We start from the raw sequence: 57,671 nt of genomic DNA on the forward strand, positions 1-57,671 counted from the left end.
GAAGTTAAGCCCCGCTGCGCCGATGGTACTGGAGTCACATCCGGGAGAGTAGGTAGCCGCCAACCCCTTCAACCACAAACGCCCCCTGTCCTAAGCAGGGGGCGTTTCTTGTTTTTAGCTCATGAGGGAGAAAATAGGTATAATGCGCCTACAACCCCTATTCCTATTTCTGCTGCCTTTCGCTTGTACTAAGACAGATTGTAGATAAAAGGCGCCTGCTCCCTTGCCTGCCATCCTCTGTTAAACCTCTGCTGATTCCCTCTTCACACATTTCTCTACTTGTATTTCTTACTGCTCCCTGTACTTAACCAGAGACAGCCGTTCTTATTTACAGAGTGGAAAGTACAGATCTAGTATATACCAGGATTAATAGGATCATGCCTATCATCAGGAGCCAACAGATAGTAAATATTATACTTAGACAGGAATAGAAAAGCCCCTGTACTATTATTGTACAGGGCTTTGATGGTTTTAAGAGTATAGCTGATAAGGAATTCTGAATTTTATTCGCTTCTGCGGCCGGCAACTGCTACTTGCAGAGACTCCAAAGGGAGATAATCTATAGCCAGTTGTTGAATCTCCTCTGCTGTTATTGATCTTATGGTGTGTATCAGGTTATTGTAGTGCTCAGGAGAGAGGCCGAAAAGTATAATCCTTTTATAGCGATCGCATTGTTCGAAGATGGTAGCAATCTCATTGATAAACTTACCGACCATATAATTCTTTACTACAGCTAACTCGTCCTCCGGTACAGGCACATCCTGCAATTGCTTTATTTCTTTCTTTACCTCATCTATCGTGTGCTGGGTAACAGTGTAATTCACATCTGTACCTATAAAGAAGAGACTGTCGTGCTCTTTAGCAGAAATGGTAGAGTATATACCATACGTATAGCCTTTGTCCTCCCTGATGTTACGCATCAGCCTGGATCCGAAATATCCTCCTAATATCTCATTTAAGACCAGTAGCTTTAAATAGTCTTCATGTTGAATCAGCGGGAAAGGCTTTCCTATGCGCACCGATGACTGCAAGCTCTCGGGCATATCTACATACACTTCGTCCTGAAAAGCTGGTTTAACTAAGGTGTTTTTGTCTCTGGAAAAACCCGTTTCTTTTCTCTGTAATTGCAAATTACCTATCTGAGTAACCAGCAGTTGTTGTGTTGCCTGATCTATACTGCCACAGGCAAACACTTCCATCTCTTTTGTGTCGAATCTGGAGGAGTAAAAGTCTTGCAGAGTGGTAAGTTGCAGGTCATCGAGATCGTGCTCTTCAAAGCCGAAAGTATACGGATGCGCTTCGCCATAGATCTGTTTGGTAAAACTATGGGTAGCCAGGTAGCTGTTTTTCTGTCTTTGTACTTTCAGGTTCTGTATCGTGCGTTGCTTCAGGTGGTCGAACTCCTCTTCCGGGAAAGTCGGGTTTTGAAGCACATCCAGTACAAGCGGCAGCAACTCATCTACATACTTCGACAGGCAGTAGAGGGTATACTCGGTTCGGTCGTAGCCGTGGTTGTTCTCAAAGGAAGCACCATAGAAAGCTACTTTGTCGGCAATCTGTTTGGCTGTATGGTTTACAGTGCCTTCCAGCAACATTTTTGCTGCCAGGTCCGACATTCCTTTATGTTCCTCAAACCATTTTCCGGCCTTAAAAACAAAATCCAGCCTGATAACAGGCTGGGTTTCGCTTTTGATGAGATGTAGTCTCGCACCGTTACTTAAGTTTACAACTTCAGCACTTTGGAGGGTTACTGCATCTATTTCATGTATGTCTGGAGCTTTTGTTCTATCAAGCATTATACTTTTCTCTCTTTTACGCTATTCTAAATTAAGGGCCAGGCTAAAGCGCCATGTGTCTGCCAGCGGGTTACCCTGCTCGTTCGGCACCAGGTAAGCTGCATCCAGGCCAAAACGCTGGTAGCGCAGACCCAAACCAAATGACAGGTATTTGCGGTCGCCTTTTTCAGGGTTTTCATAGAAATAACCTACTCTGGCCGCAAACAGCTGATTATACCAATACTCTACACCGCCAGAAAAGTTTATTTCCTGCATCTCTTCCTTAAAGCCACCCTCGGCATCACCAAACGAAGTAAAGATACCGCTGATCACCGTCTGGTCTTTGTCTGCTCCTGGCGATGGCACCAGTAGCTTGTTGGCATCCAGTACAAAGGTAAGAGCATTATAGGCGTCGAGGTTGTAAGTAACTGCCGTACCCAGTTTCAGGTTAGTAGGCAAAAAGTCTTTCTGATCGCCGTTGGTATAGGCTATCTTGCCACCTATGTTCGATATGTTGGCACCCAAGCCTAGGTTAAGGTTCTGAGACAGGTCTTTGTTATAGTATAAACCAACGTCTACTGCTGCAGTGTTGCCTGGTTTAGAGTCGAATGCTTGTGAAGAACCGCCGCTCACTGTAACGTTACCGGCCAGGTTGGAGCGGATAAAACGTGCGCCAATACCTAAACTAAAGTTTTCGCTCAGGGCCTGTCCATAAGCAACCGAAACTGCATATTCTTTCGGAGAATACTCGGTTATATCATTGCCTCTTTCGTCCACGAACTGGATATCGCCCAAGTCAAAGTATAAAAGGGAGGCAGAAATAGCAGATGTCTCGCTCAGCTTTTTATACCCTGACAGGTAACTAAGCGACATATCGTCTACGATGTTGCTCAACCATGGGGAATAAGAAAGGCTCAGGCTCAGATCATTTTTTACAAAGCCAAGTTTAGCTGGGTTCCAGTGCGGTGTATTGGCATCGGGGCTTAAAGCTACGCCAGCATCGCCGAGTGCTGCTGAGCGGGCGTCTGGGGCTACAGTTAAAATCGGTACAGCCGTGGTAACTGCCTTAACTTCATTGTCCTGACCAATGGTGGTCTGAGCTTGTGCAGTTGGAGCCGTAGCGAAAGCAGCTGCAAATAAGGCTGCCGATACAAGTAAACTTTTCTTATACATATGTAGAGCGTTGATAGCTAAATCAAATATAGAGATTATTAATTATTTTAAAATAACGAGTTTTTCAAATTTGGAAGTCTTGGCGCCGTCTTGTTGAGAACGAACGTTTACTTTGTAGATATATGCGCCACGAGCGAGTGCGTCATTAAATTCGTCTTTTCCATCCCAAGTCAGTTCTGCTACGTGTGGCGTGCTGGCAAAAGTTGTTGTTTCCAATGTCTTCACTAATTTGCCTGTAACGGTAAATATCTGAATCTGGATATCCAGGTTCTCACCGGACCTGTTGTGGTCGAAGTGGAAGGTCGTTTTTGTAGAGAACGGATTCGGATAGTTCAATACGTGTTCTAACGCAATACGGGCGTCATTTGATACAATAAACTCTATATATTCCTCAGCCGAGTTATTATGCGTATCCCAGGCCTTCAGCCGGAGCGAGTGTGGACCGGCATCCAGATCTTTAAGGTTATACTTTATACTTCCGGATTGATAACTGTTCATTTCCGAAGTATAATAATCGTTCAGCGTGATCGGGTTCTCGCGTCCTTCGTCCAGTGTGGCGGTAATTTCGTGTCCTATGCCAATGCCTGCCGTGTTGATGCCGTTCTCATCAAAAAGCTTGGCCAGCAGTATTGGGTTTTTGCTCGTGTTGCCTCCGAACACAAAGGATTCATTGTCCATGAATAATTCTATAGTAGGCGGTGTGTTATCTGCAGCTACGCCAGCGGCGGTGCCTCCTACAAGTATAGAATTGGTGGCTCCCATGGCATCGGTTGTCTGGTTGCTGGCGTACAGGTTTATTTTGCCAGTCCCATAAGTATAAGTAATATCCTTCGGTACCACAAAAGTTACCTCAAACAAGCCATTTGTAACCGTTGCCTGCCCATCGTAGATGATACTTTCCCGCAGCTTCACAGGTACTGAGCGTGCGCCTTCGTCCCCTAACGTATTCCCAGTAGTTTGTTTATCGAACACTGTCAGGTTAAGTATGCCGTTAAAGCTGCTCTCTACAGCGCCTGCAGCTGTTGCAACCTTCCCGGCTAATGTTACCTTGCTAAGGGCCTGCAGGGTGTCTGTGCCTGCTGCTTTGCCGTTTACGTGGGTTATATTTGCCTGCAGGTCCGGGTAAGCAAGCTCCATCGAAGGATCGCTCAGGAGAGTAAAGTTACGGTTATTCACGCCGCGGGAGCCGCTAGCATTATCCGTTATGCTGCTGTTCTTGGTGCGTTGCGCCAGATCGCCAAGACGTGGCATACGATCATTGATTGGGGTAAAGGCGTGTTTAAAGAAATTACGATTGAGGACTCGGTTGCCGTTGGAGTAAACGGGGCGCGTGGTGGTGATCAGGCCTACGGCTCCCCCCTGTGCATTCAGCAAGGCCTGCTCGGCACCGGAAGCGCGGGAAGGATCGTCGTAGCGGCCAAACTCGCAGGTGGCGGTAAGCAGAAAGGTAAGGCGGTCTTTGTTGCGCCAGTTGTTGATCTGGGGCAGCGTCAGGATCTGCTCCGAAGCCCAACTGACTTCGTTACCATGCCCGGTATAGTTGATGAGTAGCGAGCCCTGCTCCACGGCTTTCTCGACGGCTGCACTTGCCTCGGCAGACCGCTGCCCGTTGGCTACTACCTGCTGCGGGAAAAGGTCCAGGTATACTTTGTTGGGGTTATACTTTGGCTGCTCGCTTTCCACGTAGTTGGCCAGAAACTCCGCGTCGTCCTGGTGCTCGTTGTAGTCGCCATCGTCGGATACTAGGGTGATGCGGCTGCGCCACTTTCCGAAATGGTTAGGGCTGTCGTAGGCAATGATCTTATCTACCAGCGTGGCAGCTTCTGTTGGCGTTTTAGCTGGTAAGCGGCCAATGCCAATGTCCAGTAAATGGTCGCCACTGCTGTTCTCGGCCCACTCGCCTTCCTCCTCGTCCAGGAAACCATAATAATCTTCGGAAGAGTAGCTGGTGATGGGGTGCAGCGACTCCCGCGACTGGTAAGTCGGAACAAAATTGGTGTTGTTGTTCAGCCGGTTTTTATAATCGTAAGATGCGTCTCCAAAGAGGAGAAGGTACATTATGTTGTCATTGCTTTTGTTGCTGCGGCTGTAGAGCATGCGCATAAAATTGCGGATGGCAGTTACGTCCTGAGCGCCTGACGAAAACTCGTTGTAAACCTGTGTGGTGGTTACAACGGCTACCTGCATGTTGCTGTGGCTGCTGCGGTGCGCTGCCAGCCGATTCGCTTCCTGCAGAAAACCCGGGTGTGTGAGGATCACAAAATCCAGATCACCATTCTGGTTCAGGGCATGGAGGTTTTGGTTGGCTACTTTTCCTCTTGCTACAGGTTTCAGGCCACTGCCGTTCTGGAACACCAGGAACTCGCGCAGCACGTCGGTTGACGTGGTAAAGCTCAAATCGGAAGTGTAGGTTGTTTGCTGTGCTATGGGTTGCAGCGGGTTGGTTACATCCCATACAGCAGCCGTTGCCGGTGCCCCTGCTATACGAAACGTGCCGACCGGCGCCGCCATACTTGCCAGCGAGCGAAAAGCCGTTTGCTCGCCGTATAGTTTCAGCTGCCGCTCCAGGTTCAGCTCCAGGTAATTCAGGTAGCCCAGCGAAGTGCTGCTGGCTCCAGGGTTAAACTGGAGAGTTACTTTAAGATCAGCGCTCTGACCTACAGCCTGCTGGTTTATACTATAGGTTTTGATACTATTAACACCTTCCGGATGGTAAGGATAGTTGCCCCGGTTACCGATATTCTGCGTGCCCAGCGCCTGGTTGTTGAGTTTTAGGGTAAAGGAGCAGTCGGCAGGGGAATTGGCCATCAGGAAGGCCGTAAGCTTAATCTCCGATCCAGGTACAATATCCGAAACAGGAAAGCTGAACTCGCGGGTAGTGCTGAACGAGCTGAACTCTTCGCCGTACCATTCCCGGCCGGAGTATACCATGTTCTTTTGGTCGCGCTCGTGGTAGAGCCTTTCGTTGTAGGTAGTTATACTTTGTGCAGCGCCTGCAGCCTGAGCGCGTGTGGCGATACGGGCGCCCGGTGCTGCTCCTACTCTCAGGAAATAATAAGCGGTATCGGAGTAGACGTTGAGCTCGTGGCGGAAGAGCTTGTCGGTTGCATCATACTTCCAGGTATGCGGTCCCTGCGCATAAAAAAGGATATGATCGGCATCGTCAAAACGGCCGTCCGCTTCGCCTGCTACCCAGATGGCGTTTTCGGTCAGGTCGTCGGGACGGGGAGCGTTGTTGGCTTGCGGCAGCATACCGCCGGCGTTGCCAAAAAGCTGGATTGTTTTCGGGTTCAGGTTTGTGGTGTTGATGCCCAAGGACTGTAGCATCGCCTTATCAATCTTATGTATGCCGGATGAGGTAACAGCCAGCTTGTACCAGTCGCCGGTGCTGAGCACGGAGTTGCTGCTGAAATCAGCTTTGCTGCGCCGGGTGCTTTGGGTGGCGTTTGTTTGTGCGGAAGTATAAGTATAGCTAAAGCGAACAAGCTTTTCCAGTTGGCCCGACTGCGGGTTGCGCCGGACTGGAAGTATACTGACCATACTTACCGGTACCTTGTTCTGCCTGCCGTGTAAAATGTAGATAGCGGGAGACTCGCCAATCGCCTCTTGTCTGAACAGCTTCTGATCTTCCTGAGAGAAGGGCTCATACACAGGGTGCTGCAGCTGAAAATTATTTATACTTAGGTTTGGTAACTGCAGCCGGTAGTAGGGGAGGCGCTCGGCATAATCGATGCTGGCACCCGTAAAGGAGGGAACTTTGCCGGGCAGGTTCGCGACAGGCAACACCTGCTCATAGCCTTTCCAGGTTAAGGTGATGGTGGATGTGTTTTGTGCCTTTGCTCCGCCAGCCAGCAATCCGGTCAGGATCAGCATGTAGGCAAACAGGAGACGGAGTGGCTGCATAAACACAAATGGTATAGTACGTGAAGACGAATGTCCGCGCAGCAGTATCCCGGGAAAGCCGCAGCACAGACATTCGTCTTAAATTTAACAAAAACAAGATAATATTATTGCGTGGCAGCAACGTAAATTACTGTTGTTTTAGCTTATAGCAGTAAGGCTTTCTGAACAGGCAAACCAACAGCCTATCACTTACTCTGCCTTCAGTTGCCGCGCGATGTATTTGCCAATACCTACAAGCGGAGCATTCCATAGCTAGTGGCTGTATACTTTAAGAGGGTGATGTCTTTTTTACGATCGACAAAAGAATATACAGCACAATAATGAGCGGTATCGCTGCAAACTGAAGAAGAGCCAGTAAGATGACCGAAATCCCCAGGAAAATAAACCGAACCGAATTGTCCTGCCACGTCAGGTTTTTGAACTTGAGCGCGAACAACGGCAGCTCTGCCACCAGCAGGTACGAGAAAATAACCGTAACCGTCAGCAGGAAGTATGGGTTCAGGATAAGGTCATAAGCGATCAGCGAGCCCGAAGCAAGTATGAGCGGCAGCGAGCCGATGAAGATGGAACAGGCCGGCGTTGGCACCCCGATAAAAGAGTCGGTCTGGCGGGTATCGATGTTGAACTTGGCCAGGCGCAGCGCCGAGAAGATCGTGATCAGAAAGCCGAAAAAAGGCAGGATGTGTGCCGGAATGCCAAGTATAGAAGCGTCTGTGCGCGAAAGCAGGGCAAACATAATGGTGCCGGGCACCACGCCAAACGATACCATATCGGCCAGTGAATCGAGCTGCTTGCCAATTTCAGAGTAGGCTTTGAGCACGCGTGCCACCATGCCGTCCAGGAAATCAAAAACAGCGGCTACGCCGATCAGGTAAGCCGTGTACACTAGTTGGTCGTTGAAAGCAAAGTATAGCGCCAGGCAGCCCATCAGCAGGTTCAGGCACGTAATGGCGTTAGGGATGTGTTTCTTCATGAAGGAGAAGTATAGCAAGGTGTTTACCGCAGGAACGGGTTATACTTTTTCTCATAGCCAATGGTGGTCTCCGGGCCATGGCCCGGGTATACAGTCACCTCATCAGGCAATGTGAATAGTTTGGTTTTTATACTTTGAATGAGCGTGTCGAAGTCGCCGCCGGGCAGGTCGGTGCGGCCAATGCTGCCCTGGAACAACACGTCACCTCCGATGCATACTTTCTCCTGCTCGTTGTAAAACACCACATGTCCGGGTGCATGGCCGGGCGTGAAAAGAATTTTCAATTCCGTATTGCCAAAACGTACGGTTTCCTCTTCCTTCAGGTAAGCAGCAGGCTCGGCCGCATCATACTTATGAAATCCGTAGGTTGGCGCGTATACCGATACCGAACGCAGCGTCTGCTCATCTTCCTTATGTATCTCCAGGCCAACCTTGTAAGTATCGGCTACAAACTTGTTGCCCAGTACGTGGTCTACATGGCAGTGGGTGTTAAGCAGTTTCACCACTTTCAGCCCTTCTTTCTCGATATAGTTCTGAAGTTGTTTTTGCTCGTGCGGCTCGTAACAGCCCGGGTCCACCACCACGCACTCCTTGGTGTCGTCGTGCAGCAGGTAGGTATTTTCCTGAAAAGGATTGAATGTAAGGCAGGTAACCTTCATAGTATTTCTTGTCTGGTAAGCGTTCAGGCCTACAAAATAGGCTTCGAAGTTACAAATTTAAGATGTACTTGTCGTAAATTGCCCATATGAATTACGATTTTATAGTGGTGGGGCATGGCCTGGCAGGGGCCATACTTGCTTATACCCTGCGCAAAAAAGGGCACCAGGTGCTGGTGATCGACGAACCCAAAGAGAACTCGGCCTCGAACGTGGCGGCCGGCCTGGTGAACCCGGTGGCGGGCAAACGTTTTGCCAAATCATGGCTGGCGGATGTGTTTCTGCCTTTTGCCGATCAGTTTTACCAGGAACTGGAGGAGCGTTTCGGGCAGCCACTTTTCTTCCACAAACCCATCTACAAAGTGTTCTCCTCGATAGAAGAGCAAAACAACTGGATGGCTAAAAGCGCCGGCGGCAACTGGAGCGAGTATATCAAGACCACTTATACGCAAAGCACCGGCGAGGAAAGTATAAACGATCCCTACGGCGGTATCGTGATAGACAAGGGCGGCTACCTGCTGGTGTCGGAAACGTTGCGGCTGCTGGCCGAAGAGCAACTGGCTAAAGGACAAATGCTGCCCGAGCGCTTCGACGTAGAGCAACTACAACTAACAGAACAGGGTGTAAAGTATAAAAACATAGAAGCCCGGCACCTGATCTTTTGCGAAGGTTACCAGGTGGTGCACAATCCATACTTCAAGTGGCTGCCGCTGCAGCCTACCAAAGGCGAAGTGCTGGAGATACAGACACAGAATTTCGAGCCGGAACGTATCTATAACAAAGCCGTTTACGTTGTTCCGGTAGGTGGCGGCAGGTTTAAGATCGGTGCTACCTACAACTGGCGGCAAGCCGATGAAGTGCCAACGCCGGAAGGGCAGGAAGAACTGACAGAACGTTTTACCCAGATCACCACCCAACCTTATCGCGTCGTCAACCATTGGGCAGGTATACGGCCCGCTGTCCGCGACCGGCGCCCGCTGATCGGGCAGCACCCGGATTATCCGCAGCTCAGCGTTTTCAACGGAATGGGCTCCAAAGGGGTATTGATGGCACCTTATCTGGCCCATTTGTATGCACAGGCGCTGGCAGGTGAGGCAGAATTGCTACCGGACGTACACATTTCGCGGTATTTTTCGTTATATTACGACTACATAAAACACCAAAATCTCTAACCCTGAGCGCATGCGTTTATATAAAAGGTTATTGCTGCTGTTTGTCTTCTGCTTGCTGACGGGAAGCGCCCTGCAGGCACAGCCTAACCGCGAAGTATTTGGCAAGAGCCGTATACAGTACAAGAGCTTCGACTGGAAACTATACAGCACCCAAAACTTTAACATCTACTTCTATGAAGGCGGCGAACAGGCTGCCCGAAACGCAGCAGATTATGCTGAGAAGGAGCTTAAACGCATCACCAGCCTCATCGGCTACTACCCGTACTCCAAGGTTACCCTTATACTTTACAACGTGGCTGGTGACCTGAAGCAAAGCAACATCGGCCTCAACAGCGATCAGTACTCCACCGGCGGCGAAACACTCTTCCTCAAGAACAAGATAGAACTGGCCTTCGACGGCACCCAGACAGACTTTAAGCGCGACATAAGTTACCAGATGACCCAGTTGCTGCTGAACGATATGATGTATGGCGGCAGTTTGAAGGAAGCCCTGCAGAGCAGCTACCTGCTGCGCCTGCCCGAGTGGTTTATCAGCGGCGTGGCTTCTTATACGGCTGAAGGCTGGAGCATGCGCATGGACAATTATGTGCGCGACATGCTGCTGGAGAACAACGGCCTGCGCACCGAAAAGATCTTTGCCCGCAACCAGGAGCTGACAGGGCATTCTGTCTGGAATTACATTGCCGAGCGCTATGGCTATACTTCCATTCAGAACATCCTGAACCTGACCCGCATCACCCGCGATGTGGAGATCGGCATCACCAGCAGCCTGAACATCCCGTACAAGCGCTTCCTGCAGGACTGGCAAAATTATTACGTGCAGATCAACAGCCGCTCCGAAAACCCGCTGGTAGCGCTGCCAGCAGATAAGAAGCTGTTCGAAAAGAATAACAAAAACCTTCGCTACACAGAGCCTGTCCTGAACCCGGCGGGCACCCTGCTGGCGTATGCCGAAAACGACCACGGCAGCTACAAGATCTTTGTGCAGGATGTGAAGACGAAGCGAAGACGCCTGGTATGGAAAGACGGGTATAAAACCACAGACCAGCAGGTAGATTACAGGTTACCGGTGCTGGCCTGGCGCTCCAATTCACAGCTTGGCTTTATAGAGTCACGCCGCGGACGTATGACGCTGCGCCAGGTAGAAGCGACCGACAGCCGCTCCCTGATCCCATACTTCGATGACTTGACTACGCCTGCCTCTGTATTGTCGCAGTTCTCGCAGGTGCGGGACATGAGCTATAGCGAAGACGGCGGTACGATGGTAGTGAGCGCTGTGCGGGGCGGGCAGTCTGACCTGTTTCTGCTGAGCGGTACCGGAAAGCTGCAACAGCAATTAACCAACGATATTTACGACGACATCAACCCTGTTTTCCTGAAGGGCAGCAACGACATTGCCTTCAGCTCCAACCGTTGGATTGATACCACAGGACTGGCACCGGAATCCTCTTTTGCCAATGTGGTAAACAACTACGATATTTTCCTGCTGCAGCGAAATGGTAAAGAAGTAAGCTTCCGGCAACTGACAACTTCTATTGCCAGCGAGTTGCGCCCGAGAGCCACGGAAGACGGCAACCTGGTGTACCTGGGAGAAGAAAGCGGAATCAGCAGCCTGTATCTGCTCGATCTTGCTTCAGGCAACAGCAGACCGCTGACCAACTTCACCGAGAACATCGGCAACTATGATTTCCGTAGCACAACCAACACACTGGCCCTGACAGCAAGCGACCAGTCCCGCGAGTTTGTTTACCTGCTGCCTGATTTTGCCGCTACTACCCTAGATAGCCTGCCGAAAACTTCGCGCCAGATCATCCTAGAAACACGCGCCCGTAACCCGGTTGCCTCCGGTACTGCCACCCGCAAACTTTTGGAAAGCGAAACCCAAAACAAACCGAAACGCGAAGGTGAAGTGAATATCGACAACTACGAGTTTGAAAGCGACCAGAAGGAAACACAAACACAGTCCAACACAATTGTAAAGCGCGCCGGTGCTGCCAGCGAAACGCGTGTACTCGGTCCGCTGGATTATGACATTCGCTTTAGTGTGCAGGAAATTATTACGTCTGTTTACTCCGATCCGCAACTGGGCTTTGGTATTGTGGCCGGCGTGAACATGACCGACCTGTTTGAAAATCATCGTATCGAGGGAAGTGCCTACATACGTACTGACCTGGAAACGAGCCGCCTCTTTGCCGAGTACATGAACCTAAAGAACCGCTTCGACATCGGCATACAGTACAGACGGGATGTGATCGTGGGTTCTATAGAAGAGGTGCCGGGCTCTATTGTGCGTCTGGGCAAGCATGAGTTTTCGCCTACGCTGGTATACCCGCTTAGCCACAGCACCAGCATCCGTATGCAGCCGAAGTTTGTGAACACCCGCTTTACCTATGTCAGCCTGTTCCAGACGCCGGATAGTGTTACCAACTTCTGGGGGGGCAATGTGGAACTGGTTTATGACAACTCAGTGGCTACCGGTGTAAATATGCTGGAGGGAACGCGTATGAAAGCAGGTATACTTTCCCTTAGAAGTTTTGGAAGCACCGCCGGTAATTTTGAGAAGTTCTATGTAGACCTGCGTCGCTACCAGAAGCTGCACCGCCAGATCGTGCTGGCAGCACGTATTGGCTATGGCGCTTTCTTCGGTAATTCGCCTAAACGTTTCCGCATAGGCGGTATGGATAACTGGCTATTCTCTGACGAGGACGAGGATACAGAGCGCAACATGGTTGACGTGCGTTCTCCGGCTGACTTCTTTTACATAGAGTACGCTACTCCGCTGCGCGGCTTTAACTATAATGTGCGATCCGGTACAAAATACCTACTGGCAAATGCCGAATTGCGGGTGCCTATTGTGCAGTATATCTACAACGGCCCTATTCCGTCCGGCTTCTTCCGCAACCTGCAGCTGACCGCTTTTGCCGATGCCGGATCTGCTTACAGCGGCTCTAACCCGTTTACAGGCAATAACTCCATCAACACCCGTGTGATCGGGGGCAGAACAGACCAGACGCAGCAAGACCCTTTTGAAATAACGGTAATCAACTACCGTAACCCGTTCCTGGTTGGGTATGGCTTTGGTGCCCGCTCCACGCTTTTTGGTGTGTACGGCAAGCTTGATATAGCCTGGAGCGAGGAAGACTACAGCAGCAACGGTCCAAAGTTCTACGTAACCTTAGGCTACGACTTTTAGGCAAGCAGCATGAACCGGAAAGGAAAACGCTTTGCCCTTGGCACAGTGCTGGTATTTGGTTTGATGGCGGCCTGGCTGCACATGGCCGATAAGAACTACGTCTACAAAGCTCTCTACCACAACTTCGCCGATATCGACGACCACCTTATTTTCCATCAGCGCAAAATAAAGGCGCCACCTGTACCCACGCCCTGGGCTATTTCGAGGCACTACAACAAGCTGCAGTTACCATCAGGGCTCATGCAGCTGCACCAGGAACTGGAGTCGGTGGCCTTTCTGGTGGTGCACCGCGATTCCATACTTCTGGAAAAGTATTGGGATGGCTATTCCGAAGAGTCGTTGAGCAACTCGTTTTCGATGGCGAAAAGCATCGTAAGTATACTTATTGGTGTTGCGATCAAAGAAGGCAAAATCAAAAGTGTGGACCAGCCGGTGGCCGATTTCCTGCCCTCTTTCCGGGAAGGGGACAAAGCCCGGATCACGATCAGGCACCTGCTCTGGATGAGCTCCGGCCTGAACTGGGACGAGTCGTATGCCAACCCGCTTTCCATGACCACCGAAGCCTACTATGGCTCTAACCTGAAAAAAGTAATCGACAGGCTGGAGGCTGTGGAAGAGCCGGGAAAGGAATTCGAGTATAAAAGTGGTGATACCCAGGTGCTGGGTTTCGTGCTGGAGGCAGCTACCGGCACCACGCTGGCCAAGTATGCCGAAGAGAAACTGTGGCAGCCGATAGGGGCGGTGCACAATGCAGAGTGGAGCGTAGACCACCCGAGGGGAAACGAGAAAGCCTACTGCTGCTTTTTCTCCAATGCCCGCGACTTTGCCCGCATCGGGCAGTTATACCTGAACGAGGGTGTTTGGCAAGGCGATACCATTGTAGATCCGGACTATGTCAGGGCTTCCATTACGCCCAGCGGCTTACTGGATGCGCGTGACGGTAAGATAACCGATTTCTATGGCTACCAGTGGTGGCTCTTGCCCAACTACAAAGGCCAGAAGATCTTTTATGCCCGTGGTATACTTGGGCAGTACATTATAGTTATTCCGGAGAAAGAGCTGGTGATTGTGCGATTAGGCAAGCAGCGTGGCGAGCGGCAGGAAAACCACCCACGCGAAGTGCTGGCCATGATCGATGCGGTGAACCAAATGGTGAGATAGAAGATGAAATTCAGCTATACTTTTCCAACCTTATTGTTCTTAGTATCTCTGACAAGCTGCAGCACCCAAAATAACAGCATATCTGCCAGACAGTACTCAAAGAACTATGAAAGTGCCTTTGTGGAAGGCTTTAAAACGTTGAGTTTCTGTAAATGCCTGGACTACGGAAATAGTGGTAAACTGAACCTATCGGCAGAAGATGCCAGCTGTCGCTATCCTGATTATTTATATGGGGAAGCTAACATAATAGACAGCCTTGCACTGGCAGAAAGCAGAAGGATCGCGCTTGATGCGGCCGGCAGAGGAAAAGGACAAGTTGCCGAAGGTATGGAGGGGAAGAGAATAATAGGACAGTGTCTGGAATTCTACTCAGGAAAAGAACTGGAGGCATTTGCCAAATCGAGATACGAAGCAGACAGGAAAGTTAGAAAATAACAACGATCCTATAAAAGCAGAAGCCCCGCCTGTTATAACAGGCGGGGCTTCTGCTTTTATATAGAAATCTAAAATCTTGTGTCTAAGTTCTTGCGTCTGAACCTACGCGTTTACCATCTCAAGTATAAACTCGAAAATAGCACGGCCATCGGTGTTGCCAAGTTCCGGGTCTACGGCACGCTCCGGGTGCGGCATTATGCCAGCCTCGGTCAAAATCTGGAAACCATTGCAGATACTCATCACATAGCCACCTCTGTTCGCATGCTGTATCACTTCCTGCATAATAGGCGAGAAGCAGGCAATTGCGCCGGAGCGCACGTAATCGCCATACGAAAAACCACTTGGCAACAAGACGAAATCACAACCCTGCAGGTTGTGGTATTTGTGCTACAGCTTTACTACTTCCTGTTGCATACCAACGCTGAGGGCATCAACAAGGTCTTAGTCGCAGTTGGATTCCGGGAAAACGACTACACCAAATTACATACTTCAAAGTCAAATAAAGATTGATAGAGCCGCACGTTTAAGTTCGCATTTACTAGCTTTCGGGCATGCTGGCACTAAAATCTGAAGAATTATACTTAATTTGCCAAGGTACCATTGAATTAAAGTAATATGTTGCAGTCCATGACAGGCTATGGCAGTGCCCGCCTCGATGCCGACCAGTACAGTATCGTAGTAGAAATCCGTTCGCTTAACTCTAAAGGCATGGACCTGAGTGTCCGGGTGCCGCGTTTTCTGACGGATAAGGAGTATGAGATCCGGAACCTGGTAACAAAGGCGCTGGTGCGTGGCAAAGTTAGTGTCTGCATAGATTACACTCGCAACAAAGCCCAGAAGGCAAAAAGCACGATCAACAACGAGCTGCTGACGGCTTACTACAATGAGTTGAGCGCCGCTGCCAGCAAGCTGGGTGCCTCGCAGAACGAGCTTTTCCGCTTGGCGCTGCACATGCCCGATGTGCTGCAACAGGACCAGGCAGAAGAGGAGAATGCCGATGCAGGTTGGGACGTGATCCAGCCACTTTTCCAGGAAGCACTCAGCAACATCAGTACGTTCAGGGCCGACGAGGGAAAAGCGTTGACTGCAGAGATCATGTCTTACATCGACCGTATCCGGATTTTATTGGCCGAGGTAGAAAAGCACGATCCGGTACGTATGGAGCAGATCCGAAACCGCATAAAAGGCCACCTGACCGAAATAGCCAATGCCGAGTATTTCGACCAGAACCGTTTTGAGCAGGAAATGATCTATTACATGGAGAAGCTTGACATTGCGGAAGAGAAAGTAAGATTGATAAACCACCTGCACTATTTTACCGAGACTGTATACTTGCCGGAGCCTACGGGCAAAAAGCTGGGCTTTATTTCGCAGGAGATCGGCCGCGAGATCAATACCATTGGTTCGAAGGCCAACGACGCCACCATCCAGCACCTGGTAGTGGAGATGAAAGAAGAGCTCGAGAAGATTAAAGAACAGATCAATAACATACTTTAGGGTATACCTCTTATCCTGAAACGCCTGCTACTACAACGATAGTAGCAGGCGTTTTTTTATGCCCGCTCCAGGCTGCAATCCTTTCAACGTATGCCTATGTTTTTCATACACATGACCTTACATTCAACTTTGCCTATGTTACAAAATGTACTTTTTTTACCTTCTTTTTGATCCATCCGGGAGCAGTTAATCAGCATAGCCTTCAAAATAGCCAGATGTGCGGCCTGGTATATAATGGCGATGTAATGTTACTTTATGTAGTATTTATTCCTGTTTTTATAGGGGTTGAGTTTATACTTTAGTAACGTAATGTATTGCCTGTTAGGTGTTTTAACATTGATGATGCAGTAAGTTGACTTGAGTTAATAAATTGTATTATGCTGATGTTTAAACTTTGTTGTAGGAGGAGGTCAGGAACATCAGTTGGACGCAAAAGACAGGAGTTTGGAAAGTTTATTACCTTTTAAATATATGTCTAACTTAAACTTTAAAACACCTATGATTACAAATCGTTTACTCCTGTTTGCTGCCATGCTGGTAGTTGCATTCACAATGTTCTCCTGCCAGAAAGATGAGGCAGATACAGCTAAAACTGAGGTGTCTCAGTTAACGCTCAACAAAATTGCCGCGCTGGGCTTTAACAACCAGAACGTTCAGAAAATTGCCGGTGGCTACCTTGTAGAAGGTGACATCGAACTGAGCGACAGCGACCTGAATGGCACACACCAGACAAGTGCTCTTCGCGTAGGCGAGTCGGAGCAGTACCGCACCACCAACCTGGTTAGCGTGGGCTCCGGCCGTACGATCAGAGTGGCTATCACTACCAGCTTGCCATCGTCTTATGTAACTGCTTTGGATGAGGCGATCCGTCGATACAACGCGGAGAACCTGTACATCAAGTTCCAGCGTGTGTCTTCTAATTACGAGATCCTTTTCTCGAAGGCTCCGACTGGTTCTTCTTACCTGGCGTCTGCTGGTTTCCCATCAGGTGGTAACCCATACAACAGCGTAAAGGTAAACTCAGACTACCTGGGCTCAAGCCCTGGTACAAACTACCTGGCTACCATCCTGGCGCACGAAATGGGTCACTGCATTGGCTTCCGTCATACTGACTACATGGACAGAAGCTATAGCTGCGGTGGTTCTTACTACAACGAAGGCGCTTCTAGTGTAGGTGCTATCCACATCCCTGGCACGCCAACAGGTGCAGATCCTAACTCCTGGATGCTTGCCTGTATCGGTTCTGGTGTGAACCGTTACTTCAACTCTAACGACAGAACAGCTCTTAACTACCTGTACTAGGCCTTCTGCTCACCAGCATAATAAAGTTTAATAGTATAGCTCCTGCCTCGGCGGGAGCTATACTTTTTTATACTTGGTGGTAGCGGCCGTCAGGAAGTATAAACTGGATAACACCGGAGCTTGAAGTATTATGAAATGCAGAAGTATGACTTGTGCTTAAACCCGAGTTTATACTTTACAGGCTAGCTTTACTAAAGGTGTTATTCTTTGGGGTGAGTTACAAGAGACTTAATTCTTGATTATCAGTTCCATTTTATTTTCACGGACCAGCTTTACAACCTCCTCGTATGTCAGACCTGAAAGATCCGGTATTGTATCTGATCTGTAAACTTCATTCTTAGATTCCCGAAAGTCTTCGTATACATACACCCATTTGTATAAATCTATTCCAGGATGATTTTTACATACTACCTGAATACGCTTCGAGTCCTTCCTGATAAGTCCATATTTCTTGCTGTCCAGGTTCAGGATCAAGTCGCCGTTTTTAGATCGAAAATAGAAGTTCTGCAAATCGCCATAGTGATCTTCAATCGTCATTACATGTGCTATCTGGTAAACAAATCCGCACAATAAGAGAGCAGAAGCTGTTAGTGCAAAAGCTAAAATCTTAATGCGTTTTCCCATGGCTTAGTTTATGACTTTCTTTATCATAGTGAGAAAGAAAACAAACCTACTGAACTAATATTCGGGTTGAGATCATACTGCCGCTTTCCGTTTTCAGGCGAAGGAAGTATAGTCCTTTGGCCAAGCCTGCAGTTGGTATCTCCTTTATTACCCCCATTTCGCTGGTTTCATACATAAGTCTCCCCAACTGGTCGTAGAGCTGCAGTTCGGCGGTGTCGCTGCTAACAGCTACAAATACCGGCTGCCCTGCTGCAACCGGGTTAGGATATACTCTGGCCTCTCCTTCTTTCGTGTATAGCACCTCTTCATCCTGGCTGTAAAACGCTTTTCCCGCTACGGTAGTAACCTTTACCCGGTACACATTCTTCCCCGATCTTGGCGCCGGGTCTTGCAATAGGTGTGCAAGCTGCGTGACAGGCTGTATGGTCTTTACATTCCGGTAAGTGCCGTTTTCAAATCTTTCCAGGCTAAGGGAGCTTAACTGATAGAGTGTGCTGATCTGGAGGTCGAGCTTTACGGTGTCCATCACGAAACTCTGAGGCAAAAAGCTTTTGATGTAACAACCGGTGCCCGTGTTGGCATAGGGGATGGAAAGGCTGGTATACGCTTCCCTGCCCTGTACAACGGGGGCTACGGCTACAATTTCACCTAAGTCAGCCGAGATATTCCTGTTCAAAACAACCAGGGTATCGGAAACGGTTAAAAACGGTTCGAGGTGGGTATAACCCAGCTTGTAGAGTTGGTATTGTTGTACGTTGGGCAGCGCTGACCAGTGTAGCAACGTTTCCTCCTCGCAATCGAAACCGACCTTTAGGTTTAGCTGCTTGGCAAGTATAAATTCCTCCGATTCTGTTACTACATCGCCGGTGGTAATGCGTAGCTGTGCCAGGGCGATGTGATCAGGTGCCTGCCAGTGGTAGAAAGTGCTGCTTGGGTCGGCAACCTCCTCAATCAGCTGCCATTCCTGCGTGCCTGCCAGGCGGTATTCTAAGCGTGCAGTTTCGCCCTCTGCACCACCCTGCCAGCGAATACGATTCAGCTGACCAGCCATAACGCTAGCACCAGCCGTTGGGTACAGCCATTCTGCTCCGCTTTCATACTCATAAACCATGCTAAAGGACTGCGGGCCAGTTGCCACCTGGTGGCCGCGCACCGTCAACTGGTAAGTGCCTGCAACCGGAGCAGATAAAGTGATCTGCTCCACATTGTTCAGCCGGTCGGTGCCACGCCTGGCCGGAAGCATCAGGGAATCGGGATGAGGGAAGGAGCTTAGCACCCACGGTTGCCAGTGCTGGCTTGTCGAAGTTCGGGTAAGGGTCAGATCCAGGTCGTTTATCAGGGCTTTGGATGCGCCGGGCTCCGCCTCCGGGTCGTGCCATACGAGCGTGGCTTTCAGTAAGCGGGCTCCCTGCGGCACCGCGATCGTAAAGGTTCGGGTTTCGTTTGTAGAGATTGTAGCCTCAAAAAAACGATTTTCCTGTATGCTCCTGATTGCTCCTAAGGCGTCGGCATCTCCAAAGCCTGATTCGAAATCTACCTGCGGGCGGCCTACATCGTCTGCACTGTTGATCAGGGCTGCCTTTATGAGGGCGGCCTGCGGTGACGAGCCATACTTATCCTGGTAGGCCTGTTGCACGAGCAACGCCACACCCGATACCACAGCGGCTGCTTCAGAAGTGCCGCCTTTGCCGTGCGCCACCAGTTCCGGCTTTACACGTCCGTCATAAGCAGGGCCCTTAGAGCTACGGATCCCCACCTGGCGGTCCGGCTCCAGTGCCCCGACGCTCAGCGTATTTTTAGAATTCTTAAACTGCCCCGTCAGGTTGGCCATACCTGCGATGTCTTCGTAAGGCCCTGCCGCTCCCGGCTTATCGCCGCTGTTACCCGACGAAAAAACATGCAGGAGCTGCGGGTATTGGGATGTTTCCTGGTCGTAGGCCTGCGATTCGAGGCCATAATAGTTCTCTACCCCTACGCCATAGGAGTGGTTCTGTACACTGATGCCTTTGCCCAGAAGTTCCTGGCTCTTGTCGGGCATCAGTTCTGCAAAACTCGAATACGCAAGCTGCGCTTTCCGGGCAATACCCTTCCCTGCCGGACCCGAGTTGCCGGCACCTGCTATCAGCGTAGCCATGGTGGTGGCATGCACCGAAGTGACATTGCTAAAAGTCTCCGGCGACAAAACCCGCCCTTTCAGGTCGATGTCAGCTGGGTTAAAGGCTTCTTCCTTCACCGATACCTTCATCCCATCGCCGTTCAGTTGCGGGAAGCGGCCGTGTACTGCAAGAATGTTATTCGCTACAAAATCTGCATCCTTCAGCTCCAGCTCTTCTCTGGCAACACGGTTTGGCTGATCGATGTAGCGCACCAGTGGGCAAGCGGCCAGTTGTTTTAACTGCTGTGTTTTTAACCCGGAGATCAGCAGCAGTTGTGCATGCCCGGTTACTTTCTTTAGCTGTACCTGGAGTTTTTGATCCTTCAGCCATTTGGTAAAAGAAGTCTCGTCTGTTACCTGCACGCGATAAGAGCCGGAAGTGCTGCCCCGGCCATTCTCATGTAACAGGGCAGGAGCTAGTTTCCGGGAGAGTTGTGCCTCCGGGCCGAAGTCGTTTCTTTTCTGTGCAAAAAGTGAAAATGGGAGCAAAAGAAGCAGGATTGTAAACTGGGGGCAGCTATACCTATACCTGTAAAATTTCACCATACGCAAGGCTTTAAAAGGAGCATTTACACAGAAAACTGAAGGAGAAATAGTACTAAAGCTAAGCAATAGGAGGTACAATGGCAAGAGGATCAGCTCTGTTCAAAGTATAAATTTATACTTCTGAACAGGTTTACAGGCAGGAGCTTACTCCTGCAACGTTGCAGCAAAATCAAGTATGAGTTGGTATACTTCCGCAAACCTAGTCAGCGGCAACTGCCCCGGATGATCCTTTACGTTGTGGTAAGCCGTGGTGCCGCCCAGTGTGTAGAAGAAGAAGGCCGGCACGCCTTTATCGGAGAAAGGATAATGGTCGGAATTGGCGGCTTTGCCACGGTTCCGGATGTTCGGTAAATAGTGGTGCTGTTGATTCAGTTGCTGGAGCAACTCGAATTCAGCTGTGTGTACCGCACCATTTACCACCATCATGCCCTCGTCGCCGGTACCCAGCAAGTCGAAGTTCAGAAGGAAACGGATCTGGCTGAGCGGGAACAAAGGATGCTGCACGTAGTGGAAAGAACCAAGCAAGCCTGCCTCTTCTGCGGTAAAAGCGATAAAAGCCATGCTATACTTCGGCCGGTTCTGTGGTTGGCTGTAAAAGCTGGCTAGCTCCAGCAGCATGGCCGTACCACTGGCATTGTCATTGGCCCCCGGAAAGTATACTTCTTCTCCCTGTCCGCCCAGGTGATCGTAATGCGCTGTAAAAACGATGAACGAGTCCGGCCTTATACTTCCCTCTACAAAAGCTAGTACGTTTTGGGTAGTATAAGCAGAGTCAAAATCAGCGGTAATGTTATACTTTATCCTGCGGGCTGTAGCAGGCCAGGCAGCGGCCTGTACTTCTAAAACAGGTATGGCCCCTTGCCGGGTAGCCACGGTAGTCAGCAATTCTTTGGGCTGCAGCACCACATGAACTTTGGCCTGCTGCAACTTAGTTAGATATTCGGGTGCAAGTTTCTGTAGCTTTTGGCGGTCCTGCTGGCGAAAGACCAATGCCTTCTTGTGGAAGTCCTGGGCAAAGAAACGCTGTGCTACCGCCGGGTCGAAGAAGATGAGCGCATCCAGCACTAAGACTTTTGCTTTCCCTTTGCCGGAGGCAGAAGATGCCTGCGCCAGAAAACCTGAGCCGGCTGTTAACTTCTTACCGTCTACCTGTAGCTGTGGCGTGTGGGTGATCCGGTTTACGGGCAGCCGAAAATACTGGAAGTAATCATTGTCAAAGCTTTTCAGGCCTGCTGCCGCGAAACGCGAGCGGATGTAGCCGGCAGCTTTGGCATCCCCTTCCAGTAGGTAGCCGCGCCCGTGCATGGCTGAAGAGCAGAGGGTGTCGATCGTTTGGCGCACCCGCGCCATGTCCTGCGCATGTGCCCCGGCGGCAGTCAGGAAAAGCAGCAGCGCAAAGTATAACGGGTAGAGTTGCTTCATCTTTTAAAGATAAGCAGCTGGCCGATGAAGTAAAGTATAAAAAGAGGTTATTGCAGGTAAATCCACTTAAACACTACAATGCCAAGCAAACAGCCAATGGTGTTGCATAGTACATCCATCACATCGCCATGGCGGCCCATCATGAGGTAATGCTGCATCAGCTCGATCGAAATGCCGAACAGGGTACTGGTGAAAAAGGAAACACGGATGGCGGAGTGCTTGAGCTGGGGATAGGAAAATTGCTTTTTCATCCCCACGATCATCAGGTAGCAAAGTATGGCAAAAAGGCCGGCGTGGGCAAACGAATCGAAAGAAAGGAGCTCCCAGATAGAGAGCGAAGGCATGGAAGAAGAAGGCAGCAGTGTCGTTAACAAGATCACTGCTGCCCACATGATTGTAAATAGGTGATACCTTAAGATCAAACCTACTTAGTGTTTTTGTATTAGTGGCCGATAACTTCGCGGTAAGCGTCTACAGTCAGCAGCTCGTCCAGTTCAGCAGTGTTGTCTACAGAAAGTTTGATGATCCAGCCGTCTCCGTAAGGATCAGAGTTTACCAGCTCCGGGTTGTTCTCCAGTTTGTCGTTGAATTCCAGAACGGTACCGCTCAGTGGGCTGAACAGGTCAGACACTGTTTTTACGGCTTCAACTGTGCCAAACACGTCGTCTTTGCCGATCTGCTTGTCTACTGTGTCGATGTCTACATAAACGATATCGCCCAGCTCGCTCTGTGCAAAATCCGTGATACCTACATAGGCTACATCACCCTCAACGCGCACCCACTCGTGCTCTTTTGTATACTTAAGATTCTCTGGTAAATTCATTTGTTCGCTTGTTAAATATGACGTTTCAAAAATACGGTCTTTTTCGCAATGCCAAAATATTATTGCAAACTTACTCGCAGCTGCACGCCCCCCTCCGATACGCTGTTGCGGAACGAGGTAGAGATCTTCGGATCTGACACGGTGCGCAGCACATAAAACTGCAGGTTAATGCGCTGGCTCAGCACATAGTCGATGGTTGGGCGCAGTTGCAGCTGGCGCGTTCCGTTCGTGATCTGGTTCTGGCTGTACTCCTGGCCCTGCTCGTCTTCTGCAACAGCGCGCTGCACTGTCTGGTTATCGCGTACCGACAGGTCCATGCGCATGGTCAACTCATTCTGCAATACCTTGCGCTCGCCACCAATCCGGAACGGAATACGGAAGTTGTTGGTGCTGTAGCCAAAGCCTACCACATAGTCCTTCACGTTTGTTTCCGTCACCTGGGCATTGGTCAGGTTCAGCGACAGGTTACGCTCCATCTTATACTCCAGGCGACCGGTAAGGTTGGTCTTGGTGCGGAAGTTAATGCCCAGTAACGGAGCCAGTCGTTCGCTTACCGTCAGCTGGCTCACGATGTAGTAGGGCACGATCTGCCCGAACTCGTTCTTATTTGTCGGGAAACCGGAAGGCTCCTGGTCGTAGGCCAGGGAGGTAGTAAAGCTGGTAATGTTATAGCTGGCGTTGTAGGCGTGTGTCAGGTTAACCTGGCTGAACCAGCGCTGGAACAGCGGCAACCGCGACAGACCGTTGTAGTCGATGCGCCAGTTCGGGATCGGCAGGCGGCTGAACGGACTGCTTGATTTAGCTTCATAATCGCCGATGTTGCGGCCCTGGTACGCATACAGGAACGACTGCAGCAACACGTCCTGGGAGTTCAAAGTATAGCCCGAGTCGCCGGCAGCTGCGTTGGCATTTGTCAGCTTATTTCGCACATCGTGGCGGTTGCGTATAAAGTCTTCGAAGGCAGCAGAAGTGCCGCGGTCAGTTGACTCAAACAACGTACCCAATGCAAAGAACGAAGTACTGAAAGAGCCGGTATTGATTGGGTTCTGACGCTGGTCTTCCACACTTATGTTTCCAAAATCATCGAATTCCTTGCGGTAGAATATCTCTTCAATTTCGGACTTGTTGCGACGGGCATCCACCTGCACGTTAAAGTCACGGAAAGGCTCCAGGTTGGCACGTGCCGTTAACGCTTCGGTAAAGATAGAGCTCAGCGGCGTATTCAGGTACTGGCTGCTGTCGGTGTACCAGCCGTTGCTGTTGGCCCTGTTATACAGTTGGTCCAGATCATACTGTCTGCCAAGTATAAATGGCAGGCCAGGAGCATCAAAATCTTTATCAAACCCGAACATATTGGTACTAGGCAGGTAGCCTGGCAGCAGGGTGCCCCGGTTTTCCAGGTACGTGAAGTTGATGGAGCGCGTCATCATGAAGAACCTGGCCAGTGCTTTAGCCACCTTCATATCAGCCTGTGGCTTCTGGGCGGTGGTATCTCCTGGAGCTGGGCGGCGCTGCGCCGCAGGTGCAGGCGAGTTTACTGCTTTCAGGAACTTCACTTTGTTGTACAATTTTACCAGGTCAAATCTTCCGTTCACGCTGAACTCGGTGCTGTTTTCTGCAATGTTACCCAACCGGAAAACGCTGTCCTGGTTCAGAGCGGTAGAACCCGCCGTCCAGATGTAAGTGGCAGCATAACGGGTCTCGGCCCCGATCCAATCCGTTAGCGGAAACTTGTCGAGCGGCAACTTATAGTTTACAGCAACCAGCTGGTTGAAGTTGGTGTTGCGGCCGCCCCGCTTCAGGTTATCCCAGATTACCTCATTTTTATACTTCAGTGAGTCGATGTCCTTGTCTATGCGGGCGTCCGGCTCGTCTACTACCGCGCGGTTCGTAGCCGTGTAGTCCAGCGACAGGTTTTTGCTCAGGTCCCACTTCAGGTCGTAGATGCGGTTAAAGAAGAAGTATTTCTGGAACGTTGGTTCTATACCACGCGTGGTAATGATGCCAGTGCCCGGCTCCCTGCGCTGCAGGAACGTTTCGTTATACCTTCTGTCCAGATCAGCGCGGAAGGCAATGCGGCTTGGAAGCGGCGTCACGTTCAGGTCTTTGATCAAGCGCAGGTACGGCGACTTCAAGGCTTCGCTCTGCGCAAACGGTGCATAGTTCCGTGGTGTGGTAGTATAAGTATAAGCGAAGCCGCCTGTATAGGTCTTGGTAAAGTCACGGTCGGTTTCGATGTTGGTGAACAGGCGCTCGGCGTAGGCATAGGAGAAGGAAAGGTTCTCCACGTCATACAGCTTCGGTTTCGCTTCCGGGTTGGTACGTTCTTTTCGCACGTTCAGCAGGCTGATGCTCTTGCGCGTTTCGCGTGTGGTTACCTCTTTTTTATACTCCCGTTTCTCTTCATCCGTCTCAAAACGTGTCAGCGATTCCTTCAACGGCACGTCCTTGTCCAGCGGGTCAAACTGCGGTTCACTGTTCAGAGTGCCGTACTGTACCGTAAGAGGTACTTTTATACCCAATTTCTCCGGCAGGAATTTGTCTGCTACTACGTTGGCGCTTACGTCAAACAGGGCGGTGTTTTCGCGGGCACGCTGCGCGAGTTTCTGCTGTAAACCCCCAAAGCCAATGCCGGTGTAAGCGCCGGTGGCCGTGATGTTGGCAAAGTCAGCCAGTTTGGTATTTAGCCTTGCGTTGGAAGCCCAGCCTGATTCGTTCTTAAAGCCTGTTACACGTAGTTCGTCTACCCACATACATACAGAGTGCGGCTGGGCATCATCGCCCGGTCTGTTCGGGTTACGCAAACCGATCATTACACTTTGTACTTCGCTGAAATCCGGGTTACCTACTATGCGGATGGTTTTGCCATTGATCGTTACCTCAAAAGGGCGTCGGTTGTCGTAACCGGCAATTTTATTTCGGGCTACTTTCGCGTTTACAAACTCTTCCAGTGAAATGTCAATCTCGTTTTCAGCACGCCAGATGGCCTCGCGCGAGGTGCTGCCCGGCTGTGTTATTTTAAGCGGCACCACGTACTCGTAGTAATTCTGGGTATAGTCGGTACCGATGCGCACAAAGGCTTCCATGTCATCGTCGCGCGTATTCGGGTCGCTGGTCTGCGCGTGCAGGTACATTTTCAGGCGCTTGTAGATGAGCATGTCCAGCGAGATGTTCTTGTATACTGCCTTGGAGAAAGAGTCTTTCAGGTCTTCTACACACAGCTGCAGCGATTGCTCGTTCTGGCGGCGGTTGTTGGTAGCCGCATAGTCGCGCAGGCGCTCGATACCCGGAGGCAGTACATACGGGATGGAGTTTTCGGTTGACTCGCCGTTTTCCTCAATGTTAACCGTAGAAACAGTAAAGGTGCGGGCATCATCGGTACAGGTAAGGCATGGGTTACCGTCTGTGATCGGTTGCAGGTACGTGCGCCACTGGTTGGCCACAAACTGGAACTGGATAAAGCGCATTACTACCGGGTCTGCAAACTCAGTGAGGTACATACGCATAAAACGGATAGACTTAAAGCCGCTGATGTTGCCTACACTGCTCGTTGGCTGGCGCACCGGAATACGGAACTGGTACCAGTTCACTTCATCACCATTCACATTCTGCACCACACGATCCACAATGTAATTCTGGCCCACGTTCATTTCGCCTGGCTTCAGCTTGATCTTGTACTCGTAGTACTGCTCCAGGTCGCTGATCACGTTGTCGCGGTTCAGGTCCTCTTTATCCGGGAAGGCATAGTTGGAGAAGCGGCTCTGCTCCGGGGAGTTGTTCTCCATGCCATTAAAGTTTTTGTAGCGCGCCAGGATGCCTGCATTCTGCTGATCGTAGAAGGCATCGAGGTGGTGCAGGAAGTTGTCGGCTGCCGGGTCACTCTGTGCTACCTGTGGCAGGTTCTGGAAAAACTCACGCTCTGAAGCATCATTAAGTCCGTCTAAGCCGATGTCCTGCAACTGGCGTGCGCCTGTCACTCCGGTGAAGGCATCGGTCAGGAACTGCTGTGTGGTTACGCGTCCCCAGTCAGTGCGAACCAGGTTCTGCGGGTCATCAGGCGAAGTAGGCAGTCCGTTCTCAAAAGAATAACGGTTGTCTTTCAGGATGTCTTCCGACACGCTGCCCAGGTTCAGGACCAGTTCGCCGCCTTCGTTGCTGGTGATCTCGTTGCCAAATTCATCTTTTCTGCCGTTCGGGCCCGAAATAAAAGGGTCCATCAGCCAAAATTCCATGTACTCGATGTTGGCATTGTCGAAGTCGGTGTCAAAAGTAATATCACGGCTGATACCGCCCCAGTTCTTGCGCGGATCACCCAATAATTTGCCTTGCGCATCCAGGTTCGGGTTGAAGTTATACTGGCCCCGGTCACGTGGGTAGTAAGCCAGGTCGAAGGTATACTCAAATGCGTTGGCTACTTCCGGATCACGACCTGGGAACACTTCGTTGCGGCGGATACCGCGCACGTAGTGGTTGTTCAGTTCCTCTTTGGTGATGTTCTGGGGCTGCAGGTTATCGCTGTCGCGGTAAAAGATCTGGTCGATGGTATACCAGGCAAGCTTGGCCCGGTTATACGAATAGGAGAGGCCTGTACCAGGCACCAACGGTGCAGGCGTGGCAGCCAGGCGCCAGCTGGTGTTGTTAAAGCCTCCTAAACTGTAGGGTGTTTCCGCTCCTTCAAAATCGTCTACATACGAGGTGCCGTCTTCGTTGGCAGGCAGCTTCGAAGCAGAAGGTACCAGCTGCGCAAACTCACCGCTGAAGGTAACGCTCGATGGTGCTTTGGTCTGGATCAGCGGGATACGGTCTGTAAGTTTGGTCAGGAAGCGCGACTCTTTGGTCAGGTTGATGTCCAGGCCATAGATTGTGTTGTTGGTTGGCTCCTCGCCAATAGTGGCGCGGTTGATATACGGCCTCTCGTTCAGGTGCAGTACCGTACCACCCAGGTTAATGTCGTCGGTTAGCCTGTAATCGAAACGGGCACCCAGCAGCGAGCGGGGCTGAATGTTGAGCAGCTCTGCTTTTTCATAGGTAACGCGCAGGTCGCTGGCCGAGCTGATGTAGCTTGGGTTCAGGATTTTGATACGACCTAAATCATAGAACACCTGGTAATCAGTACCCTCCTCCAGGCGCGTGCCGCCGGAGTATACTGCCACCGAACCTTCGGCAATACGGAAACCCGGCAGCATGATCTCGTCGGTAGAGGTTGCCTGAAAGCGACCTTTGATGAAGAACTTGGCTTTAGAGGTATTCTGCTGCGCATCTGTCTGCGTCAGCTCATATAGTTCCTGAAACACATACTTCTCGATCAAATCAGGCCGATCGCCAATCTTACCACGGAGGTAAGTGCCAAATGGCTCTACTTCCGGGAAGAAAATGCGGCCTGTTTCCGGATCAATGGTAATGCCTGGCAGGAAGTCAAAATTGCCATCCCGCGGCTTGTCGTTGTTGGTATTGACATTGTCAAGGTTCAGTACCTCGATCAGCGGGATATTCTGGATCGGGCTTGATTCTCTCAGGCTCGTAATGTCTACACCCGTCTCATCGTCTTTGTAAATAATCTGGAGCTGGAAGTTTTCGCGGTTTACCTGCGTTGCATCAAGGCTGTAGACGTTCTTCATCATCAGGTCCCAGGTAGGGTACTCCAGCGATGGGTTCGTGGCTTTCAGCAACTTCATGTGGATGACCTGCTCGTCGCGCAGGTTCTGGTAATCTTCCATCAGTTCACCTACCTTATAGGTCTTGCCGTTGTAGGTATACTCAAAAGCTACACCCAGCACTTGGTCTGGCAGCAGGGCGGTGTTCAATGAGATATGGCCAAGCTGTGGATTAAATTTATACTCCCGTGGGTCTAGCCTGCGGGCACGTACGTGTTCAAAATCTATACCTTTCTGCAGGCCCAGCCCTACCAGGGAATTGTCTACCGTATTGTTGTCGCGGAGGTTAGACACTGAACGATACAGTTGGTTGGCGTCGTTGGAAGCAGGGGCATTGGGTCTTGTCTCAAACTGATCGCGGTACGGATCGCCTTCGCCTAAGTCCATGTAGGCTACCATGTTGCGCAGGTTCTCGGTTGAGCGGTTGTTGTTGGTAACATACAGCTCCAGGCGGCGAATCACGATACCTGAGTTGACAAGGGGCAGGTTCTTGAGTGTGTTGTCATACCGCCCACGGAAAAACTGCGACAGGAAGTAATGCCGATCGCGGTCGTATTGATCAACCCGTATCTCAAAAGGCTTGTTCTGGGCTCCGTTCTGGATGATCACCTCATCGTTACGGCCGCGCACCGTAGAGGCAATGGCAGTAACGCCCAACCGCCCGAACTGCATTTGCGTTTTGATACCGAACAGGTTCTGGGCACCCGTGATCAGGGAGTTGTTGAGCGGGAGACTCACGTTACCGGCTTCTACTTTCCGTATGATCTCTTCCTCGTAGCCGGTATAATCCAGCTTCATGTTGTTCTCAAACTCGAAGTTGGCGTTGTTGTCCCAGTTAAAGTTAAGGCGCATTTTCTCGCCTATTTTGCCCACCAGGTTAAGCGATATGTTCTGGTCGAAATCAAAATCGCCGGTACGCTGCTGCCGCAGCGGTATGGTTGGGTTCTGGTTGCGGTTAAAGCGTGCGCCAAATTTCAGCGATACGTTACCATTCGGCTGTATATCGACATAGTTGCCGCCAAATATCCGGTCGAATGCAGGGCTGAGGTAGATCTTTGGAACCAGGCGGCGGCTGCTCAGGGCATTTTCGCCGTCCAGGCCGGCCGACTTGCTACGCCAGTATTCGCGGATGGCCTGCCGTTGCTGCCACTCCGAGTACTCCTGCAGCGTCATGGACGAAGGCATGCGGTAGTTCAGATCGCCGATGGTCTCAGTAATATTGTATTGTTGCAGGCTGTCGTCCAGTTCCATTTTCATCTCCACGTTGCCGGGCTGGCCCAGCAGCAGGGGAGAGGAGTTTGGGCGTGTGCTGAACGGGCTGCCGCGGCGGTCCCGGGGGGTAAAGGTAGGGCGGCGGCTTGGCAGGTATTTCTGGAGTTTGGTAGAGTCTGTTTTGACCGTATCCTGTAATAGTAAATTTTGAAGAATAGCATACTTAAATCCGTTGCGCGAACGCATCTCTTCTGCCTGCGACCACCAAGCCAGCAAAGAGAAAACGGCAACCGATGCTAGAAGCAGGCTGTTCTTTTTATATTTCCAGACCAAAAGGGTATATATCTAAGACGATTTCAACGCAAACTTAATCAGTTCTTCTACGCTCAGGTCCCTGCCTTCGCGCTTGATGATAGCATCCAGGGTCTTTTCTGCCACGTTCTTTGCAAAGCCCAATGTTACTAATGCAGATAACGCTTCAGCACGGTTTGTATTGTATGTAGAAGCAGCTGGTGCTGCCAACGTATCCGTAGCAAAAGCCTCTTTTTTCATCTTATCCTTCAACTCCAGAATAATACGCTGCGCGGTTTTGGCACCTATACCTTTTACATGTTGTATGGTGCGCACATCTTCCCGAATAATGGCCTGCTGCACTTCCTCTACCGATAGAGATGACAGGATCATCAGGCCTGTGTTGGGCCCTACCCCGGAAATAGAAATCAAATGCAGAAACACCTCTTTCTCTGCTACCGATGTAAAACCATAAAGCGTATGCGCATCCTCTTTGATGTGCAGGTAGGTATGCAACCTGCAACGCTCACCGGTAGGAAGCGAGGAATAAGTGCTCAGCGAGATCTTGATCTGGTAACCTATGCCATTAACATCGATAATGACATAGGTTGGATCTTTGTAAGCGAGCTTGCCATCTATATAGGCTATCATCTATATATGTTTATTGTTATGGTTTTGAGCATCTACGACAGCAATGGCTACCATGTTTATAATTTCTCTGATGGAGCTGCCAAGCTGCAGAATGTGAACCGGTTTGCGCATACCCATCAGCACCGGACCGATGGCTTCGGCACCCCCGATTTCCTGTAATACCTTGTAGGCGATGTTGCCGGATGTAAGTGTCGGGAAGATCAGGGTATTGGCTCCTTTCTCTGCAAGCTCACTAAATGGATAGTGCTCACGCAACAGGTTTTTATTCAAAGCTGTATTCGCCTGCATTTCCCCGTCTATCAGCAGGTCAGGGTAACGCTGTTTGGCTTTGCGTACGGCCTCGGCTCCTTTGCTTGGAATATCGCCCTGCACAGAACCAAAGTTCGAGTAAGAAAGCACTGCCATGCGTGGCTCTGTATCAAAGAAACGTACGGCACGCGCTGTCAGGCCAATGATATCCACCAGCTCGTCGGCAGTCGGGTTAACGTTTACCGTGGTATCAGCAAAGAAGTATGGCTCTTTCTTGTTCAGGATGATGTACATACCGGCCACCTTGTTTACGCCTTCTTCCACACCGATCACCTGTATGGCCGGAAGTATGGTTCTGGAATAGTCGCGTGTAAGACCTGAGATCAGCGCGTCTGCCTGGCCTGTTTCCAGCATCAGGCTGCCAAAATAGATACGATCGCGCACCAGGCGACGGCAGTCGAACAGGGTAAGACCCTTGCGCTGGCGCTTTTTGTATAGGACCTGTGCAAACTCTTCGCGCATGGCCTCTTCCTCAAACGGATCGATGATGCGGGCATCGTGCAGATCAAGGTTAAACTCTTCGATGATCTGGTTGATACGGGCACGGTTACCTAACAGGATCGGGTTGGCAATACGCTGTTCTGCCACTGTCTGAGCAGCTTTCAAAATCTTATAGTGGTCAGCCTCGGCAAACACCACCGTTTTAGGATCTTTCTTCGCCTGGTTCGTGATACGCGTCATCAGCTTCTGGTCGATGCCGATGCGTTCCTGCAACTCCTGCTCGTAAGCCTCCCAGTTGGTGATAGGCCGTTTCGCCACGCCGCTTTCTATGGCAGCAAGGGCCACTGCCGGCGATACAGTCGTAATCAGGCGCGGGTCAAGCGGCTTTGGAATAAGATAGAAGCGGCCAAAGGCAATGGTGTTGTCGCCGTAAGCTTTGTGCACCAGTTCAGGTACAGGCTCTTTGGCTAGTGTTGCTAATGCATGCACGGCAGCCAGTTTCATGGCTTCGTTTATTTCGGTAGCACGCACATCCAGAGCGCCTCTGAATATGTAGGGGAAACCAAGGACGTTGTTTACCTGGTTAGGATGGTCAGAGCGACCGGTTGCCATGATCAGGTCTTCTCTTGTTTCCATGGCTACTTCATAAGGGATTTCCGGATCAGGGTTGGCCAGCGCAAAAATGATCGGGTTAGGTGCCATCAGCTTTACCAGGTCCGGATGCAGCACGTTGCCCGCCGAAAGGCCTACAAACACATCGGCTCCTTCCATCGCCTCTGCCAGGGTATTGATCTTGCGCAGGGTAACGAACTGGGCTCTGTAAATGTCCAGGTCGTCGCGTTCAGGGCGTATGATGCCGTCTTTGTCAAACATCACGATGTTGTCCATTTTTGCACCCAGCGCGACGTACAGTTTGGCACAGGCTATGGCAGCAGCACCGGCGCCGTTCATTACGATCTGTACTTTGTCTATTCTTTTGCCGGCGAGTTCCAGGGCGTTCAGGAGCGCAGCCGACGAAATAATGGCAGTACCATGCTGATCGTCGTGCATGAGCGGAATGTTCATCTGCTCTTTCAGCGCATTCTCGATCTTGAAACTTTCCGGGGCTTTGATATCTTCCAGGTTGATCCCGCCGAAGGTTGGCTCCAGGGATTTTACAATCCGTATAAACTCCTCCGGGTTAGTGCAGTCGATCTCGATATCGAACACATCAATGCCGGCAAACTTCTTGAAAAGTACGCCTTTCCCTTCCATTACCGGTTTAGAGGCATCCGGTCCGATATTTCCCAAGCCCAGTACGGCGGTTCCGTTTGAGATAACGCCCACCAGGTTTCCTTTAGCAGTATATTTGTAAACAGTATCTTTATCAGCAGCAATTTCCTTACATGGTTCGGCTACGCCCGGCGAATAAGCCAATGCCAGATCATGCTGTGTACTTAGCATTTTAGTAGGCACTACCTCTATCTTTCCTGGTTGCCCCTGCATGTGGTAGTTTAAGGCGTCTTCTTTGTTTACTTTAATCATGGTATGCGTTGTTGTTTGTATATAGAGTAGCACTTTCGTAAGATCGGCATTGGGCCAAGTCTGCAAAAATGCAAGATGCCAATTTGAAAATAATTTGTGGTTATTCAAAGCTACAGCCTTCAAAGATATAAGCTTTGGAGGCTACGTGGCAGATAGTATTTCAATTCCTGAACGGTCTGCTTCCCGACACAACCTGGCGTGCATCAAAAAAGCACCTCCTGGTATAGGAGGTGCTTTTTTGATGGCTGCCGAGTACACTAGCTGAGAATCAGCTTCATGCCTGGTTTGATGCTGTTGCCTTTCAGTTTGTTCAGCTTTTTGATCTGCTCTACTGTAAGCCCGTTATACTTCTGGGAGATGTTCCATAAAGTGTCTCCCGGCTGCACATGGTATACACGCTCTTGTTGTTCCTTTTCCTTTTTAGGAGCAGGTTGCTTAAGTGTAGCTTTTACCGGCTTCTCTGCTACTGGCTCTGCTGAGGCTAGTAGTTTGTTTTCATTAACAGGTTGCAGCACGGTTAATTTTTGGTTGGCTGTGATGTAGGAGCCACTCAGGTTATTCCATTCTTTTAGCTGCTCTACAGTTACATTGTGCTGGGTAGCGATGCGCATCAGATTGTCGCCACGCTTAACAATGTATGTCTTTTTCTCTAAGCTATCCTTTGCAGTTGAAGCAAACAGCGGTTGTGCTTCAATGGGTGCTAACTCTTTTACTGGCTTTGGTGCCGGTGGAGCAGGGGCTGCAGCCAGAAGAATGCAGCTTCGGTCTTCGGCTTTAGCAAGTAAGGCACTGCTTTGCGCCGGTATGCGAAGCTTGTAATTGCGTAAGTGCTCCGGAAGTTCCTTCTTTTTTATTTCTGGATTCATCGCGAGCAGTTGCTCCGGGGCTATGTGCAACTCTTGCGCCAGTTTCGTCAGATCTACTGCCTGGTCTTTGATCTCCAGAATATGGGTATCATGCGCGTAAAGTATAGAATCAGAGAAAATGTTATGATCCGGCGCATACTTCATGGCGTAGATCACGGCAGTCATGGAAGGTACATAGCTGCGGGTTTCTTTTGGCAAGTATGGGAAGATCTCCCAGAAGGTTTTCGTGCCACCTCCGGCGCGGCGAATTGCTTTGTTTACGTTGCCCTGGCCACAATTGTATGCTGCCATTGCCAGTTCCCAATCGCCATAAGTGCGGTACAGGCGGCCCAGGAAGCGCATGGCGGCATCCGTGGATTTCTCCGGGTCCATGCGCTCATCGATGTACTGGTTGGCATCCAGGCCGTATTCTTTGCCGGTAGATTTGATAAACTGCCACAAGCCGACAGCACCCGCCCACGAAGCTGCCTTTGGATTAAGCCCTGACTCTACGATGGAGAGGTACTTGATATCCTGCGGCATGTTATACTTCTTCAGGTACTTTTCATAGATCGGGAAGTATACATTCTCGCGCGTAATCATGGTGCGGGTATACTTCCTGTTGCGAACTGTGAAGTAGTCGATGTGGCTTCTTACAAACTTGTTGAAGGTAAGAGGAATGTCAGATTCGATACAGCTCAGCCTGTCCTGAATTACCTCATCCGGTTCGTAGGGAATGTATTCCACCAGCAAGGCCAGCTCCTCCGGGGAGAGAAGTGTAGTATCCAGTTTTGGCTTCAGAGAGTCCTCTGCAATGGTGTTTTCAAGCTTCAGGCCATAAACAGAGGCATGGGCAAAGGAAGTCCACATGCAACCAACTACAGCCGCAAGTACTGTTAAGAATCTGGCGTAAATCATTTTTATCTATGCTTCGACGGTTATCTTATCCAAGATATAATTCGAGAAAGCAAGCAGCTGCGGCTCCTCGAATGAGCGGGTCATAAGTTGTAACCCGATGGAAAGGCCGTTGGCATCGCGACCAACCGGAATAGAAATGGCTGGAACACCTGCAAGAGAGGCCTGAACCGTAAAGATATCGGCCAAATACATGGCCAACGGATTCGCTGTATTCTCCCCAAGCTTAAAGGCTGTAGTAGGAGCTGTAGGCAAGATAAGGAAATCGTAGGAGCGAAGCAACTCATCGGTCTTTTCCTTGATCAGTCTTCGTACTCGCTGCGCTTTGGTATAGTAAGCGTCATAATAGTCGGCACTTAGCACGAAAGTGCCCAGCATGATTCGGCGCTGTACTTCCGGGCCGAAGCCTTCGGAACGTGTCTTTTTGTACAAAGAGGTTAGGTCAGTCGCGTTTTCGCTGCGGTAGCCATACTTTACACCGTCGTAGCGACCCAGGTTAGAGCTCGCTTCTGCTGTAGTAAGGATGTAGTAGGTAGGTACCATGTAATCCAGGTATGGGAAATCCACAGCTTCTACCTGATGGCCAGCCTCCATGAGCATATCTTTTACGGCCAGTATGCTGTCTTTTACTTCGGCATCCAGGCCTTCGCTTTCAAAGCAGTCGCGGATATAGCCGATTTTATACTTCTTGTCCGTTGCCAGAAGCTCGCTGTAGGCAGGTACTTCACGCTGGCTCACGGTGCTGTCGTAGTCGTCTTTGCCGGCAATTACCTCCAATAGCAAGGCAGCATCGGTTACGTTCTTTGTAATAAGACCGATCTGGTCGAAAGACGAAGCATAGGCAATAAGGCCGTAGCGCGAGATGCGGGAATACGTAGGCTTTAGCCCCACCACACCGCAGAAGGAAGCAGGCTGACGCACAGAGCCCCCGGTATCGGAACCTATAGAAGCCAAGCACAGATCTGCCTGTACGGCTACAGCCGAGCCACCCGAAGAACCACCCGGAACACGGGATGTATCATCGGCATTCAGCACCGGGCCAAAAGATGAATTCTCGTTAGAGGCACCCATTGCAAACTCATCGCAGTTCTGGCGGCCAATGATGATGGCATCCTCAGCTAGCAGGCGCCTAACAGCTGTTGCTGTATAAAGCGACTTAAAGCCATTCAAGATCTGGCTGGAAGCCTGGAGGCTATGCCCTTTATAGGCCAGCACGTCTTTGATGCCAATGACCATACCTGCCAACTTACCGGCGGTACCATTTGCTAGCTTTTGGTCAATGATAGCTGCCTGAGCAAAAGCTCCCTCCTCAAAAACTTCCAGAAAAGCATTAAGCTCAGCCTTTGCCTTAATGTTGTGGAGGTAATGCTCTACCAATTGCTTGCACGTAACCTGCCCATTAGACAGGTCTGTGCGGATGTCTCGTAACGAATTATACTGTTTCAAACTATTTTGGCTTGTTCCCGTCCTCGATAGAACGTTCTATTTCGCTTTTAATTTCGTTGGTCGCGTCTTTGAATTCACGGATTCCGCGGCCAAAGCTGCGGGCTATACCCGGAATTTTATCTGCTCCAAACAATAACAGGACTGCTGTGAAAATGACCAGCAGTTCTCCGCCTCCCAGGTCACCCAGAAAGAGGAGAACAGTCTCTAAAAGCATATACTCAGACTAAAAAATGCTTAATAGCAGAATTACTTAGTGCGATTATCTTCTTTTACGGAAGTTTCGATGTCGCTTTTGATCTCTTTGGTGGCGTCTTTGAACTCACGTATGCCACGACCCAGGCCTTTTGCCAGTTCCGGGATACGCTTTGCTCCGAACAACAACAGGATAGCAAACAAAATAAGGATTACCTCTGTGCCGCCCAAGCCTCCAATAAATGCAAAAATGTTGGTGGTTACCATAGTCTTAAAAGTTAAGAATTAATTGTTGCAAAAATAAAGTTATTATTTCAAATAAACCCACTATTGATGACATTAGTTTAACTGGCTTCCATTCTGTTAGCAGCAAAGCTGTCTGCATCATCTAGCTGCCGAGACATACGATGCCAATACTGTTTTGGACTTAGAGCAAAGCTAAACTTTGACCACTCAAGTTTCGGGTAACTATAAGTCCCCTTTAACCGTATTCACATAAAAGCAGTTCCTCCGGCGCCGTAATCCGGCGCTGAACTAAAAACAAAATCTCTTCTCGCTTCTGGCACCTTAAGCAGTGTGCTCAGCTATCTTTTCCCAATTTGGAAAATTGTTGTTCCCAAAGTAGGATGATTACAAATCTTTCAAAATAGATATCTATTGATTATCAATCGTTTAAGATTTGATGACTTTTTGGCCCGTAAGTTGTTAATAAGGAAAGAGAGCGCGACAGAGTGCTTGACAAGAGGCGACAAAAAAATAATTTTCCTGAGTTCTGGAAAAAAATATGGTTGCTTAACTAAAACAGTATTGCAGAATTAGTCTGCAGGTTGTATATTAGAATGACTATTTAAAGCGGGCTTATAATAACAGGGCCTGCACCCAAATAAAAGTAATTAAGTTTGTTTTCATAGCTTGGAAAGGCACCCTGCTTTGTAGGGTGTTTTTTTCTTTTATAGCCCTTGCTAAAGTATAAGCTTCTTGGAATTAACTTTTCTGTAGGAGCTAAAGAACGCTCGAAGAACGTTCTTTAGCAGTAAATGTTATTTGGCTCGCAGCCACCCCTGAGGGTTAAGGTTCACATTGTTCTTCCAAATCTGGAACTGCAGCTCGGTGGTGCCGTTTGCATCGGTATAAACAGTGCCGATCACATCTTTGGGCTTCACAGCCTGTCCTTCCGCAACATTTACAGATTTTAGCCTGGCGTATACTACAAAGTACTCCCCGTGTTGTACCATCACAATATTGTTCATGCCCGGAACGCTGGCAACCGTCAGCACTTTGCCTTCGAAAATAGCACGGGCAGATTCGCCCTGAGTTGTCTGGATATCCACGCCACGGTTCTCGATTACCACGCCTTTTAACACAGGGTGGTTGTGGCGGCCAAAACGCTGCGAGATGAAGCCACGTTCTACCGGCCAGGCCAGTCGCCCTTTGTTACCGGCAAAGGACGAGGAAATGAGTGCTGCCTCAGGCGTAAGTGTCATCTTATTGACACTTCCGCTGGAAGCACGTCCTTCTTCACGGGCAGCACGGGCAGCTCTTGCGATCTCTTCCCGCACGATGTCTGCGATCAGGTTATCCAGCTTCTTAACAGCTTGCTGGCGCTGTGCCACTTCTTGTTTTAGATTTGCTTCCTGCTTGCTGAGGCGCGAGATCACACTGTCCTGCTGTGCTTTCAGGCTGTTGAGGTTGCGGTTCTCTACCAGCTGTTTGCTCAGGAGGTTCTTTTTCTCATTCTTTTTGGCCTCCAGTACGTCGAGCTGCCCGGTAAGAGCGGCTTGTACCTTGTTTATCTGCTCTACCTGCTTTTTACGTGCCTCAGAGTACTGTTGCAGGTAGCGCATCCGCATCATCATCTGGTTGAAGGAGTCAGCGGCAAAGAGGAACATGAGCTTGTTGTAGCTGTTGGATGTTTTGGAGGCAGCATACACCATGGTGGCATATTCAGCCTTCAGCTGCTCCAAATCAGACTGGAGCGCGCCTACTATACCCTCGGTTTCCTTTACGCCAGATTCAATGAATGTTAATTCGCGGGAAATGGTTTTGATAACCCCTTTCTGCACCACAATTTTTTCCTGGATAGCATTGAGCTGGCCTATAGAGGCCTCTTTCTGCACTTTGGTTTGCTGCAGAATGCGGTTTGCTTCTTTAATACGGGTGAGGTTTTCCTTCTTTTCCCTTTCTAGTTGCGCCTTTGATTTTTTGCTTTGTGCAAAGCCGGCCAAAGGTAATAGCAACAGCGACAGGAAAAAGGCAGAACGGTAAAGGGCCTTCATGTACGTCTGGTTCTTCTACTCTGAGCTTACAAATATGGCAAATCTAATTGCCAAGAACCAGTTGCCTTCTCAATTTATTACGCTTATAACCTTTTATAGTCCGCTGGCACGGAAAAAGGGAAGTCGAGGGCCTGATCAGTAACAGTAACTTTGCTGTGGTTAAGGTTGAAGCTGGATGTTTGCCCGGTTTGCAGAATCTGGGCATCCAGGGCATGAGCAAACGGAACACTGCCTATGTTCTGAAAACTATCATACTTTACAGAGATCGTATTACCGGTCTGCTGATCCTTTACATCCAATTGCTGCAGTTTCTGATTCTCACGGCCGATGAAATAATCGAAGAGCAGGTTGTTGCGCAGCTGCTGTACATGTTGCAGCTGTTCCTGTTCCATTACTTTTTCTGCCCCGTTGGGTTGGTAGTTGCCCAGCAGCAATGCCTGCAGCACGTTGTAATCTACCTGAACCTTGAATTTGTTGCTCAGGTAACTGTAGCTGGTGGCAGTATACTCTCGGCGCAGGCGGTTCATCACAAATACCGAATCCTGCGTCATTTTGATACGGGCAGCTTCAATGCCCAAGCCCGGCTGCACCGACACCCAAATCACACTGTCTTTGCGTATGCGCATCGATACGCCCGATGAGATGCTTTCCCCTCTGTCTTGCACATTTACCTGACCTTTGGCAGTCAGGTAGCTGAAATCAAGGTTCTGCACAGATACCCGGCCAACGGTTTCGGTAGTAGCCGAAGCTGTGATTGGTACGGTTTCTTTTTTACAGGAGGAGAGAAGTATAAAGCCCAGCAGGTAAAGGAGGATCTGCTTATTCATAAAGTTTCTTTTCTTTTATTTTCCTGTCTATAAAAGCAGAGGCGTCGCCTTTTTGTTTTGCTTTCTGCCACTGCTTTAATGCCTCTTCTTTCTGACCGAGCTTAAACAGTACATCGCCGTAATGTTCTACAATGGTGGCATCGTCTGAAGCAGCAATGGCTTGCTCCAGGTATTTGAGTGCCCCCTGGTAGTCTTCCAGCTTGTACAGTACCCAGGCATAAGTGTCGAGGTAAGTAGGGTTGTTAGGATACTTACTCACCAGCCTTCCTGCCAGTTCTTTGGCTTTGGGCAGGTTTTCGTTACGCAACGACAGGAAATAACTATAGTTGTTGAGTACGTGTTCGTTATCGGCATCGAAGGCTAAAACAGCCTCATACGCCTCATCCGATTTTTTATAGTTCTTAAGGGAGTTGTAGCCGTCGCCGAGCTGCATGTTGAACTGGGCTACCAGTTCCTGCTCACCTGCAGACAGGCGTTTGCCATACTCCAGCGCTTTTACAGCTTTATCATAGTTTTTCTGGATCAGGTGGCCGGTGCCGTTGTAAAACCAGAACACGGCCTGGTTCGGGAATAGCTCCAGTGCCTTTTCTGAATGGATTACCAGCGAATCCGACTGCGACAATTCTGCATCCAGCAACACGATCTGTTGCCAGATCTTAAAATGGGAATCATCCAGCTTCACGGCTTTGAGGTAGTTGGAACGGGCCGCCTGCTTTTTACCCACAATGGTTTGCAGGTCGCCGGCAACCGCATAAGCCTTCGCTTCTTTAGGATGTGATTTGATCGTCAAGTCAACAAGCTCCAACGCTACAGGCTCCAGCTGCGGGTTGGGCAACTGGCTGATGTAATCGACCAAAATGCGAACCTTGGTATCAATATCGAGCTCGGGGCTGGCAAATGCTTTTTTTACCTGTTTCTCCGATTCGGCCATGTTGCCTTTCTGGCGGTTGAGGTCGGAAAGCATCAGGTAGGCAAAAGGGTTGTTAGGCTCCAGGCGCAGTGCTTTCTGAAGTACTTCAATTGCTTTGTCTGTTTTCTGGGAAGCGTTGTAGAGCTCCGCCTGGGCAAGGAAATAGCGTATCTCGGTTGGGTTGGCGGCCAGTAGCTTTTCCCCTTCCTGCACCGCTTTATCCACGTTTTTCTGGCGCAGGTAGATCTGCTGCCGGTTCATGGATACCTGCTCCAGCGGACCAAACTTCTTCTCAATCCGGTCGTAGGTTTTCAGGGCCTCTTCGTAGTTGGCCTGAGACAAGTATAACTCAGCCAGGTTAAACAGGTACTGATCTGAATCCGGGACGTTAGCCAGCAGGTTGTTGTAGGTCTGAGCGGCCTCGTTGTATAGTTTCTGCTCTGAATAGAGCTGGGCCAGCAGCAGGTAATAGTAGGTGTTCTTTTTTTCCTGGGCGATAGCTGCCTGCGCAAACGGAACCCCATCTTTGGGCTTGTCGAGCAGCAGGTACGTTTCGGCCAGCTTGTAGTTTAATGCCGCATTAGACGGAGTGGCCGTGTAGGCCTTCTGGAAGTATTTAAGGGCTTCTTCATAGTCTTCCAGCATAAAGTATTTCATGCCATCCAGAAACATCGCCTCGCCCAGTTGCTTATCCTGTTCGGAAGGCGTAGGCGTAACCGGTACAACCTGTGCCGCCGCCTCACGTGCCGCTTTCGCCCTCTTCTTTTTCTTAGATTGGGCCTGGCTTTCGCCTGTAGCCAGCAGAACCAGGCAGCATACCGCGAGAACAATGTTTCTGAAATGGGTCATGAGACAATTCTATTCTTTAAGCGTATTGTAGTCGCCGAGGCTGAGGTCCGCCTGGCTTCCTTCATAAGAAACAAAACTTCCTAGCATAGAGTTTGTTATGTTCCCATTTTTAACTGTGGTGCTCTCCTGAATGATGGAGTTGTTTACCACAGAATTGTATACGCTGGTGTTGTTTCCTATCGAAACGTATGGCCCTACCACCGAATTGTGGATAACTGCATTCTCACCAATGTATACAGGAGGTATGATCACGGCATTCTGAAGTTGCGCCGTTGAAGCCACCAAGCCTTCCTCATCCTTTATATACTCTAAATAGCGCTGATTGGTGTAAACAGTAGCGTTTTTATTTCCGCAGTCGAGCCACTCTGTTATAACGGCTGGTATAAACTTGGTACCCTTGTTCTTCATGTTCTCGAGCGCATTGGTCAGCTGGTACTCACCTTTGTCGCGGATGTCGTTATCAAGCAGGTACTGCAGCTCGCTGCGCAGGTAGGCACCATCGCGGAAGTAGTAAATGCCGATGATGGCCATATCCGATACAAACTCCTGCGGCTTTTCTATAAAGTCTGTGATTTCGTTGTTTGCGTTCAGTTTGATCACACCAAAGGCTTTCGGGTCTTCCACGCGCTGCACCCAGATGGTGCCGTCTGCATCGGTGTCTAACCGGAAGTCTGCTTTAAAGAGCGTATCGGCGAAGGCCACTACTACTTTGCCATCCAACGACTCCTGTGCACACATGATCGCGTGAGCCGTGCCGAGGGCTTCTTCCTGGTAATAAATGCTGCCTTTAGCCCCAACCGATTGTGCAATACTGCGAAGATCCTGCTCTACGGCCTCACCAAAATGGCCGATAATGAAAGCAACTTCCTCGATTGGCTCGTGGCATACTTTGGCAATGTCTTCTACCAGGCGCTGCACAATAGGTTTGCCCGCAATCGGGATCAGGGGTTTAGGAACAGTGAGGGTATGGGGGCGCATGCGTTTGCCCATACCTGCCATCGGTATAATAATCCTCATAGCTTTAAATTTGTTTTTAAGTAAAGCTATGGCGACGCTGGTCAGCCATAGCTACTGTTTGATTTATCTATTAAGTGTGTATTATTAAGGTTCTGCTAAAGTATAAGCTTACAGGCAGACACCGGTTATGAAAACTACTTGGTGCCGGTGCTGCCGTAGCCGCCTGCCCCGCGCACCGTATCGCTCAGGGTTTCTGCTTCCGTCCACTCAACACGTTCATAGCGGGCAACTACCATCTGAGCAATGCGTTCCCCGTCTTCTACGGTAAACTCCTGTTCTGACAGGTTTACGAGCAACACCTTTATCTCGCCCCGATAATCGGCGTCGATGGTGCCGGGGCTGTTCACGATACCAATACCGTGCTTGTAAGCCAGGCCACTGCGGGGGCGTATCTGCGCCTCATGTCCTTCCGGAAGTTCAATAAACAGGCCTGTAGGTATAAGCGCACGCTGCAGCGGCTTAAGTATAACAGGGGCTTCCAGGTTCGCTCGAAGGTCCATACCAGCAGAATGTGCCGTCTGGTAAGAAGGAAGCGGGTGCTTTGATTGGTTAATGACGTTAACCGGCAGGTTCTTGTTGTTCATCTTTTAAATAAAGATCAAAATTTACGAAAGAAAAAGCCTGGGCGCTCGCGCAGCAGCACAATGGCTGCAAACACAGCAGGCAAAGCCAGGTGTACCAGGTGCCGTACCCAGTAATTCTGGATAGGGACGTACAGCGCCACCAGCACCAGTGCTACCGCCAGCAATACATAGCCTGTAATGGTTTTAACCGGGTAGGGGATCGGGTAGTGGATGTTGCCCAGCAGGTAACTAACCAGCGCCATGCTGAAATAACAGATAAAGGTAGCCCAGGCCGAGCCCATGTAGCCAAGTACAGGTATGAGCAGCAGGTTAAAAAGTATAGTTATGGCTGCGCCGCCAAAACTGATGTAGGTGCCATACTTTGTTTTATCGGTAAGCTTGAACCACACCGACAGGTTATAGTACACGCCCAGGAACAGGTTGGCCAGCAGCAGCACCGGCACCACCATGATGCCTTCGCGGTAAGCTTTGCTGCGCAGGAAAAGGGAAAAGTCTTCCAGGTTAGCTGAAATGAAGAGGAAGATAAAGGCACAGACAATGACAAACCACTTCATGATAAGGGCAAATGTCTGCGGCGAATTTTTATTTTCTGCCTGCGAAAAGAAGAACGGCTCGGCCGCATAACGAAACGCCTGTATGGCCAGCGTCATAAAGATGGAGAGCTTGTAGCAGGCGCTGTAAATACCTACGACAGCCTCGTTGCTGTACTGCGGGTAAAAACCCTCGGGCAACCACTCCTCCAGTAGGATCCGGTCTATCACCTCGTTCACCATGCCGGCCAGTCCCATAAAAAGCAGCGGGTAGGCGTAGGAAAGCATCGGGCGCAGCAGCTCTATGTTCAGCTCAAACCGGAATATGCTGAGCTCGCGCCACAGCATGGGTATGAGCAGCGCATTGGCTACCAGGTTGATCAGGAAAATATAGCCGATACCAAAGTCAGGATCATAGATGTGCGAGACCAGCGGCTGCAGGCCCTGCAAATACTGCCCCTCATAAATGTTGCGGCAGATGACCAGGAAGAACAGGTTGGCGGCCACCGTAATAAGTATGTTTGCCAGCTTGATGGAAGCAAATTTTATGGCTTTGTTCTGCAGCCGGAGCCAGGCAAACGGTATGGCCACAATGGCGTCGATGGCAAGTATAAGCGCCAGCCAGACGATGTAGTTCTGTTCCTGCGGGGAGTAATCCTTATAATCGGCTATAGTGCCCGAGGCAAGTATAAGTATGGCTGTGAAAACAGCGCTCGAACTGAGGATGAGGCTGAGTACCTGGTTGTAGAGCCTGGGCCTGTCTGCTCCGGGCTTGTTGGCAAACCGGAAAAAGGCAGTCTCCATGCCGTACGTATACAGGATGTTAAAGAAGCCGACAAAAGCATACAGGTACGAAACCACCCCATACTCTGCCGGAAGGAAAACGGCTGTATAAACCGGCACAAGCAGGTAGTTGAGCGCTCTGCCCACTATACTGCTTAAACCATAGGCAGCCGTTTGCCCGACCAATTTCTTGGCTATACTCATGCGTTTGGTAGGAAGGGTCGGGTAAAAGTAATCTGTTTATTTGCCTGTGAAAACAGGCTTACGTTTTTCAAGGAAGGCACTGGTACCTTCTATAAAGTCCTGAGAGGTGCAGCAGCGGGCAAACGAATTTGCCTCTGTCTGGTAGCCATCCTCGTCTTTGGTATACACTGCGTTCACACACTCGATCACCAGGCCAATGGCTAACGGAGCTTTTGATAAGATCTTTTGCATGATCTCAAAGCACTTTGGCATTAGCTCCTCCTGCGAGGTAACATGGTTTACCAGGCCAAGCTCCAGCGCTTCCTGCGCCGATACCATATCACCGGTCATCATCAGTTCCATGGCTTTGCCTTTGCCGATGAGCTGCGTCAGGCGTTGTGTGCCGCCGTAGCCAGGGATCACACCCAGGTTTACTTCCGGCTGGCCGAAGCGGGCGTTGTTGCTGGCTACCCGTATGTGGCAGGCCATTGCCAGTTCGCAGCCGCCACCCAGGGCAAAACCATTCACAGCAGCAATTACGGGCTTGTTGCAACGCTCAATCATGCTGAATACCTCCTGGCCACGCTCTGCAAAGCTGCGGGCATTCACATCGCTTAGTTCGGCGATTTCTGAGATGTCGGCACCTGCAACAAATGCTTTCGGACCGGCTCCTACGAAGATGACACCCCGGATCGACGGATCATCATATACCTGCTGAATTGCATTTCTGATCTCCTTTACCGTTTCAATGTTGAGGGCATTCAGCTTGTCCTCTCTGTTGATTGTGATGGTCAGGATGTTGTCTTGTATATGTAGCAGCAGGTTTTCGTATGTAGCCATAGTTTGATTTAGATCTATTCAAAAAAATCCTTTTTCGGACACAAATATAGCAATTTCGGTAATTCATTGAACAGCAATTTCGCAAACTTGCCTCCTCAGCTTGCCTGCAGTTTCAACTTTAAAGTTTATATTCTATATTCATACTTTAAGTTCAACGATAAAGCTTGAGAAAACATGGGATTTTTATCTGAATTCAAAACCTTCGCTATGAAGGGTAACGTAATCGACCTGGCTGTTGGTGTGGTGATCGGGGCTGCTTTTGGTGGCATCACCAAATCTTTGGTAGAAGATATCATTATGCCGCCGCTGGGCCTGCTGATCAGCAATGTAGATTTTTCAGCGCTCAAGCTGGTGCTTAAAGAACCTGTGACATTGAACGGAGAAGTAGTAGCGCAAGCCGTATCGATCAATTATGGCAATTTTCTGCAGACCTTGATCAACTTCCTGATCATCGCTTTTGCTATTTTCCTGCTGGTTCGGCTCATCAACCAGCTGCGTGTTAAAGAAGCCGCGAAACCTGCCCCGGCTGTTGACAAACAGGAAGTTCTGCTCGCCGAGATCCGCGATCTGTTAAAGGGCGATAACAAAGTAGCAGCCACAGACCCGCACAAAAAGATTGTTTAACCTATTTTATACTTCATGTATCATTTTTTTACCCGCTTACTAACTTTTACAGTCATACTTTACACGATTGGTGCAGCCACTGCTTCGGCGCAGGAGGTAGTACCGGATACAACTACCCGCAACATCTGGGATTTCGGTGGCGTCGGCACGATCAACTTCAGCCAGGTGAGCCTCAGTAACTGGGCCGCCGGAGGCCAGAACTCTGTGTCGATGCTGGGCATTGCCAATATTTATGCGAACTATAAGAAAGGGAAAAATACCTGGAATAACTCTCTGGACGTAACCTATGGCAACGTGAAACTGGAAAATCAGCGCGTCCGGAAAAGTGACGATCGGTTGGAGTTGAACCTGAAGTACGGAAGGCAGGCCTCCAGTAAGTGGTTTTATACAACCCAGTTTAACCTGAGAACGCAGCTGACGCCTACCTATACCGAGACCCGGGATTCCATCATGTCCAACTTTCTTTCGCCTGCTTTTATGCTGGCATCCATCGGTATGGACTACAAGCCAAACGAAAAGCTGTCGGTGTTCATCTCGCCAGTTACCGGTAAGTTTACCTTTGTGGAGAGCCAGCGGATGGCAGATGCCGGAGCCTTTGGGGTGAAGCCGGCCCAAAGAGATGTTTCCGGTGATGTTATACCCAATACGGGCGAAAGGCTGCGCGAAGAGTTTGGTGGCTTTGTCAATGTCCGTTTTAAGCACGAACTGGTGCAGAATGTTACGCTGCAGTCCAAGTTGGATCTTTTTTCGAACTACATGCGGAATCCGCAGAATGTGGATATGAACTGGGAGAACCTCCTGAATTTTAAAGTAAACAAATTCATTGCTGCGAGTTTGTTTGTGCATATGGTATACGACGATGACATCAACATCAACCAGGACCGCGACGAGGATGGTGAGATTGACAGCAAAGGCCCCCGGTTGCAGGTAAAGGAGACCCTAGGCATAGGCTTATCTTATAAATTTGATTAGCCGAACTTTTTTAAAATGTTATGATGTTGTGTGCCAAAATGTATACATTACAATCTTTATTACGTTGTATACTTGCAACAACATTTTGTTTATGAAGAAATTAATTCTTTCTATAACCTTCCTCGGGTTGCTGTTTTTTGCTTCACAAGCTGCTGCACAAACAAGCCAAAGCAGTACCGGCTCCAGTACAAAAGATGAATACTGGGGAACTGCCAAAGCAGAAGATAAAGGTGCTTCAGCGGATGCTGTTGGCCGCAGAGCCAACGGGCTTGATACGCGCTGGAATGCCTACGAAGATTCGCGCCGTAACAAGTTTACGAAAGACCGTGTCAAGAACAGCAAAAAGATGAAAGCGATCCTTAAAAAAGAAAAGGAGATGCATCGCAAGCACAAACGTGACAAGCGCCGTTTAGCCCGCTCGATGTAATAAATTCATTACCCTAAAGTATAAAAGGCCACCGGTTTACTGGTGGCCTTTTGCTTTGCCGGGAGTATAAACAAAGTATACTGCCGGAAGTTGCTGAAAACAAAAAAGGCCCTGCATTTGCAGGGCCTTTTTTGTTACTTGGTTTATACTTAAAGCGTACGCTTCACTTCTTTTTCTTCGTAAGCTTCGATGATGTCGCCTACCTGGATGTCGTTGTAACCCTTCAGGCTGATACCGCACTCGTATCCTTGTCTTACTTCTGCTACATCGTCCTTGAAGCGCTTCAGCGCCAGGATCTCGCCATCCAGTACTACGATACCATCACGGATCAGGCGTACTTTGGCGTTACGGTGGATGTTGCCATCTGTAATCATACAACCTGCGATCGTACCCACTTTACTGATTCGGAATACCTCGCGTACTTCTGCGTTACCGGTGATTTCTTCTTTCAGGGTTGGTGCAAGCATACCTTCCATCGCTGCCTTCACTTCGTTGATCGCGTCGTAGATGATCGAGTACAGACGAACGTCGATCTGCTCCTGCTCAGCCAGCTTACGCGCGTTCTGAGACGGACGTACCTGGAAGCCGATGATGATCGCATCCGAAGCAGAGGCCAGCAACACATCTGATTCAGAGATGGCACCTACACCTTTACCGATGATGTTCACCTGAACTTCGTTCGTAGACAGTTTCAGCAAGGAGTCAGAAAGTGCTTCTACCGAGCCGTCCACGTCACCTTTCACGATCACGTTAAGCTCTTTGAAGGAACCGATAGCCAGTCGGCGACCGATCTCGTCCAGGGTAATGTGTTTTCTGGTTCTCAAGCTCTGCTCACGCAGTACCTGTGCACGGTTCGAAGCAATTTCTCGGGCCTCACGCTCAGAGTCCATTACCACAAACTTATCACCTGCCTGCGGCGCACCATCCAGACCCAGCAACTGTACCGGGGTAGACGGGCCTGCTTCTTTCATCTTCTTGCCGCGGTGGTCGGTCATGGCTTTTACTCTACCGTAGTGAGAGCCGGCCAGTACCACATCACCGATGCGCAATGTACCTGTCTGTACCATTACTGTGGCTACATAACCACGGCCTTTGTCCAGAGATGCTTCGATTACGGTACCTACTGCCTGGCGGTGCGGATTCGCTTTCAGCTCCAGCATTTCAGCCTCAAGCAATACTTTCTCCAACAGGTCAGGTATACCGATACCTGATTTGGCAGATACTTCCTGCGACTGGTATTTACCACCCCATTCTTCTACCAGGATGTTCATCTGGGCAAGTTCTTCACGAACTTTGTCCGGGTTGGCAGCTGGCTTATCAATTTTGTTCAGCGCAATTACAATCGGTACACCGGCTGCCTGCGCATGGTTGATCGCTTCTTTTGTCTGTGGCATCACCGAGTCGTCGGCAGCTACCACGATAATAACAACGTCGGTTATTTTGGCACCACGGGCACGCATGGCGGTAAAGGCCTCGTGACCCGGCGTATCCAGGAAGGTGATGGTACGGCCACTTTCGGTTTTTACCTTGTAGGCACCGATGTGCTGCGTAATACCACCGGCCTCACCGGCTGTAACGTTTGCATTTCTAATGTAGTCGAGCAAGGAAGTTTTACCATGGTCAACGTGACCCATGATGGTTACGATTGGCGCACGCTCTACCAGGTCTGCTTCGTTTTCTTCCTCACTTTTCTCCAGGGCCTGCTCTTCCTCTGTGGTGATGAACTCAATGTTGTAGCCAAATTCATCCGCAATGATGGTAAGGGCTTCTGCGTCAAGGCGCTGGTTGATGGACACGAACATGCCCAGCTGCATACATACCTTGATAACCTCGTTCACCGACACGTTCATCATGGAGGCCAGGTCATTTGCAGAGATAAATTCAGTTACACGCAGTGTCTTCGACTCTGCCTGCTCCATCATTCTGCGCTCCTCTGTTGCATCGGCAATAGCTGAACGCTTCTCGCGACGATACTTGGCACGGTTGCCGGAAGTACCTTTGCCACCACTTAGCTTAGCAAGTGTAGCTTTGATTTGCTCCTGGATTTCCTTATCGGTTACCTCAGCCTTTTCAGGGCGTGGAGCAAAGTTCTCTCGTCGAGGGCCTGGGCCGCCTGGACGTTGTCCCGGTCCTCCTGGTCTCTGTCCCGGACCACCCGGACGCTGACCAGGTCCGCCGCCCTGCGGACGGTTGCCCTGATAGCCCTGGCCTTGTGGTCGCTGCTGTCCTTGGCCTTGCGGCGAGCCGGTTTGCTGGCCCTGCTGCCCTGGTTGTCCTGGCTGCTCCGGATTGGCAACCATGATGCGCTTGCGCTTTTTCTTCTTATTGCCGTTCTCCCTTTTGTCAGAAGATGCTACCGGTTTTGTGCCTTTTCTGCGCTGGTCTGGCAATTCAATCTTGCCAAGTACAGTAAGACCCTTCAGCTGGTCGGCTTTGCCTGTAATCGTTTCTATTTGTTCTGGTTCTTTTTCTGCAATAGGTGTGGCCGGTTGCTCAGGCGCTTTAGGCGCAGGAGCTTCAGCTGCCACGGGTGCTGCTGGTCGCTCAGCTGCCGGAGGGGCAGGTGCTGCCGCAGCAGGCCGCACAGGAGCGGTTGGCTGCGGTGCAACAGGTGCTTCTTCGCGTGGCGCAGGAGCTTCCACTGGCTTCTCTACAGGAGCTTCCGGCGCTTTTGGTGCTGTAGGCTCTGCCGGTGCTTGTGGAGGTGTTTGCGCTGCCGGAGCAGGAGCCGGAGTTGGCGCCGGTGCCGGTGCTGCAGGTTTCTCAACTACAGGTTCAGCAGGCGCTGCTGCAGCTGCAGGAGCTTGTGGCTGCGGAGCCGGCTTCTGAGGCACAGGTCTGCCTTTCGCGTCCAGTTCGATCTTGCCCAGCACTTTGATGCCAGGAAGCTTGGATGTGGCAGCGGGCTCTTCCGTTTTCGGCTGAGCTGCTGGCTTTGGTTCAGCTTCTGGTTTTGGCTGGCTTGCATTCTTGATCAGGATTTCCTGTTCAGGCTCGCTTGACTTTTTCACTTCGTGGTGATGCTCCGTCTCAACAACCTGGTTGCTTTGAGGCTTCTTGCCGATATGGAGCTCTTCCGCTACTGCTTTATCTTGCATAGAGGAAGCGAATTCTTTAGCCAGCATACTGAACTGCTCTGCCGTGATCTTGGTAGTGGGTTTGTTTTCCACGTCAAAACCTTTAGCAGAGAGGTAATCTACAATGGTAGATGTACCAATGTTTAAAGTAGTTGCAACCTGTTTAAGCCTCCTTATTTGTTCTTCTGCCATGTTCTATAATATGCTGTCTTTTATTCTTTAATGTATGGATAAGTTGCTTCCTCTTAACTAAGTAAGAGGTTGTGCTCCATCTGCCGGATAATTCTTCAAAATTACGCTAATGGAGCACAACTAACAACTATTGATTATCTTCTGACTCAAACTCTTCACGAAGGATAGAAAGCACATCGTCAATGGTTTCTTCCTCCAGCTCTGTTCTGCGCAGCAAGTCTTCTTTCGTTACTGCCAGCACACTTTTTGCGGTGTCAAGGCCGATGCGGCGTAACTCGGCAATTACCCAGTCTTCGATCTCGTCAGAGAACTCATCCAGCGTAATGTCCTCTTCGTACGTTTCAGACTCACGGAATACGTCGATCTCCATGCCTACCAGTTTGCTGGCAAGCTTGATGTTCTGGCCACCTTTACCGATTGCCAGAGATACCTGGTCCGGCTTCAGGAACACCGAAACGCGGCCGTTCTCTTCGTCGATCTTCATGCTGCTGATCTTGGCCGGGCTCAGGGCACGCTGGATGTATAGCTCCAGGTTATCGGTATAGTTGATGACGTCGATGTTTTCGTTTTCCAGTTCGCGCACGATGCTGTGGATACGCGAACCTTTCATACCTACGCAGGCACCTACCGGGTCAATGCGGTCGTCGAACGATTCTACGGCTACCTTGGCACGCTCGCCCGGCTCACGCACAATCTTTTTGATGGCGATCAGGCCGTCAAAAATCTCCGGCACTTCGTTTTCGAACAGGCGCTCCAGGAAAGCCGGCGACGTACGGGAAAGTATGATTTTCGGGTTACCGTTCACAATTTCCACGCGCTGCACTACGGCACGTACCACGTCACCTTTACGATAACGGTCTTTCGGGATCTGCTCACCTTTCGGGATAAGCAGTTCGTTTTCTTCCTGATCTAGTAACAACACTTCGCGGTTCCATACCTGGTATACTTCACCAGAGATGATCTCGCCTACCAGGTCTTTATACTTCTGGAACAGGAGTTCTTTCTCCATGTCTTTGATGCGCTGGATCAGCGTCTGGCGGGCAGTAAGTACGGCGCGACGGCCGAAGTCTTCCAGTTGTATCTCTTCCGATACTTCTTCGCCTACCTCAAAGTCAGGCTCGATCTTACGAGCTTCCGAAAGGCTGATCTTATCATGATCCCAGATGTCTTCGGAATTGTCGTCCACGATTTCGCGGTTACGCCAGATCTCCAGGTCACCTTTCTCCACGTTCAGGATGATGTCAAAGTTCTCGTCGGTACCCCACTTCTTGCGGATCATGGTGCGGAAAACGTCCTCCAGGATGCGCATCATGGTCGGGCGGTCAATGTTCTTGAATTTCGCAAATTCAGCGAACGACTCGATCAGGACTGAACTGTTCATTATTTTCTCATTTAAAAGATATTACAACATTCGCTTTTACAATTTCCCCGAAAGGTATTTGCACAGGCACATACGTTGCCTTTTTGCCTTTTTGTTTTATTTCCTCCGTCAGGTTAATGCCCTCTGTGGTTACTTCTTCCAGTTTGCCGGTCTTCTCTGTGCCGTCCTGCAGTTTTAGTTTCAGGTTGCGGCCTACGTTGCGCTGAAACTGTTTTGGCTGCGTCAGCGGGAAATCCACACCCGGCGAACTTACTTCGATCGTATAGCTTAGTTCTTCGCCAAATGCCTCTTCAATTTTTTTGCTGATTCGGCGGCTGATCGTAGCACACTGGTCTATCGTTATCCCTTGTTCGCCATCGGCCAGCACGGTTACTTTCGGCCGGACCGGTGAATCAGACACTGTTACATCCACAATAAACAGATCGTTTTCCGGAAGGCTGCCTTCCGCCATTGCCCGTATCGTTTGCGCCGTTAGTGCCATAGTTAACTTAAAGAAAATAAAGAAGGGGACTTCGTGTCCCCTCATCTCCTCGGATATAATTTCACAAATTTACTACAAAAACATTATATAAACAACATGTGCCGTGCTGCATGCTTTAATTTAATGTTACCTGTTAGCAGAAGGAGAGCAGCCGAATCGTTTTACATCATCAGCCGGCCGGGAGTGGTGTAGCGTTATCAGATAAACACGCCTGTGTGGTATATAGTTCGTTGAAGCCTGTTCTGCATCGGAATTTATTGTGTACGGCTAGTATTTAGCACAAGAATTATAGAAGCGGGCATAGCATACATACATGCATAATTTGTAAGTTTGCTATCGTGTCAGGAACATTTAAGGAAATAAGGCGGAAACTTTGGTTCATTCTGAACATCGGGGTGGTACTCTGGGTGTTATTGGGTGCTTATTGCATGCTGGTGCCTCCCTACGAGTTCTGGCCGGCTGCCTTCATCGCATTCTCCTTGCCGGCTGCCCTGGTGTTGAACATTCTTTTTCTGCTGTACTGGCTCGTAAAGCGGTCTTGGTATGTGGTGTTGCCTCTGTCTGTGCTGCTGCTTGGCTGGAACTATTACGCAAGATTGCTGGCAATAAACCCCGGGACCGAAGAGCCTGAGCAGGAGAAAAAAACATTGCAGGTGCTCAGTTTTAATACCCATGCCTTTAGTGCGTACGATGATAAGGAAGCAGGCAACTCCAGCGCCTCCAAAGAAATGATCGAGTGGGTATCTACGCACCCGGCCGATGTATACTGCCTGCAGGAATTCTACAGCAGACACAACTCTGATGTATACAACACGATCAGTAGAATTGGCATCCGCTACGACAAGCACCATTATTTCACGACATCGCAGTCCGACCGCTACAATGCACGATTCGGAATAGCTATTTTCTCAAAATATCCTATTGTTGATGAAGGTGTTATCTTGTTTGGTGACAAAAGTGCCAATCGGGTAGCCTGGGCAGATCTGGATGTAAAAGGCGATACTATAAGAGTGTATGCCGTGCACCTGCAGTCCATGAGTATCAAGGCAACAGATATTGAGAATACCTATTCTTCCATCGGGAACGAGGACAGTTTTAAGAGGGAAGGACGTAACCTGGCCCGGCGCCTGCGTAAAGGTTTTATTGCCCGCGGCCACCAGGTAGAGTTGCTGATCGAGCATTTCCAGAAGTCGCCTTATCCGTTTATTGTGTGCGGCGACTTTAACGACATTCCGTTCAGTTATACTTACAACGAACTGGCAAAGGAACTGGACAATGCCATGGTAGAGGCGGGCACCGGGGTGGGAGCAACCTACAACGGCCCGATTCCATTTCTGCGCATCGATAACCAGTTTTACAGCAAAGGCCTGCGCGCCTATAACTTTAAGACCTACTATGATATGGGCCTCTCTGATCACTTCCCAATTTCGGCAAAGTATGTGCTGGAGAAAGAGGAGCGTTAGGAGATAGGGCGCTTTATTTTTAGTTTTGAACCACCAGCTGCCGCTAGAAGAAGTGCAGCAAGTATAAATTATAGAACACCCCAGGGTGGTCTTCGGTTAAAATAAACCATGCAACAGAAACTAAGTTTATACAACACGCTAACGCGCAAGAAAGAAGTGTTCGAACCACTGCATGCTCCTTTTGTGGGGATGTATGTCTGCGGGCCAACCGTATACGGTGAGCCGCATTTAGGCCACGCCCGCAGCGCTGTTACGTTTGATGTACTGTACCGCTACCTCAAATACCTGGGGTATAAAGTGCGTTATGTGCGCAACATCACCGATGTGGGACACCTGGAAAACGACGCGGACGAAGGAGAAGACAAGATCCAGAAAAGAGCGAAACTGGAGCACCTCGAACCGATGGAGGTGGTGCAGCACTATACCAACGTTTACCATAAGGATATGGACAAACTGAACGTGCTGCGGCCTGATATAGAACCGCGCGCGTCCGGCCATATCATCGAGCAGATCGCCATGATTCAGGAGATACTGGAAAATGGAATGGCCTACGTGGTGAACGGCTCGGTATACTTTGATGTGCCTGCCTATCACAAGAACCACAACTATGGGCGACTTTCCGGCCGCATCATCGAGGACCTGCTGAGCAACACCCGCGAAACGGAAGGGCAGGGAGAAAAGCGCTCGCCACTGGATTTTGCGCTTTGGAAAAAAGCATCCCCGTCGCACATCATGCGCTGGCCTTCGCCGTGGAGCGACGGCTTCCCGGGTTGGCACCTGGAGTGCTCGGCCATGAGCCGCAAATACCTGGGCACCACTTTTGATATTCACGGCGGCGGCCTTGACCTGATGTTTCCGCACCACGAATGCGAGATCGCGCAGAGCCAGGCAAGCCATAACCACACCGATGCTGCCCGCTACTGGGTTCACAACAACATGATCACCGTGAACGGGCAGAAGATGGGCAAATCGCTGGGTAACTTTATCAACCTGAGCGAGCTTTTCAGCGGCAAGCACGAGCTGCTTACCAGCAAGTACTCGCCCATGACCATCCGCTTCTTTATACTTCAGGCGCACTACCGCAGCACCCTCGATTTCAGTAACGAGGCCCTGCAGGCTGCGCGCAAAGGCTACACCAAGCTGATGAACGGATTGCACGTGCTGCAAAAGCTCCAGTACCAGGAGGAGAACGAAAACGGCACGCCGGATGAGAAGCTGAATGCCGAGATTCAGAAGTTGATAGAGGATTGCTTCCGTGGCCTGAGCGACGACCTGAACACGGCACGCACCATTGCATCGCTGTTCAACCTGCTCAAGAAGATCAACAGCTTCTATTTAGGACAGCTGCCGCTGAGCGCCCTTACCCGCGGTACTTTTGACTACATGAGCAACACTTATAAAGAGCTGGTGCTGGATGTGCTGGGCCTGAAAGAGGAGCCGCTGGGTGACATGGAAGACATGCTGGACCTGGTGCTTGATTTTTACAAAGAAGCGAAAGAAGCGAAAGCTTACGATAAAGTGGACACGATACGAGCTGAGCTGAAAAAGCAGGGCATCGTGATCAAAGACCTTAAAACCGGAGTAGACTGGGCTTATGAAGAATAAAATGAACTGGCTGGCACTGCTGTTTTGCGCTACCTTTGCTTTCTCCGGATGCGACTCTTCAGAAAAAGGCGGAGGTGAGCAGGTGCAGGTTGTGGAGGAAGAAGAAGCTGCTGCCGTTGCAGCACCTGATTTCAATGCCGATTCGGCGTACCAGTACATCGCCCGGCAGGTGGCATTTGGTCCGCGTGTGCCCAACACGCCGGGGCACTATGCTACCGGTGAGTGGATCATCAGCAAACTGAAAGAGTACGGAGCAGAGGTGCAGGTGCAGAGTTTTCAGATGAAAGCTTTCGATGGGAAAATGCTGAACCTGCGCAACATCGTAGCCTCCTATAATCCGGATGCGGCCAACCGCGTGCTACTGGCTGCCCACTGGGATACCCGCCCTTTTGCCGACAAGGACGCAAACGATCCTAAAAAACCCATTGCAGGTGCCAACGACGGCGGCAGTGGCGTTGGTGTGCTTTTAGAGATTGCCCGAACCCTGCATACGGCACAGCAGAAGCCGGACGTGGGAGTGGATCTGATCTTCTTTGACGGAGAAGACTACGGCCAGCCGGACGACAGTGAGTTGCCTTACCAGGATGATACCTGGTGCCTGGGTGCGCAGTACTGGAGCAAGAACAAGCATACACCAAACTATAAAGCCAAGTATGGGATACTGTTAGATATGGTTGGTGCCGAGAATGCAAAGTTTGCGCGCGAGGGTACCTCGATGCAGTATGCCAAAAACGTGGTGGACAAAGTATGGAAGGCCGGCAACAAACTCGGTTACTCCGATTACTTTAAGTATGTGAATGCGCCTGCTATTACCGACGACCACTCGTATGTGAATGCCTGGGGAAACATCCCGATGATTGATATCATTGAATACAACATGGGGGCAGCGGACGGAGATTACTTCGGACCATACCATCACCGCCATACCGACAACCTGGACGTGATCAGCAAAAATACACTAAAGGCAGTAGGGCAAACCGTGCTGCACGTGGTATACAACGAGTAATTTATACTTTGCAATAAAAAGAAAGGGCGCCTCCGTAGGCGACCTTTCTTTTTATTGCTGTTGCTGGCCCGAAGCTACCAGACGATCCTGGCTTAGCCTGTCTACCGTAATTTCAGAAAACTTCTCTGCCGCTTTGCGCAGGCTGGAAGGACTGTAGGATCTGGATTGGGCGGACCACATTAACTGCTCTGTCTGGGTATCATACAGATTTGTTTCCAGGTAATAAATTTTCTCTTCGGTGTAATAGCCGGGTTGGTACAACATCGGGTACCAGTAAGCATAATACCCACCATACCAGCCGTACCAGTATGGTCCTGCCATCGGATAATAATCATAATAACCCGGTACATAATGTGTTTCGGTCTTTTCGTCTATCAGCGCTGCGGTCAGTATCGCATCGTAGTTGTAGCTGTGGAGCCTTTCCATCATCAGGTCCAGGTCCAGTCCGTCTTTACTCATTCCATGGGCGGGAGGGAAAATATCAATGCTTCTGGTGGCCTCGATGCCCCGCTGGCGTAGCTGCATCTGCAAATCGCTTTCGACCTCCTGCCTTGCCAGAATCTGATCAGTGAGGGCCACCACCACAATTTTACCATAAGGCTTTGCTACATCCGGGCTTCTCCAGGAGCCGGTAAGCTGTGTGGAAGAGGCGCATCCGATAAGGAACAGCGTCAACAGCGAAATGGCGACCACCAGAATAATTCTTTCTGTAGCCTTCGAAATTATTGTTGCCATCTGAATATCAGGTTATTGTATATAAATAATAACGATTTAAATTAAAATTAGATATAAGGAAGATGGTAATGATATTGGGAAAACAGAGGGCTAAAAGAATGATATGGTTGACAGGCTGTAGCAGCAGAGGTTGTTTTTATTTAAGTATAAAATCATTAAGTTAAGGTGCTAAACCACACTCACCTAAACTATAAACATGATTACTAAAACTAAACTCTTGGCTGCTCTGGGCCTTTCCATACTGTTGGGTGGCACGGCATGGGCACAGGACAAGCCGCACGTGTTTACGGGCGCTAAAATTATCCCGATAGCAGGCCAGCCCATTGAGAACGGCGTACTGGTGGTACACCAGGGCAAGATTACGGCTGTAGGGGCGGCTGGTCAGGTTAAAGTGCCTGCCGGTGCTACAACCTTCGACCTGAAGGGCAAGGTCGTAATGCCGGGGCTGGTTGATACGCACTCCCACCTGGGCGAAGGCTCCGGAGGAGACGGTTCTGCTGCCCTGCACCCGGATGTACGCATCATCGACGGCATCGATCCCATCAGCGACTCCTTTAAACGCGCGCTGTCTGGAGGCATTACAACCGTGAATGTGATGCCGGGCTCAGGGCACCTGATG

At 50.0% G+C, this 57,671-nt stretch carries 41 protein-coding genes and 1 pseudogene (1 of these 42 running past the window's edge); 13 read left to right on the forward strand and 29 right to left on the reverse strand.

What is annotated here, in order from left to right; all coding sequences use genetic code 11:
* Positions 1-503 precede the first annotated feature (503 nt).
* The 5 genes from MJ611_RS16655 to MJ611_RS16675 all read right to left on the reverse strand — a co-directional run bounded on the left by MJ611_RS16655 (position 504) and on the right by MJ611_RS16675 (position 8,483).
* Positions 504-1,796 carry a M16 family metallopeptidase gene (locus tag MJ611_RS16655; RefSeq protein WP_250431421.1) on the reverse strand — a complete coding sequence of 431 codons (1,293 nt, stop codon included), beginning with the start codon at positions 1,794-1,796 and terminating at the stop codon, positions 504-506.
* 21 nt (positions 1,797-1,817) lie between these two features.
* Entirely contained in the window at positions 1,818-2,948 is a 1,131-nt protein-coding gene (gene porV / locus MJ611_RS16660; RefSeq protein WP_250431423.1) for a type IX secretion system outer membrane channel protein PorV, read from the reverse strand.
* A gap of 42 nt (positions 2,949-2,990) precedes the next feature.
* Positions 2,991-6,851 (reverse strand): type IX secretion system sortase PorU, encoded by a 3,861-nt coding sequence (porU, locus tag MJ611_RS16665; RefSeq protein WP_250431425.1) that lies wholly within the window; start codon positions 6,849-6,851, stop codon positions 2,991-2,993.
* Between the two features lie 268 nt (positions 6,852-7,119).
* On the reverse strand, positions 7,120-7,824 hold the full coding sequence (locus tag MJ611_RS16670; protein ID WP_250431427.1) for a CDP-alcohol phosphatidyltransferase family protein: 705 nt from the start codon (positions 7,822-7,824) through the stop codon (positions 7,120-7,122).
* A gap of 23 nt (positions 7,825-7,847) precedes the next feature.
* Positions 7,848-8,483, reverse strand: a complete 636-nt coding sequence (locus tag MJ611_RS16675) for an MBL fold metallo-hydrolase (protein ID WP_250431429.1) — start codon at positions 8,481-8,483, stop codon at positions 7,848-7,850.
* 86 nt (positions 8,484-8,569) lie between these two features.
* Between MJ611_RS16675 and MJ611_RS16680 the strand changes: the two genes are divergently transcribed.
* The 4 genes from MJ611_RS16680 to MJ611_RS16695 are packed head-to-tail and all read left to right on the forward strand — an operon-like array spanning position 8,570 to position 14,441.
* Entirely contained in the window at positions 8,570-9,652 is a 1,083-nt protein-coding gene (locus MJ611_RS16680; RefSeq protein ID WP_250431431.1) for an NAD(P)/FAD-dependent oxidoreductase, read from the forward strand.
* A gap of 10 nt (positions 9,653-9,662) precedes the next feature.
* The gene (locus tag MJ611_RS16685) at positions 9,663-12,845 is read left to right on the forward strand and encodes a hypothetical protein (RefSeq protein WP_250431433.1); all 3,183 of its coding nucleotides are present in this window, start codon (positions 9,663-9,665) and stop codon (positions 12,843-12,845) included.
* A 9-nt stretch (positions 12,846-12,854) separates the two neighbouring features.
* The gene (locus tag MJ611_RS16690; RefSeq protein ID WP_250431435.1) at positions 12,855-14,006 is read left to right on the forward strand and encodes a serine hydrolase domain-containing protein; all 1,152 of its coding nucleotides are present in this window, start codon (positions 12,855-12,857) and stop codon (positions 14,004-14,006) included.
* A gap of 3 nt (positions 14,007-14,009) precedes the next feature.
* Positions 14,010-14,441 (forward strand): hypothetical protein, encoded by a 432-nt coding sequence (locus MJ611_RS16695; protein ID WP_250431436.1) that lies wholly within the window; start codon positions 14,010-14,012, stop codon positions 14,439-14,441.
* 189 nt (positions 14,442-14,630) lie between these two features.
* Here MJ611_RS16695 and MJ611_RS16700 read toward each other — a convergent pair.
* Positions 14,631-14,855: pseudogene (locus MJ611_RS16700) on the reverse strand (phosphoribosylformylglycinamidine synthase subunit PurQ); the annotation flags it as partial.
* A 201-nt stretch (positions 14,856-15,056) separates the two neighbouring features.
* On the opposite strand from MJ611_RS16700, the gene MJ611_RS16705 reads away from it, so the two are divergent.
* Together MJ611_RS16705 and MJ611_RS16710 are read left to right on the forward strand one after the other, a co-directional pair.
* Complete coding sequence (locus tag MJ611_RS16705; protein WP_250431438.1) at positions 15,057-15,938, forward strand: YicC/YloC family endoribonuclease; 882 nt, start codon at positions 15,057-15,059, stop codon at positions 15,936-15,938.
* 498 nt (positions 15,939-16,436) lie between these two features.
* Positions 16,437-17,240 (forward strand): M57 family metalloprotease, encoded by an 804-nt coding sequence (locus MJ611_RS16710; protein ID WP_250431440.1) that lies wholly within the window; start codon positions 16,437-16,439, stop codon positions 17,238-17,240.
* A 228-nt stretch (positions 17,241-17,468) separates the two neighbouring features.
* Here MJ611_RS16710 and MJ611_RS16715 read toward each other — a convergent pair whose 3' ends face one another.
* The 19 genes from MJ611_RS16715 to MJ611_RS16805 all read right to left on the reverse strand — a co-directional run bounded on the left by MJ611_RS16715 (position 17,469) and on the right by MJ611_RS16805 (position 45,089).
* Positions 17,469-17,864: a hypothetical protein gene (locus MJ611_RS16715; RefSeq protein WP_250431442.1), complete on the reverse strand. Its 396-nt coding sequence runs from the start codon at positions 17,862-17,864 to the stop codon at positions 17,469-17,471.
* A gap of 46 nt (positions 17,865-17,910) precedes the next feature.
* Positions 17,911-20,508, reverse strand: coding sequence for a S8 family serine peptidase (locus MJ611_RS16720; RefSeq protein WP_250431444.1), 2,598 nt, complete (start codon positions 20,506-20,508; stop codon positions 17,911-17,913).
* A gap of 201 nt (positions 20,509-20,709) precedes the next feature.
* Positions 20,710-21,987, reverse strand: a complete 1,278-nt coding sequence (locus MJ611_RS16725; protein ID WP_250431446.1) for a M28 family metallopeptidase — start codon at positions 21,985-21,987, stop codon at positions 20,710-20,712.
* Positions 21,988-22,034: 47 nt separating this feature from the next.
* Positions 22,035-22,379 carry a VanZ family protein gene (locus tag MJ611_RS16730; RefSeq protein ID WP_250431447.1) on the reverse strand — a complete coding sequence of 115 codons (345 nt, stop codon included), beginning with the start codon at positions 22,377-22,379 and terminating at the stop codon, positions 22,035-22,037.
* A 50-nt stretch (positions 22,380-22,429) separates the two neighbouring features.
* On the reverse strand, positions 22,430-22,810 hold the full coding sequence (gcvH, locus tag MJ611_RS16735) for a glycine cleavage system protein GcvH (RefSeq protein WP_250431449.1): 381 nt from the start codon (positions 22,808-22,810) through the stop codon (positions 22,430-22,432).
* Positions 22,811-22,869: 59 nt separating this feature from the next.
* Complete coding sequence (gene sov / locus MJ611_RS16740) at positions 22,870-30,009, reverse strand: T9SS outer membrane translocon Sov/SprA (protein WP_250431451.1); 7,140 nt, start codon at positions 30,007-30,009, stop codon at positions 22,870-22,872.
* A 12-nt stretch (positions 30,010-30,021) separates the two neighbouring features.
* Positions 30,022-30,618, reverse strand: a complete 597-nt coding sequence (gene ruvA / locus MJ611_RS16745) for a Holliday junction branch migration protein RuvA (protein ID WP_250431453.1) — start codon at positions 30,616-30,618, stop codon at positions 30,022-30,024.
* Positions 30,619-32,892, reverse strand: a complete 2,274-nt coding sequence (locus tag MJ611_RS16750) for an NADP-dependent malic enzyme (protein ID WP_250431455.1) — start codon at positions 32,890-32,892, stop codon at positions 30,619-30,621.
* Positions 32,893-33,149: 257 nt separating this feature from the next.
* Positions 33,150-34,655 (reverse strand): lytic transglycosylase domain-containing protein, encoded by a 1,506-nt coding sequence (locus MJ611_RS16755; protein WP_250431457.1) that lies wholly within the window; start codon positions 34,653-34,655, stop codon positions 33,150-33,152.
* Positions 34,656-34,661: 6 nt separating this feature from the next.
* A complete protein-coding gene (gatA, locus tag MJ611_RS16760) occupies positions 34,662-36,098 on the reverse strand; it encodes an Asp-tRNA(Asn)/Glu-tRNA(Gln) amidotransferase subunit GatA (RefSeq protein WP_250431458.1) in 1,437 nt (478 codons plus the stop codon).
* A gap of 1 nt (position 36,099) precedes the next feature.
* On the reverse strand, positions 36,100-36,312 hold the full coding sequence (locus tag MJ611_RS16765) for a Sec-independent protein translocase subunit TatA/TatB (RefSeq protein ID WP_250431460.1): 213 nt from the start codon (positions 36,310-36,312) through the stop codon (positions 36,100-36,102).
* Between the two features lie 32 nt (positions 36,313-36,344).
* Positions 36,345-36,557, reverse strand: coding sequence for a Sec-independent protein translocase subunit TatA/TatB (locus MJ611_RS16770; RefSeq protein WP_250431462.1), 213 nt, complete (start codon positions 36,555-36,557; stop codon positions 36,345-36,347).
* Positions 36,558-37,330: 773 nt separating this feature from the next.
* The gene (locus MJ611_RS16775; RefSeq protein ID WP_250431464.1) at positions 37,331-38,566 is read right to left on the reverse strand and encodes a murein hydrolase activator EnvC family protein; all 1,236 of its coding nucleotides are present in this window, start codon (positions 38,564-38,566) and stop codon (positions 37,331-37,333) included.
* 83 nt (positions 38,567-38,649) lie between these two features.
* On the reverse strand, positions 38,650-39,393 hold the full coding sequence (locus MJ611_RS16780) for a DUF4292 domain-containing protein (protein WP_250431465.1): 744 nt from the start codon (positions 39,391-39,393) through the stop codon (positions 38,650-38,652).
* On the reverse strand, positions 39,386-41,152 hold the full coding sequence (locus MJ611_RS16785; RefSeq protein WP_250431467.1) for a tetratricopeptide repeat protein: 1,767 nt from the start codon (positions 41,150-41,152) through the stop codon (positions 39,386-39,388). Before MJ611_RS16785 ends, MJ611_RS16780 begins: the two co-directional genes overlap by 8 nt.
* Positions 41,153-41,161: 9 nt before the next feature.
* A complete protein-coding gene (locus MJ611_RS16790) occupies positions 41,162-42,169 on the reverse strand; it encodes a sugar phosphate nucleotidyltransferase (protein ID WP_250431469.1) in 1,008 nt (335 codons plus the stop codon).
* A gap of 134 nt (positions 42,170-42,303) precedes the next feature.
* Entirely contained in the window at positions 42,304-42,753 is a 450-nt protein-coding gene (gene dut / locus MJ611_RS16795) for a dUTP diphosphatase (protein ID WP_250431471.1), read from the reverse strand.
* A gap of 14 nt (positions 42,754-42,767) precedes the next feature.
* Positions 42,768-44,270, reverse strand: a complete 1,503-nt coding sequence (locus MJ611_RS16800) for a lipopolysaccharide biosynthesis protein (protein WP_250431473.1) — start codon at positions 44,268-44,270, stop codon at positions 42,768-42,770.
* A gap of 36 nt (positions 44,271-44,306) precedes the next feature.
* On the reverse strand, positions 44,307-45,089 hold the full coding sequence (locus MJ611_RS16805) for an enoyl-CoA hydratase/isomerase family protein (RefSeq protein ID WP_250431474.1): 783 nt from the start codon (positions 45,087-45,089) through the stop codon (positions 44,307-44,309).
* A gap of 174 nt (positions 45,090-45,263) precedes the next feature.
* On the opposite strand from MJ611_RS16805, the gene mscL reads away from it, so the two are divergent.
* The 3 genes from mscL (at position 45,264) to MJ611_RS16820 (ending at position 47,112) form a co-directional block, all read left to right on the forward strand.
* Positions 45,264-45,713 carry a large-conductance mechanosensitive channel protein MscL gene (gene mscL, locus MJ611_RS16810; protein ID WP_250431476.1) on the forward strand — a complete coding sequence of 150 codons (450 nt, stop codon included), beginning with the start codon at positions 45,264-45,266 and terminating at the stop codon, positions 45,711-45,713.
* A gap of 15 nt (positions 45,714-45,728) precedes the next feature.
* Complete coding sequence (locus tag MJ611_RS16815) at positions 45,729-46,685, forward strand: DUF3078 domain-containing protein (RefSeq protein ID WP_250431478.1); 957 nt, start codon at positions 45,729-45,731, stop codon at positions 46,683-46,685.
* Positions 46,686-46,776: 91 nt separating this feature from the next.
* Positions 46,777-47,112: a hypothetical protein gene (locus tag MJ611_RS16820; RefSeq protein WP_250431480.1), complete on the forward strand. Its 336-nt coding sequence runs from the start codon at positions 46,777-46,779 to the stop codon at positions 47,110-47,112.
* Positions 47,113-47,261: 149 nt separating this feature from the next.
* Here the strand turns inward: MJ611_RS16820 and infB are convergent, their stop codons facing one another.
* The 3 genes from infB to MJ611_RS16835 all read right to left on the reverse strand — a co-directional run bounded on the left by infB (position 47,262) and on the right by MJ611_RS16835 (position 52,243).
* Entirely contained in the window at positions 47,262-50,381 is a 3,120-nt protein-coding gene (infB, locus tag MJ611_RS16825) for a translation initiation factor IF-2 (protein WP_250431482.1), read from the reverse strand.
* A gap of 127 nt (positions 50,382-50,508) precedes the next feature.
* The gene (nusA, locus tag MJ611_RS16830; RefSeq protein WP_250431484.1) at positions 50,509-51,762 is read right to left on the reverse strand and encodes a transcription termination factor NusA; all 1,254 of its coding nucleotides are present in this window, start codon (positions 51,760-51,762) and stop codon (positions 50,509-50,511) included.
* Between the two features lie 7 nt (positions 51,763-51,769).
* Positions 51,770-52,243, reverse strand: a complete 474-nt coding sequence (locus tag MJ611_RS16835; protein WP_250431486.1) for a ribosome maturation factor RimP — start codon at positions 52,241-52,243, stop codon at positions 51,770-51,772.
* Between the two features lie 338 nt (positions 52,244-52,581).
* Between MJ611_RS16835 and MJ611_RS16840 the strand changes: the two genes are divergently transcribed.
* From MJ611_RS16840 to MJ611_RS16850, 3 genes are all read left to right on the forward strand, one after another.
* A complete protein-coding gene (locus tag MJ611_RS16840) occupies positions 52,582-53,706 on the forward strand; it encodes an endonuclease/exonuclease/phosphatase family protein (RefSeq protein ID WP_250431488.1) in 1,125 nt (374 codons plus the stop codon).
* A gap of 108 nt (positions 53,707-53,814) precedes the next feature.
* Complete coding sequence (cysS, locus tag MJ611_RS16845) at positions 53,815-55,311, forward strand: cysteine--tRNA ligase (protein WP_250431489.1); 1,497 nt, start codon at positions 53,815-53,817, stop codon at positions 55,309-55,311.
* Complete coding sequence (locus MJ611_RS16850) at positions 55,301-56,317, forward strand: M28 family peptidase (RefSeq protein ID WP_250431491.1); 1,017 nt, start codon at positions 55,301-55,303, stop codon at positions 56,315-56,317. Before cysS ends, MJ611_RS16850 begins: the two co-directional genes overlap by 11 nt.
* A gap of 51 nt (positions 56,318-56,368) precedes the next feature.
* On the opposite strand, the gene MJ611_RS16855 is transcribed toward MJ611_RS16850, so the two are convergent.
* On the reverse strand, positions 56,369-57,052 hold the full coding sequence (locus tag MJ611_RS16855; RefSeq protein ID WP_250431493.1) for a hypothetical protein: 684 nt from the start codon (positions 57,050-57,052) through the stop codon (positions 56,369-56,371).
* Between the two features lie 196 nt (positions 57,053-57,248).
* Here MJ611_RS16855 and MJ611_RS16860 point away from each other — a divergent pair, with 196 nt between their 5' ends.
* Positions 57,249-57,671: the 5' portion of an amidohydrolase family protein gene (locus MJ611_RS16860; RefSeq protein WP_250431495.1), read on the forward strand. 876 nt of this gene lie beyond the right edge of the window; 423 of the gene's 1,299 nt are visible here — the first part of the coding sequence; it begins with the start codon at positions 57,249-57,251; the stop codon falls past the right edge of the window.

The organism is Pontibacter ruber, from assembly GCF_023630205.1.
GTDB lineage: Bacteria > Bacteroidota > Bacteroidia > Cytophagales > Hymenobacteraceae > Pontibacter > Pontibacter ruber.

Excerpts from the sequence above, each read along its gene's own strand:
- MJ611_RS16670 (WP_250431427.1), bottom strand. The coding sequence starts at position 7,824 with ATGAAGAAACACATCCCTAACGCCATTACGTGCCTGAACCTGCTGATG.
- MJ611_RS16790 (WP_250431469.1), bottom strand. The coding sequence starts at position 42,169 with ATGAGGATTATTATACCGATGGCAGGTATGGGCAAACGCATGCGCCCC.
- MJ611_RS16715 (WP_250431442.1), bottom strand. The coding sequence starts at position 17,864 with ATGGGAAAACGCATTAAGATTTTAGCTTTTGCACTAACAGCTTCTGCT.
- MJ611_RS16765 (WP_250431460.1), bottom strand. The coding sequence starts at position 36,312 with ATGCTTTTAGAGACTGTTCTCCTCTTTCTGGGTGACCTGGGAGGCGGA.
- MJ611_RS16705 (WP_250431438.1), top strand. The coding sequence starts at position 15,057 with ATGTTGCAGTCCATGACAGGCTATGGCAGTGCCCGCCTCGATGCCGAC.
- gcvH (WP_250431449.1), bottom strand. The coding sequence starts at position 22,810 with ATGAATTTACCAGAGAATCTTAAGTATACAAAAGAGCACGAGTGGGTG.
- porV (WP_250431423.1), bottom strand. The coding sequence starts at position 2,948 with ATGTATAAGAAAAGTTTACTTGTATCGGCAGCCTTATTTGCAGCTGCT.
- MJ611_RS16675 (WP_250431429.1), bottom strand. The coding sequence starts at position 8,483 with ATGAAGGTTACCTGCCTTACATTCAATCCTTTTCAGGAAAATACCTAC.
- MJ611_RS16755 (WP_250431457.1), bottom strand. The coding sequence starts at position 34,655 with ATGATTTACGCCAGATTCTTAACAGTACTTGCGGCTGTAGTTGGTTGC.
- MJ611_RS16780 (WP_250431465.1), bottom strand. The coding sequence starts at position 39,393 with ATGAATAAGCAGATCCTCCTTTACCTGCTGGGCTTTATACTTCTCTCC.
- nusA (WP_250431484.1), bottom strand. The coding sequence starts at position 51,762 with ATGAACAGTTCAGTCCTGATCGAGTCGTTCGCTGAATTTGCGAAATTC.
- dut (WP_250431471.1), bottom strand. The coding sequence starts at position 42,753 with ATGAACAACAAGAACCTGCCGGTTAACGTCATTAACCAATCAAAGCAC.
- MJ611_RS16805 (WP_250431474.1), bottom strand. The coding sequence starts at position 45,089 with ATGGCTACATACGAAAACCTGCTGCTACATATACAAGACAACATCCTG.
- mscL (WP_250431476.1), top strand. The coding sequence starts at position 45,264 with ATGGGATTTTTATCTGAATTCAAAACCTTCGCTATGAAGGGTAACGTA.
- MJ611_RS16680 (WP_250431431.1), top strand. The coding sequence starts at position 8,570 with ATGAATTACGATTTTATAGTGGTGGGGCATGGCCTGGCAGGGGCCATA.
- infB (WP_250431482.1), bottom strand. The coding sequence starts at position 50,381 with ATGGCAGAAGAACAAATAAGGAGGCTTAAACAGGTTGCAACTACTTTA.
- MJ611_RS16750 (WP_250431455.1), bottom strand. The coding sequence starts at position 32,892 with ATGATTAAAGTAAACAAAGAAGACGCCTTAAACTACCACATGCAGGGG.
- MJ611_RS16800 (WP_250431473.1), bottom strand. The coding sequence starts at position 44,270 with ATGAGTATAGCCAAGAAATTGGTCGGGCAAACGGCTGCCTATGGTTTA.
- MJ611_RS16820 (WP_250431480.1), top strand. The coding sequence starts at position 46,777 with ATGAAGAAATTAATTCTTTCTATAACCTTCCTCGGGTTGCTGTTTTTT.
- MJ611_RS16770 (WP_250431462.1), bottom strand. The coding sequence starts at position 36,557 with ATGGTAACCACCAACATTTTTGCATTTATTGGAGGCTTGGGCGGCACA.
- MJ611_RS16695 (WP_250431436.1), top strand. The coding sequence starts at position 14,010 with ATGAAATTCAGCTATACTTTTCCAACCTTATTGTTCTTAGTATCTCTG.
- MJ611_RS16855 (WP_250431493.1), bottom strand. The coding sequence starts at position 57,052 with ATGGCAACAATAATTTCGAAGGCTACAGAAAGAATTATTCTGGTGGTC.
- MJ611_RS16835 (WP_250431486.1), bottom strand. The coding sequence starts at position 52,243 with ATGGCACTAACGGCGCAAACGATACGGGCAATGGCGGAAGGCAGCCTT.
- MJ611_RS16690 (WP_250431435.1), top strand. The coding sequence starts at position 12,855 with ATGAACCGGAAAGGAAAACGCTTTGCCCTTGGCACAGTGCTGGTATTT.
- cysS (WP_250431489.1), top strand. The coding sequence starts at position 53,815 with ATGCAACAGAAACTAAGTTTATACAACACGCTAACGCGCAAGAAAGAA.
- MJ611_RS16785 (WP_250431467.1), bottom strand. The coding sequence starts at position 41,152 with ATGACCCATTTCAGAAACATTGTTCTCGCGGTATGCTGCCTGGTTCTG.
- MJ611_RS16775 (WP_250431464.1), bottom strand. The coding sequence starts at position 38,566 with ATGAAGGCCCTTTACCGTTCTGCCTTTTTCCTGTCGCTGTTGCTATTA.
- MJ611_RS16815 (WP_250431478.1), top strand. The coding sequence starts at position 45,729 with ATGTATCATTTTTTTACCCGCTTACTAACTTTTACAGTCATACTTTAC.
- MJ611_RS16710 (WP_250431440.1), top strand. The coding sequence starts at position 16,437 with ATGATTACAAATCGTTTACTCCTGTTTGCTGCCATGCTGGTAGTTGCA.
- MJ611_RS16850 (WP_250431491.1), top strand. The coding sequence starts at position 55,301 with ATGAAGAATAAAATGAACTGGCTGGCACTGCTGTTTTGCGCTACCTTT.
- porU (WP_250431425.1), bottom strand. The coding sequence starts at position 6,851 with ATGCAGCCACTCCGTCTCCTGTTTGCCTACATGCTGATCCTGACCGGA.
- MJ611_RS16655 (WP_250431421.1), bottom strand. The coding sequence starts at position 1,796 with ATGCTTGATAGAACAAAAGCTCCAGACATACATGAAATAGATGCAGTA.
- MJ611_RS16730 (WP_250431447.1), bottom strand. The coding sequence starts at position 22,379 with ATGTGGGCAGCAGTGATCTTGTTAACGACACTGCTGCCTTCTTCTTCC.
- MJ611_RS16685 (WP_250431433.1), top strand. The coding sequence starts at position 9,663 with ATGCGTTTATATAAAAGGTTATTGCTGCTGTTTGTCTTCTGCTTGCTG.
- ruvA (WP_250431453.1), bottom strand. The coding sequence starts at position 30,618 with ATGATAGCCTATATAGATGGCAAGCTCGCTTACAAAGATCCAACCTAT.
- MJ611_RS16725 (WP_250431446.1), bottom strand. The coding sequence starts at position 21,987 with ATGAAGCAACTCTACCCGTTATACTTTGCGCTGCTGCTTTTCCTGACT.